The sequence below is a fragment of the Cupriavidus sp. SHE genome, assembly GCF_000812445.1.
GTDB lineage: Bacteria > Pseudomonadota > Gammaproteobacteria > Burkholderiales > Burkholderiaceae > Cupriavidus > Cupriavidus metallidurans.
Genome location: NZ_JWMB01000053.1, coordinates 1 through 44,473, shown reverse-complemented (window position 1 = coordinate 44,473; position 44,473 = coordinate 1). Strand labels below are relative to the sequence as shown.

Genomic DNA, 44,473 nt, shown 5'->3' with positions numbered 1-44,473 from the left:
AGCTGGAACGCCAGCTTGAGCTTGGTGCCCACGCCGTCGGTGCCCGAAACCAGGACCGGCTCCTGGTACTTCTTCGACAGCTCGAACAGCGCGCCGAAACCGCCAATGCCGGCCATCACGCCTTCGCGCATGGTGCGCTTGGCAAACGGCTTGATCCGGTCAACCAGCGCGTCGCCGGCTTCGATGTCAACACCGGCATCGCGGTAGGAAAGGCCTGCCTGGCCGGCGGTCGGGGATGCGCTCATGAGAACCTGCTTGTCTTTGAGGAGGTGAAGTGTGGATTCCGGCGCTCGGCTGACGCGCTTTTCGCCAAATCTGGCGTAGTGGGCGGGCTCGAGTCCAGTAAAATCGCAATTTTAACGGATACAGGCTCCCGGCGACCAGCTATCGCGGTCACTCTCCGTCAGCCGCAGAATCGGGCAAGTAACGCATTCGTCATGTCACCGCGTCAAAAGCAGCTCTCGCTCGAACTGGGCAGCCCGCCGCCGTCCACTTTCGAGAATTTCTTCGTGGCCGCCAATCGCGAGTCCGTGCAGCGCCTGCGCGAACTGGCTGGCCTGGTCGCGCGCGAGCAGGCCACGGACCGCCTGATCTACCTGTGGGGCGAGGTCGGCTCCGGCCGCACGCACCTGCTGCATGCCGTATGCGACGCCTCGCTGCACACCGGCCTGAATTGCCGGTACCTGAGCCCGCACCACGCCCTGTCCGACTTCATGTTCGACCCGTCGTGCCAGATTTATACGGTCGACGATGTCGAATTGCTCGACGAAGCCCGCCAGATCGCGGTGTTCTCACTGTACAACGAGGTCCGCGCCCATGTGCGGTGCGCGCTCGTGGTGGCCGGGGGCCTGGCGCCGCGGGCCATGCCGGTACGTGAAGATCTGCGCACCCGGCTCGGCTGGGGCCTGGTATACCAGGTGGAATCGCTCTCGGACGAGGACAAGATGGCCGCGCTCCTGCAAGCCGCACGCGAGCGGGGCCTGCAGTTGTCGCCCGAAATCCCCCACTGGCTCGTCACACGCCATTACCGTGACATGCCCAGCCTGATGGCGCTGCTGGACGCGCTCGACACCTACTCGCTCGAACGCAAACGCGCGGTGACGCTGCCGCTGCTGCGCGAAATGTTCGCTGAATTCCGGGAGTAACCGACGCCCCGCCGGCCTGGCTGGCACGAAATCCGCTCGGTCCGGGCTCAGGACACCGCCGGACTGGCAAGGCCGGCTCCCTGCCCCGACTGCCTGTTGCACTCTCATGTAAAATCGCCGCCCATGAATCTGGCATTGTTTGACCTCGACCACACCCTGATCCCCACCGATAGCGACCATGAGTGGGGCCGCTTCCTAGTTCGCATGGGCGTCGTCGACGAGGAATCCTATCGTCGCAAGAACGACGAGTTCTATAGCCAATACAAGGCTGGCACGCTCGATATCGGGGCATTCCTGCGCTTCGCGCTGGCCCCGCTGGCTGCCAATCCGCGCGACCGCCTGGATCAATGGCGTGTGCGCTTCATGCACGAGGTAATCGAGCCCGTCATCACGCCGCAGGCCCGCGCGCTGGTCTACAAGCACCTGGAAGCCGGCGACCTGTGCGCGGTGGTGACTGCCACCAACAGTTTCGTGACGGCCCCGATCGCCCAGGCATTCGGGATCAAGCACCTGATCGCCACCGAGCCCGAGACCATCGACGGCAAGCCGGAAAGCGCCTTCACCGGTGAAGTATTCGGCGTGCCGAGCTTCCGGGAAGGCAAGATCACCCGCGTGGAGAGCTGGCTGAAGGGCTTGGGCGCCCGCTGGGACGACTTCGGCTCGACGACGTTCTACAGCGACTCGGCCAACGACCTGCCCCTGCTCGAGAAAGTCAGCGAGCCGGTGGCCGCCAACCCGGACGATCGCCTGCGCACCCATGCAGCCTCGGCCGGCTGGCGCATCATGGATCTGTTCTGAAGTGATCAAAAAGCTCATCAACCGGCTGCTTGGCAAGCCGGGGCCCAAGCAGCGCCGCACCGGACGCGCCCATACGGCGCGCGTCGTCGGCGTTGACGAACACCGAATCGACCCGGCGCTGATCTCGCGCAACGCGGTCAAGGTGACCTCCACCCTGCAGCAGGCCGGCTACCAGGCCTTCATCGTGGGTGGCGCCGTGCGCGACCTGCTGCTCGGCATCAAGCCGAAGGACTTCGACGTGGCAACCAATGCCACGCCCGAGCAGGTGCAGGCGCTGTTCCGCCGCTCACGCATCATCGGCCGACGCTTCCAGATCGTGCACGTCACGTTCTACGGTGGCCGCGAGCAGGAAATCATTGAAGTCTCGACCTTCCGCGCGCTGGTCGACGCCGTCGCCAGCGAGACGCTGCCCGAAGGCCGCCGCCTCAAGCGTGCGGAACTCGACAGCAAGACCCACGCGATCGACGCCAGCGGCCGCGTGCTGCGCGACAACGTCTGGGGCACGCAAGCCGAGGATGCGGAACGCCGCGACTTCACGATCAACGCGATGTACTACGATCCGGCCGCGCAGACCGTGCATGACTACCATCACGGCATGGAAGACATCCGCGCGCGCACGCTGCGCATGATCGGCGATCCGGTCACGCGCTATCGCGAAGACCCCGTGCGCATGCTGCGCGTGGTGCGTTTTGCGGCCAAGACAGGCTTTTCGATCGACGACCATACGCGCGAGCCGATCGTCGGCCTGGCCTCGCTGATCCACAACGTGCCCAGCGCGCGCCTGTTCGACGAAATGCTCAAGCTGCTGATGTCCGGCCATGCGTGGGCCTCGCTGCAGGAACTGCGCAAGGCGGGCCTGCACAAGGGCCTGCTGCCGCTGCTGGACGTCGCGCTGGAACAACCGATGGGCCAGCGCTTCGTGCAGCTTGCCCTCGACAACACCGACCGCCGCGTGCAGGCCGGCAAGCCGGTTTCGCCGGGCTTCCTGTTCGCATCGCTGCTCTGGCACCACGTGCTGCAGCGCTGGAACAAGCTGCGCGAGCAAGGCGAGCACCCGATCGCCGCGCTCAACACCGCGATGGATCAGGTGCTGGAAAAGCAGACCGGCCAGCTTGCGATCCAGCGCCGCTTTGTCACCGACATGCGCGATATCTGGGGAATGCAGCCGCGTTTCGAGAAGCGCGTCGGCCGCATGCCGTTCCGCCTGCTGGAATCGCCGCGCTTCCGCGCCGGCTACGATTTCCTGCAACTGCGCTGCGAAGCCGGTGAACAGGCGGCCGAAATGGGCCAGTGGTGGACCGACTTCCAGAACGCTTCGCCCGATCAGCGCGAAGCGATGATCGAGGCCGCGCGCCCGGCCCGTTCCAGGGGGGGCAAGGGTGGCCAGGGCGGCCAGGGTGGACAGAGCGGCGCAAACGAACCGGAAGCTGGCGAAGGCGTGGAGGGTGCGGAAGACGATGCGCCGGCCCGCAAACGGCGTCGCCGACGCGGTCCGCGGAAATCAGATAAAGTGTCTTCCCGCAGCGAGGCGGATTCGGCAGAAGGAGGTCAGGCCGTCGCACAATCCCGCCGCGCCCAGCCGGAGGAATAACATGACGCTCGCCTTCATCGGCATCGGCGCCAATCTTGGTGATGCACGCCAGGCAGTAAAAGACGCCATCGTGTGCCTGGCCCAGCAGGTCGGCATTACGGTGGTCGCCAAGTCGTCGTTCTATCGCACCGCACCAGTCGACGCCACGGGCGCGGACTACTTCAATGCGGTGGTGAAGATTGAGACGCCGTTCACGGCAGCGCAGCTCCTGCGTATCTGCCACCACATCGAAGACCAGTTCGGCCGGGAACGGCCGTTCCGGAACGCACCGCGCACGCTCGACCTGGATCTACTGCTGTTCGGCGCGGAGTCGATCAATACCGAAGCGCTGACGGTTCCGCATCCGCGCATCACTGAGCGCGCGTTCGTGCTGGTGCCGCTGGTCGAGCTCGATCCCGAGATCGAGATTCCCGGAGTTGGCCCCGCGGCCGGTTTCCTGCCGGACGTGCAGGAGCAGCGCATCGAGAAGTTTTCCTCATGCAAATGCTCGCGCATGAAGGAAGGCGACGGCGCGCAGCCATGAGCGCGCCACGCCGCGGCTGACACATGCTCGATCATCTGCGTCGTATCGTCATCGAAGGCCCTGTCGGCTCCGGTAAGGCCGCGCTGGCCCAACGCCTGGCGCGCCATCTCCAGGCAGCCGAACTGTCCGATGGCGCGCGCAACAACCCCTTCCTCGAACGCTTCTACCGCGAACCACAGCGCTATGCGCTGGCGATGCAGCTCGCCTGCCTGAACCAGCGCGTGACCCAGCTCCAGCAGTGGCATTCGGCGATGCTGGCCGGCCAGCGCATGATCGGCAACTTCCTGTTCGCGCGCGACCGTGTCTACGCTTCGCTGACACTCGAAGCCGACGAACTCGCGCTCTACGACGCGCTGGCGGCACGCCTGCAAGCGCCGGCGCAGCGCGTGGATCTGGTCATCATGCTGCAGGCCACGCCCTCGCTGCTGCGTGAGCGAATCGCGCGGCGCGGCCTGCCCGGCGAGAGCGGTATTGACGAGCAATATTTGCAGCGGCTCACCGATGCCTATGGCGAATTGTTCCACCGCTACGACGAAGCCCCGGTGCTGATTGTCGATACCGCACATTTCAACCCGGTAGACAACGACGTCGATTTCCGTACACTACTGTCGCGCATCGAGAACATGCGAGGCCGCAGGGCCTTTCTGAATCTCGTAGCGTCCTGAGTCGTCCCGACGCGTCTGTCGAGCCGTTTCCACACGTGAAGCGGCTTTCGCCAGGCAGCACAACACACGAAAAAGACAGCGGTCGACCCTGGCCATCCGATGCACGGGTCCGAACCGATCAACCACGGGTACTGCCATGAGTTACCTCCTCGATCCCTCCCGCAAGACCGTCACCATCCCCAAACTGCAGGCCATGCGTGAAGCCGGCGAAAAGATCGCCATGCTCACCGCCTACGATTCCAGCTTCTCCGCGCTGCTCGATCTCTGCGGCGTGGAAGTGATCCTGGTCGGCGATTCGCTCGGCAACGTGATGCAGGGCCAGCAGACCACGCTGCCCGTCACGCTCGAGCACATGGTCTATCACACCGAATGCGTGTCGCGCGGCAACCAGACCGCGCTGCTCGTGTCCGACCTGCCGTTCGGCACGTATCCCACCCCCGAGAAGACCTTCGAAAGCGCCGCCGCGCTGATGCGTGCTGGCGCGCAGATGGTGAAGCTCGAAGGCGGAGACTGGCTGGCGCCGACGGTGAAATTCCTGGTCGAGCGCAGCATTCCGGTATGCGCGCATATCGGGCTGACACCGCAATCGGTACACGCGCTCGGCGGCTTCAAGGTGCAGGGCAAGACCGACGAGAGCGCCGCGCAGCTGAAGCGTGACGCGCTGGCGCTGCAGCAGGCCGGCGCGCAACTGATCGTCATGGAGGCCGTGCCGGCCAAGCTCGCCGCCGAAGTGACGGCGCAACTCTCCATCCCGACCATCGGTATCGGCGCTGGTGTCGATTGCTCGGGCCAGGTGCTGGTGCTGCAGGACATGATCAACATCTACCCGGGCCGCAAGGCCAAGTTCGTACGCAATTTCATGGAGGGACAGCCCTCGATCGAAGCGGCGATCCGCGCCTATGTGGCTGCGGTGAAGGACGGCAGCTTCCCGGCCGTCGAGCACACGTTCTCGGCCTGAACGCCGCGTGGAGATCGGCGCCGCCACGCTCGAAGCATTCCGCCTGCTGGTCAGCGGCGACGGCGCCTTGTGGTTCATTGTCTGGACTTCGCTGATGGTGGCCGGGCTGGGACTGGCACTGGCCACGGTGCCGGCCATCGGCGCGGCCTACCTGATCGCCACGCAGCAATTTCCTGGCCGGCGCGCCGTCGTGGTCGTCGCCCAGGCATTTCTCTCGTTCCCGACCGTGCTGGTCGGCCTGATTCTCTACCTGCTGTTCACGCGCCAGGGGCCGCTGGGCGGCTTCTCGCTGTTGTTCACGCCCGCAGGCATGGTGATCGGCCAGGCCGTTATCGCCTTCCCCGTCATCCTGGCGTTCGCGCTATCCACGCTGCAATCGGCCGATCCTCGTCTGCGTGAGACGGCGTGGGTGCTCGGCGCAGGACGCTGGCAGACCTGCATGACCGTGCTGCGCGAGCTGCGTTTCGGCCTGATGGCCGCAGTGGTCGCGGGTTTCGGCCGCGTAATTGCCGAGGTCGGTTCAGCGCTGATGATTGGCGGCAATATCGAAGGCGCCACACGCACGATCACCACGGCCATCGCGCTGGAAACGAGCAAGGGCGAGTTCGCCGAAGGCATCGCATTGGGCATCGTGCTCGTGGCACTGGCGCTGATCGTCAATGTGCTGATGGCCTGGTTGCAGGGCGCCGGAGGTTTTCGCCGATGAGCACGCGGACACCTGCCCCGCTGCTGACGGTGCGAGGATTGTCGCGGCGCGTCGGCGCGCGCAAGTTGTTCGACATCGCCGAACTGGATTTCCCGCGCGCGACGGCCATCGCGCTGACCGGTGTCAACGGCGCGGGCAAGTCGACGCTGCTGCGGATAGTGGCCGGACTCGAACCGGCGCCCGGCGCGACCGCAAGCTGGACCGATGCGAATGGCACCGCGCACACCGTGCCGCTTTCGCCGTTGCCAATGTCGCTACGGCGTCGCATCGCCTACATGCATCAGCATCCGTACCTGTTCCGCACCTCAGTGCGCGAGAACATCGCCTATGGCCTGCGTCACCACGGCCTGCCACGCGACGAGATTGATCGGCGGGTGGGCGCGGCGCTGGGCTGGGCCGGCGTGGTGCACGTTCAGGACACTGCGCCCGACAAGCTATCCGGTGGAGAAATCCAGCGTGTGGCATTGGCGCGCGCGAAGGTGCTGGAGCCCGATCTGCTGCTGCTCGACGAGCCGACGTCAAGCCTCGATGGTCACGCGCGCGAACAGGTCATCGCGCTGATCGGCGAACTGGCCGCCGAAGGGCGAACCGTCGTAATGGTCTGTCACGACCGCGAGCTGATCAACCTGCCCGGTGTGGTGCGCTGGAAGCTCGGCGAAGGCCGGCTTGATACGCGACACAAGTAGTCGCTGCGGCAGACACCCTAGACACCTTGCTCAGATCAGGCGCGCGCGCAGCGTGCCGCGCAATGCGTTGGCGATAACGATGGTTTCGGCGCGTTGCACCATGTCGCGCGTCACGGTGGCTTCCTGCACCGGTCCGTCGATCAATGCGTCCCCTGCTTCGAGCACCACGGCACGCATCACGCCCGGCAGGATGTCCGCCGAGAGTGGCGGTGTCATCCACTGGCCATCCACCTTGATGAACACCGAACTGCGGCCGCCTTCGAGCAGTTCGTCGCACGTGTTGAAGAACAGGCTATCGAATCCGCCTGCCCGCTCCGCGGCCTGCCATCCCTGATCGAACACGGCGCGCGCGCTGAGCTTGTGCCGGCGCAGCGGATCGTGAACGGGCAGGCATGTCGGTGCGATTTCGAGCCCCACGACGCCATGCGCGAGCGGAGCCAATGCCCCGCTGGCAAATGCCAGCGTGCCGCGCTTGTCCACACTCACGCGCAGGCGCCAGTCGCCATCGCCCAGTCGCGCGGCTTCAGCCTGCACCGCCGCGCGGGCTTCAGGCAAGTCCAGCGCGAAGCCGAACGCCGCCGACGAGTTCGCTAGTCGCTGCAAATGGCGCTCGCGATGTAGCACTGCGCCATCGCGCGCACGCATGGTCTCGAACAACGTGAAGCCGGGGTCATGACCGGTCAGGAACCGCGCTTTCCATCCGCATTCGGCATACTCATCGTCGGCCACGCTATCGTGCACGATGCCACCGCCCACACCCATCTCGGCCGCGCGCAGGCCATCTGCCCCGGGCGGCGCCAGCACCAGCGTGCGGATCGCCACAGACATGCCGAAGGCGCCGACGCCAATGATCTCCGTAGACTCATGCGATGGTGCATCGAGCCAACCGATCGCGCCCGTGTACAACCCGCGTGGCGACGTCTCGAGCTCGGCGATGATCTGCATCGTGCGCCGCTTGGGCGCGCCGGTAATCGATCCGCACGGGAACAGCGCGACCATCAACGCACCGAACGACGTACCCGGGCGCGCGGTCGCGGTGACTGTCGACGTCATTTGCAACACGCGACCGAACGGTTCGACGACGAAGCGCTCGGGCACCGCCACGCTCCCGGGGATCGCCACGCGACCGAGGTCGTTGCGCAGCAGGTCGACGATCATCACGTTCTCGGCGCGGTTCTTGGCATCTGTGGCCAGTCGTTTCGCGGCGCGCGCATCCTGTTCGGCATCCCCTGAACGCGGCGCGGTGCCCTTCATTGGACGTGCGACGAGATGTCCGTGGCCATCGTGCTCGACGAACAGTTCGGGCGATAGCGACAGCACCCAACCGCCACCGGGCAGATGCGCAAGCACGCCGAACGGCACCGGCTGTGCCGCGCGCAACGCCGCATAGAACGCCATCGGATCGCCAAACACGCGACAGCGTAGTCGTTGCGTGAAGTTGACCTGATAGGTATCGCCCGCCTCGATGTAATCGTGGATACGCGCGATCGCTTCGGTGTATTGCGTCCGCGTGGTGCTGGCCGTCACGTCGAGCGCGCCCGTCGGGCCTGGTTGTGCGCCTGCGGCTAGCCACTGCGCCACACCTTCCGTATCGAGCCGGCGCAACGTGCGAAACCACAGCACGCGCAGGGCGCCGTCGTGAAACGGCAGCGCATCGCCAACGTGCACGGGTGCGCCAACGATCGCACCACCGAATTCGTAGGGCGCAAAGAACGTGGCGTGCAACCCGTCCCGCCAGCCGCTGGCCAGCAGCATGTCGAGCGCCGATACGTCGGCACCGGCCGCCAGCACGTCCTCCCGGACGAAATCGGTATAGAGGCGCGAAGCCGTCACGCCAGAGCCGGCTGTGGCGTCGTCGAGCAGAACGAAGGGGGGCGAAGGGATGGGTACCACGAAGACTGGATGCGAAAACGCTGCAGTCGGCATTATCGCTGCGTTGGGCGTAAAAAAACCGGCCACGCTGGACACGTGGCCGGTTTCATCGTCCTGTTGACGGGTCGATAACGCGATCAGCTAAAGAAGCTCTTCACCTTGTCGAGCCAGGACTGCTCCTGCGGGCTGTGACGCGAACCGCCCTCGTGCACCGAGCGGTCGAACTGACGCAGTATGTCCTTCTGGGCCTCGGTCAGCTTGACCGGCGTCTCCACGTTCACATGCACGTAGAGGTCGCCCGGATATCCGGAGCGCACACCCTTGATGCCCTTGCCGCGCAGGCGGAACGTCTTGCCGGCCTGGGTGCCTTCCGGCACCGGGAAACTGGCCCGGCCGCCCAGCGTCGGCACTTCGATATCGCCGCCCAGCGCCGCCGTAGCGAACGAGATCGGCATCTGGCAGTGCAGGTCGTCGCCGTCGCGCTCGAACACCGGGTGCTGCTTGATATGCACCTCGACGTAGAGATCGCCCGGCGGGCCGCCGTTGATGCCCGGCTCGCCGTTGCCCGACGAACGGATACGCATCCCTTCGTCGATACCGGCCGGAATCTTGACCTCGAGCGTCTTCTGCGACTTGAGCTTGCCCTGACCGTGGCACTTCGTGCACGGCTTCGGGATGAACTTGCCGCTGCCGTGGCACTTCGGGCAGGTCTGCTGCATCGTGAAGAAGCCCTGCGACACACGCACCTGGCCCACGCCGTTACAGGTCGGGCAGGTTTCGACCGACGAACCCGGCTCGGCGCCATTGCCGTGGCAGTGTTCGCAATCGTCCCAGTGCGGCACGCGGATCTGCGCCTCGTGGCCATGCGCGGCCTGCTCCAGCGAGATCTCCATGCTGTAGCGCAGGTCGGCGCCACGGTAGGCCTGCGGACCGCCGCCACGGCGTCCGCCGCCGGCTGCCTGGCCGAAGATGTCGCCGAAGATATCGCCGAACGCTTCCGCGAAGCCACCGCCGCCAAACCCGCCGCCGCCGAATCCACCGGCCATGTTCGGGTCCACGCCAGCGTGGCCGTATTGATCGTAAGCCGCCTTCTTCTCGGGGTCGGAGAGCATCTCGTAGGCCTCCTTGACCTCCTTGAATTTCTCCTCGGCTTCCTTGTTATCCGGATTGCGGTCCGGATGGTGCTTCATCGCGAGCTTGCGATAAGCCTTCTTGATCTCGTCGTCGCTCGCGTTCTTGCCTACCCCGAGCACTTCGTAGTAGTCACGTTTTGCCATGGTGGCTCATACCTGATTGGCCCGACGGAGCGCTTACATGCCCGCCGCGCGATAAGCAAAAAAGCCGAGCGCAGTGTCCAACCGAGGTTTGCACCTGGTGTCAGACAACCGTCGCCCGGCGTCGGGAACGGGTGGCGGCGCCGGCATCACCCGCGCCGCCACCCGCCGTCCCGATTACTTCTTGTCGTTCACTTCCTTGAACTCGGCATCCACGACGTTGTCGTCCTGCGGCTGGGCCTGCTGCTGAGCGCCGCCGGCTGCTGCGCCGGCACCTGCCGCCGCACCTTCACCGGCCTGGGCCTGCATGTCGGCGTAGACCTTCTCGCCCAGCTTCTGGCTGACTTCGGACAGCGCGTTGACCTTGGCGTCGATCTCGGCCTTGTCACCGCCGCGGGCGGCGTCTTCCAGGTCCTTGATCGCGGCTTCGATCTTTTCCTTCTCGCCAGCTTCGAGCTTGTCGCCGTACTCGCCCAGCGCCTTGCGCGTCGAGTGGATCAGCGCGTCGGCCTGGTTGCGGGCATCGGCCAGTTCACGGGCGCGCTTGTCTTCCTCGGCGTTGGCTTCGGCATCCTTCACCATGCGCTGGATCTCGTCTTCCGACAGACCCGAGTTCGCCTTGATCGTGATGCGGTTTTCCTTGCCGGTGGCCTTGTCCTTGGCGCCCACATGCAGAATGCCGTTGGCGTCGATGTCGAACGAGACCTCGATCTGCGGCGTGCCACGCGGTGCCGGCGCAATGCCTTCCAGGTTGAACTCGCCCAGCATCTTGTTGCCGGTGGCCATCTCGCGCTCGCCCTGGTACACCTTGATCGTCACGGCCGGCTGATTGTCGTCAGCGGTCGAGAAAACCTGTGCGTGCTTGGTCGGGATGGTCGTGTTCTTGTTGATCATCTTGGTCATCACGCCACCCAGCGTTTCGATGCCCAGCGACAGCGGCGTCACGTCCAGCAGCAGCACGTCGGTACGGTCGCCCGACAGCACCGAACCCTGGATGGCAGCACCCACGGCCACGGCTTCGTCCGGGTTCACGTCCTTGCGGGCTTCCTTGCCGAAGAACTCGCGCACCTGTTCCTGCACCTTCGGCATACGGGTCATGCCGCCGACCAGGATCACGTCGTCAATGTCGCTGACCTTGACGCCTGCATCCTTGATCGCGGTACGGCACGGTTCGATCGTGCGGGTGATCAGTTCTTCCACCAGCGCTTCGAGCTTGGCGCGCGTGATCTTCAGGTTCAAGTGCTTCGGACCCGAGGCATCGGCCGTGATGTACGGCAGGTTGATCTCGGTCTGCTGCGAGCTCGACAGTTCGATCTTGGCCTTCTCAGCGGCTTCCTTCAGGCGTTGCAGCGCCAGCACGTCCTTCGACAGATCGACGCCCTGTTCCTTCTTGAACTCGCCGATGATGTAGTCGATGATGCGCTGGTCAAAGTCCTCGCCACCGAGGAACGTGTCGCCGTTGGTCGACAGCACTTCGAACTGCTTTTCGCCATCCACGTCGGCGATTTCGATGATCGAGATGTCGAACGTGCCGCCGCCGAGGTCATACACGGCAATCTTGCGGTCGCCCTTCTCGTTCTTGTCCATGCCGAACGCCAGCGCTGCGGCGGTCGGTTCGTTGATGATGCGCTTGACGTCCAGCCCGGCGATGCGGCCGGCATCCTTGGTTGCCTGGCGCTGCGAGTCGTTGAAGTACGCCGGCACCGTGATCACGGCTTCGGTCACGGGCTCGCCCAGGTAGTCCTCGGCGGTCTTCTTCATCTTGCGCAGCACTTCGGCCGAAACCTGCGGCGGGGCCAGCTTCTGGTCGCGCACGCCAACCCAGGCGTCGCCGTTGTCGGCCTTGACGATCGAGTACGGCATCAGGCCGATGTCCTTCTGGACTTCCTTCTCTTCGAACTTGCGGCCGATCAGGCGCTTCACCGCGTACAGCGTGTTACGCGGGTTGGTGACGGCCTGGCGCTTGGCAGGCGCGCCAACCAGGATCTCGCCATCTTCCATGTAGGCGATGATCGACGGCGTGGTGCGTGTGCCTTCGGAGTTCTCGATGACTTTCGGCGTGTTGCCTTCCAGAATGGACACGCAGCTGTTGGTGGTACCGAGGTCGATACCGATGATCTTACCCATAGTGTTCTCTCCTATTGAGCCCTGCTTCTTGAGATCAGGGCTGCAATTCAACCTGAATGCGAAATGTGGCCATCGCGGGCCATTTCAAGGGCGAAATTCGCAAATCCGAGTAAATTTCTCGGAAAAACGAGTCAGCCCAATTAGTGGCTCATGCGTAACTTTCAGGATTCCCGCTCGCGCTGCCAGAGCACGTCGCTCCCGCCACCCGCGCGGTTCAGCACACGGGCCAGCACGAACAGCAGGTCTGACAGCCTGTTCAGGTACTGGCGCGGCGCCTCGTTGAGCGCTTCGGCGGCACCCAACTCGACAAGCGCACGTTCCGCCCGGCGGCAGACCGTACGGCAGATGTGGGCCTGCGCGGCGGGCCGGCTTCCGCCCGGCAGGATGAATTCGGCCAGCCGTGGCAGGGCGGCATTGTAATGGGCCAGCCAGTCGTCGAGCTGGGCCACCTGGGGCGCCTTGAGCAAGGTATAGCCCGGGATGGAGAGTTCACCACCCAGGTCGAACAGGTCGTGCTGGATATGGAGCAGCGCGGCGCGGACGTCCTCGGGCAGATCCGGTTCGGTCAGCAGCAGGCCGATATGGGAATTCAGCTCGTCCACGTCGCCGATCGCGACGATGCGCAGGCTGTTCTTGCCAACCCGGCTGCCGTCGCCGAGGCCCGTGGTGCCGGCGTCGCCGGTGCGCGTGGCAATTTTGGACAGGCGGTTACCCATGCCGGTCTCCTTGTGGTCAGTGTTTTAGAAGTGGCGCAATTATGGACCCTCCGGGGCCGGGCGGCGCGTACCGGGGACGTATGGGAGACGTGGAAGGCGACGTAGAATGGCGGCATTCCCTTGCATACAGAGCTATACGGCCCGAGCCGGAGACCCGCATGAACCACCCCACACCTGCCACCGCCCTGGCGCGCCGGCCGTTCCCGTCGGAACTGGCCGATGCCCTCGCCGCCCGCTTCGGCGACCGCTTCACCACCTCGGCCGGCGTGCGCGAGCATCATGGCCGCGACGAATCCCCGTTCCCGCCCGAACTGCCGGACGCCGTGGTCTTTGCCCATAGCACCGAGGAAGTGGCCGAACTGGCGAAGCTCTGCAACACGCATGGCGTGCCGCTGATCCCCTACGGCGCCGGCTCCTCGCTCGAGGGCCACCTGCTGGCCGTGGCCGGCGGTATCAGCCTCGACCTGTCGCAGATGAACCGGGTGCTGGCCGTGCACCCCGAGGATCTGACCGTCACCGTCCAGCCAGGCGTCACGCGCAAACAGCTCAACCAGGAGATCAAGGACACGGGCCTGTTCTTCCCGATCGACCCGGGCGCCGATGCGTCGCTGGGTGGCATGTGCGCCACGCGCGCCTCGGGCACCAACGCGGTCCGCTACGGCACCATGCGCGAGAACGTGCTGGCGCTGACCGTGGTCACGGCCAACGGCCGGGTCATCCGCACCGGCACCAATGCGCGCAAGTCGTCGGCGGGCTATGACCTGACGCGCCTGTTCGTCGGCAGCGAAGGCACGCTCGGCATCATCACCGAAGTTACGGTGCGGCTCTATCCGCAGCCGGAAGCGATCTCCGCGGCCGTCTGCGCCTTCCCGAGCATGGGCGACGCCGTGCGCGCCACCATCCAGACGATCCAGCTTGGCGTGCCCGTGGCCCGCGTGGAGTTCGTCGACGCCCTGGCAATCCGTGCGATCAACCGCCATGACAATCTGACCTTGCCGGAAACGCCTCACCTGTTCTTCGAGTTCCATGGCACCGAGGCCGGCGTGCGCGAACAGGCCGAGACCGTGCAGGACATCGCCGCCGAGCACGGTGGCCAGGGCTTCGAATGGGCCACACGGCCCGAGGACCGGTCGCGGCTCTGGAATGCCCGCCATACCGCCTATTTCGCGATGCTCCAGCTGAAGCCGGGCTGCAAATCGGTCACCACCGACGTCTGCGTGCCGATCTCTCGGCTGGCCGACTGCGTGACCGAAACCGAGCGCGATCTGAATGCGTCATCGCTGCCCTGCCCGATCGTCGGTCACGTCGGGGATGGCAACTTCCACGTGGCGATACTGGTGGACCCGGACAAGCCCGAGGAAATGGCCGAGGCCGAGGACATCAACCGCCGCATCGTGCAGCGCGCGCTGGCGATGGGCGGCACTTGCACCGGCGAACACGGCGTGGGCCTGCACAAGATGGGATTTCTGGTGCAGGAGCATGGCGAGGATGCGCTCGACCTGATGCGCGCGATCAAGGATGCACTCGACCCGAACCACATCCTGAATCCGGGCAAGATCTTCAGCGCCACGCGCTGAGCACGCGGCCATGGCATCGGTTTTCCATCGCGTCCCACCCCTGCACCTGCTGATCGCGTTCGAAGCGGCTGCCCGGCTGGGCAGCTTCGCGCGCGCTGCCGAGGAACTGTCGGTGACGCCGAGCGCGGTCTCGCACAGGATCAAGAACCTTGAGGAACTCTGGGGCGACGACCTGTTCGTGCGCTCGAACGCCGCGCTGCGGCTGACCGCGGCCGGCACGCGCTACCAGCGCAACGTGCAGGATGCGCTGAAGTCGCTCAACGAACTGGCACGCCCCGAGTACAACAAGCTGCGCACGCGGCTGCGCGTGGCGATCCCGCCGACATTCGGTCGCCAGCACCTGGTGCCGCGCCTGCCCGAGTTCACCGCGCTCTATCCGCATATCGATCTCGAACTGCACCTGGCCGTGCCGTTCCTCGACGTCAAGGCCGAGGACACCGATATCGAAATCCGCTACGGCACCGGCCGCTACCCCGACCTGAAGACCACGAAACTGCTGGTCGAGCCCGTGTTTCCGGCGTGCGGGCGCGAGTACTACGAGCGCGTGAACGGCTTTGCGGTCACCAAACCCGAGGATCTGCACAATCTGACGCTGCTGCGCAGCCCGCTGGAACCGTGGCGGCCGTGGTTCGAAACCGCCGGCCTGGACTGGCCGGAGCCGCTGACTGGCGCGCAGTTCAACGATATCGGCCTGATGCTGGAGGCGATCGTCTCGAACCAGGGCGTGGGACTGGTGCGCCAGCGCATGGCGCGGCAGTGGCTGGCGGCGGGCCAGATGGTGAAGCTGCTCGATATCGAGTCGGTATCGCCACACGGCTACTACATCGTCGAACGCGAGCAGGCGCCGCTGATGCCCGAGGCGCGCTACTTCATCGACTGGCTGCTCGGGCTGGACTGGTAGCGGGCAAGCCACTACGCTGGAAGCGGCTTCGTCCGCGACCTTGGGCATTTGCACCCGGCATGAACCTTTTTGATCGGGTCGTCGTGCCGAATTCACGTGCGCCAGGGCGCTCCCGGCGGGGTGCCTGCGCTATAGTCTGCCGTCCCGGCCCCGGTACGAGCACGCATCCACGCGGGAATCGTGCGCGTCGGCCGGTCCGTCACAGGAGTTGCCATGAACGCCCCGCAAGACGCCCAAACTGTCGCCGGTGAATCCGCGGAGACGCGACGCGCTACGCTGCTGGCCGGCCTCGCCCGCATCCTGCCCGACACGGCCGTGCTGTGGAAGGCCGAGGACACCGTGCCGTACGAGTGCGACGGCCTGGCCGCCTATCGCCAGGTTCCAGACGCCGTGGTGCTGCCCGATACCGAGGAGCAGGTCTGCGCGGTGCTGCGCCTGTGCCATGAGCTCGGCGTGCCGGTGGTGCCACGCGGCTCCGGCACCAGCCTGTCTGGCGGCGCGATGCCGATCGCCGGCGGACTGGTGCTGTCGCTGGCCAAGTTCAAGCGCATCCTGTCGCTCGATCCATATTCCCGCACGGCGGTGGTTCAGCCCGGCGTGCGCAACCTGGCAATCTCCGACGCCGCCGCCCCGCACAACCTCTACTACGCGCCCGATCCGTCCTCGCAGATCGCCTGTTCGATCGGCGGCAACGTGGCCGAGAACTCGGGTGGCGTGCATTGCCTCAAGTACGGCCTGACGGTCCACAACGTGCTGCGCGTGCGCGCGGTGACGATGGAAGGCGAGGTGGTCGTGTTCGGGTCCGAGGCGCCCGACGCGCCGGGCCTCGACCTCCTGGCCGCGATGATCGGCTCCGAAGGCATGCTGGCCGTGGTCACGGAAGTCACCGTGAGGCTCATTCCCAAACCGCAGCTCGCGCAGGTCATCATGGCCAGCTTCGACGACGTGGAGAAAGGCGGCAATGCCGTGGCCGACGTGATCGCCGCGGGCATTATCCCGGCCGGACTGGAGATGATGGACAAGCCCGCCACGGCCGCCGTGGAGGAGTTCGTCAAGGCCGGCTACGACCTCGACGCCGCCGCGATCCTGCTGTGCGAGTCGGATGGCACGCCCGAGGAAGTGGCCGAGGAAATCGCCCGCATGAGCGAGGTGCTGCGCGCATCGGGCGCGACGCGCATCACGGTGTCGCAAAGCGAAGCCGAGCGCCTGCGCTTCTGGAGCGGCCGCAAGAACGCCTTCCCGGCTGCGGGCCGCATCTCGCCCGACTACTACTGCATGGACGGCACGATCCCTCGCAAGCACATCGGCACGCTGCTCAAGCGCATCGAGCAGATGGAGCACAAGTACGGATTACGCTGCATCAACGTTTTCCATGCGGGCGATGGCAATATGCACCCCCTGATCCTGTTCGATGGCGCGGATCACGACGAGTGGCAGCGCGCGGAGCTGTTCGGGTCGGACATCCTGGAGGCCTGCGTGGAACTCGGCGGCACCGTGACCGGCGAGCACGGTGTGGGCGTGGAAAAACTCAACTCGATGTGCGTGCAGTTCTCCCCGTCCGAGCGCGACGCGTTCTTCGGGGTCAAGGCCGCATTCGATCCCGCCCGGCTGCTGAACCCGGACAAGGCAATCCCCACACTTGCGCGCTGCGCCGAATACGGCAAGATGCACGTCAAGCGCGGCCTGCTGCCGCATCCGGACCTGCCGCGTTTCTGACACTGACACTAACCAGACGGGAAGGCGCGAGAGTCCGCAACCCTTCTCCGCCTTGCACATGTCACGATCCACACGATCCGATCAAAACGCGCGCATTCGCCAACGGCTGGGCCAACCCGAGTCGGGATGGCGCCAGCGCTGGTACACGATCATCTTCGAAGCGGACACGCGCCCGGGGCGCACGTTCGACATCGTGCTGCTGGCGGCCATCATCGCCAGCGTGGCCGTGGTCATGCTCGACAGCATCCAGGCCATTCACGCGCGCCTGGGTACGGTGTTCACCGTGCTCGAGTGGCTGTTCACGCTGCTGTTCACGACCGAATACATCATGCGGCTGAGCGTCGTGCGGCGCCCGCTGCGCTACGTCTTCAGCTTCTACGGCATCATCGACTTCTTGTCGATCATTCCGACCTGGGCATCGTTCTTCGTGCCGGAACTCGCCTTCCTGATCGACGTGCGCCTGCTGAGGCTGTTGCGTGTCTTCCGGATTCTCAAGCTGACGGTCTATTTCGAGGAAGCCGAGATCCTGATGCTCGCGCTGTCCAACAGCCGCCGCAAGATCTTCGTGTTCCTGGGCACCGTATTCATCATCACGGTAATCCTGGGCACGATCATGTACGTGGTGGAAGGCCCCACGCACGGCTTCACGAGCATCCCGGTCAGCATGTACTGGGCCATCGTCACGCTTACCACCACGGGCTTCGGCGACATGGTGCCGAAGACGCCAATCGGTCAGTTCATCACGTCGATCACGATCCTGCTCGGCTACGGAATCATCGCGTTTCCGACTGGCATCGTTGGCGCGGAACTGGCTGCAAGCATCATCCGGCGCCCGCTGACCACGCGCTCGTGCGAACACTGCCTGACCGAAGGCCACGAGCCCGACGCCACGTTCTGCAAGCACTGTGGCACCGCGTTGCCAGAGTATCGAACCGAACTGGCCACCGACCGACGCGGCGACGACGGTAGCCGATCCCGCTGACGCCCCCCAATTCCAATTACGACAACGTCCTCATGCAAGCCACTCTCGACGCCTTTCGCGATGCGATCCGCCAGGCCGGCGACACCCGCACACCGCTGCGCCTGCGCGGTGGCGGCAGCAAGGACTTCTATGGCCAGGCGCTGGCCGGCACCGTGCTCGATACGCGGGCCTATCGCGGCATCGTCGAATACGATCCCGCCGAACTCGTGATCACGGCGCGCTGCGGCACGCCGCTGGCCGAGATCGAGGACGCGGTGGCACAGAAGCGCCAGATGCTGGCCTTCGAGCCGCCCCATTTCGCACTGCGCGGCCAGGCCAGCACGGCCACGATCGGCGGCGCGGTGGCGGCCGGGTTGTCCGGCCCGCGCCGTCAGTCCGCGGGAGCGCTACGTGACTTCGTGCTGGGCGCGCAATTGATGGACGGCCACGGCGAGATCATGAACTTCGGTGGCCAGGTGATGAAGAACGTGGCCGGCTATGACGTGTCGCGCCTGCTGGCCGGCTCGCTCGGCACGCTCGGCCTGATCCTCGAGGTCTCGCTGAAGGTGCTGCCCGTGCCATTCGATGACGCCACGCTGCGCTTCGCGATGGCCCAGGCCGAGGCGATCGACCAGCTCAACAAATGGGGCGGCCAGCCGTTGCCGATCGCGGCGTCGGCGTGGCATGACGGATTCCTGCATGTGCGACTCAGCGGTGCGACCGCCGCGGTTTGCGCCGCACGTGACAACCTGGGCGGCGAGGTCATCGATGCCAGCCACGCCCAGCAGTTGTGGATGGCCTTGCGCGAACAGACGCACGCGTTCTTCTCCCCAGCAAACGATACGGGCCGCGCCCTGTGGCGCATCGCCGTGCCAACGGTCTGCAAGCCGCTGGACCTGCCCGGCGCCCAGCTCGTGGAATGGGGTGGCGGCCAGCGCTGGTGGATCGCACCGGATGACAGCGCCGCATCGGCGGATCGGGTGCGCGCCGCAGCGCAGGCTGCCGGTGGTCACGCCACGCTGTTCCGCAATGGCGACAAGTCCGTTGGCGTGTTCACGCCGCTGTCATCGCCGCTGGCCGCGATCCACAAGCGGCTCAAGGACACCTTCGACCCTGCGGGCATTTTCAATCCGCAGCGCATGTACAACGGACTCTGAGTCCGCAGGCAACCCCATAGCGACCTTCGCGACCACAGCGACCCCACATCATGCAAACCACACTGGCCGATTTCCTGCGCAACACGCCCGAGGGCGAAGAGGCGAAATCCATCGTCGGCAAATGCGTGCACTGCGGTTTCTGCACGGCCACGTGCCCGACCTACCAGTTGCTCGGCGACGAACTCGACGGGCCGCGCGGCCGCATCTACCTGATGAAGCAAGTGCTTGAGGGCAACCCCGTCACGGAAAGCACGCGCCTGCATCTGGATCGCTGCCTGACCTGCCGCAATTGCGAATCCACCTGCCCGTCCGGCGTGACCTATGGCCACCTGGTGGACATCGGCCGCAAGATCGTCGATGACCGGCTGGAGGCGCAAGGCATCAAGCGCCCGGCCAAGGAACGCATCGTGCGCTGGGTGCTGCGCGAAGGCCTGACGCGCCCGGCGCTGTTCGGCCCCGCACTGAGACTCGGCCAGATCGTGCGCCCCTGGCTGCCGCAGATGCTGCGTAACAAGGTACCTGCGAGCGAGCCCGTGGCGGGCACCTGGCCGCGCACCGAGCATCCTCGCAAGATGCTGTTGCTCGACGGCTGCGTGCAACCGGCCATGTCGCCCAACATCAATGCCGCCACGGCACGTGTGTTCGACAAACTCGGCGTACAACTGGTGGTGGCGCGGGAAGCCGGTTGTTGTGGCGCCATCCGCTTCCACAATGGCGACCATCCAGGCGGGCTCGACAATATGCGCGCGAACATCGACGCATGGTGGCCACATATCGAGGCCGGAGCCGAAGCGATCGTCATGACCGCGTCGGGCTGCGGCGCGATGGTCAAGGACTACGGCCACCTGCTACGCAACGATCCGACGTACGCATCGCGCGCCGCGCGTGTATCGGCCATGACGCGCGACTTGTCGGAGCTGCTGCCCGACTTTACCGATGAACTGCACCGCCTGGCCGGCGCCGTGCCGCGCGATAGCCGCCGCGTGGCGTGGCATCCGCCGTGCACGCTGCAGCACGGGCAACAGATTCGCGGCAAGGTCGAAGCGCTGCTGACCCGCCTGGGTGTGGACGTGCGCCTCTGCGCGGACAGCCACCTGTGCTGCGGCTCCGCCGGCACCTACTCGGTGCTGCAGCCCGAACTGTCGTACAAGCTGCGCGACGACAAGCTCGCCAAACTGCAGGCCACCTCGCCGGAATCCATCGTCACGGCCAATATCGGCTGCATCACGCATCTGCAAAGCGGCACGGAAACGCCGGTGATGCACTGGGTCGAGCTGGTGGACCGGATGCTGGCGCCGGTTGTGGCGGCACAGGCGGCGTAAGCCACGGGTGATGGCTGTCTCCCCCTCTCCCGTGAATGGGCGAGGGGAGCAGGAAGCCAACGGCAGCACTGACGTCCGGCTTGCACGCATCTTGTACGGGAGTACCATGTCGGCACATTTGGTCTCCCTAAGCGCCCCATGCTTCAGACGTTTGCCATCCTGCTGGTCTTTCAGACCGTGGGCGAGGTGATCAGCTACGCGCTGCACCTGCCCGTGCCGGGTCCCGTGATCGGCATGCTCCTGCTGTTCGGCTGGCTGGTCTTCGACAACCGGTTGCTGCCCGTCGTCCAGAACTCCGCGAATGAACTGCTCAAGCACCTGTCGCTGCTGTTCGTGCCGGCCGGCGTCGGCATCATGGTGCACGCCAACCGAATCGGCAGCGAATGGCTCCCCATCGTCATCGCCTTGGTGGTTTCCACCTGGGTGGCCATCGCGGTCACGGCGCTGGTCACGCGCGCGCTGATGCGCAAGCCTCCTGCCGACACGCCTGTCGACACGTCGGCGGACACGGGAGCACAGCCATGATGTCGCCACGCCTGAACGAAATCTGGGTCTACCTGGCAGCTAGTCCGCTGATCGGGCTCACCGCCACGTTGATCGCCTACGTGTTCGCGTTCCGCATCTACGAGCGCGCGCGTTTCTCGCCGCTGGCCAATCCGGTGATGATCTCGGTGGCGATCCTTGTGACCGTGCTGACCGTCACGGGTACGCCGTACAAGACCTACTTCGACGGCGCGCAGTTCGTGCACTTCCTGCTCGGCCCTGCGACGGTGGCGCTGGCCGTGCCGCTCTATACGCAATTGCCAAAGCTGCGCACCAACGTGTTCCCCCTGCTGTGCGGCCTGGTAGCCGGTTCGTTCGCGGCCGTGGTGTCGGCGGTGGGCATCGCCTACGCACTCGGCGCGACGCCTGACGTGATCCGATCGCTTGCGCCGAAATCGGTGACCATCCCGATTGCGATGGGGGTATCGGAAAAGATCGGTGGCCTGCCCTCGCTGACCGCGGTGCTGGTCATGGCAACCGGCATCATTGGCGCCGTCACCGCCACCGGCCTGCTTAACCTGCTGCGCGTGCGGGACTACACGGTGCGGGGCTTCGCCACGGGCGTGGCCGCGCACGGCATCGGCACGGCACGGGCATTCCAGGTCAGCCAGGAGGCCGGGGCCTTCTCGGCACTCGGGATGGGGCTGAATGGCGTACTGACGGCCATCATGGTGCCGGTGCTGGCGGCCTGGATGCCGCATTGACACCCCTGACACGCTCCTGACAGTACGCTGTCAGGAGCCCACGCGCATGATCCGTTCTCCCAACTTCGTAACGAGGAGAGCCAAGATGTCCACCCCCAACACCACCCTGGTCAACTGGCTGGAAATCCCGGTGACCGACATGCAGCGCGCAGTCCAGTTCTATGAAGCCGTGTTCGAGCATCCGCTACGCCGCGAGACGATGGGCAAAGTCGATATGGCCGTGTTCACCCACGGCGACGGATCGGGCGCGCTGGTCCAGGGCGACCAGTACCGCGCGAGCGCGTTCTATGGTCCGGTGCCGTACCTGAACGCCCCACAACTCGACGACGTGCTGGCACGTGTCAGCCACGCCGGCGGCCATACGCTCGAAGGGCCGGTCAACCTGCCTGACAACCTTGGGCGCTACGCGCATATCAAGGACAGCGAGGGCAACCGGATCGGCCTGCACGAGCCAGGCACCCACTGACGAGGAAAGTGAGCACCCCGTGAGCCGACGCGCCGACCGCCTGTTCCAGATCGTCCAGGTCCTGCGAGGCCGCCGCCTGACCACGGCGGCGCTGCTGGCCCAGCGCCTGGGCGTTTCCGAACGCACGGTCTATCGGGATATCCAGGCGCTGTCGCTCTCGGGCGTGCCGGTTGAAGGCGAGGCCGGCATTGGCTACCGGCTGCGGCCCGACTACGACGTGCCGCCACTGATGTTCACGTCGATGGAAGTCGAGGCCATGGTGGCAGGGTTGCGGCTGCTCAAGGCCTGGGGCGGTGGCGCGCTGGCCGCCGCAGCCGATCCCTCGCTCGAAAAACTGATGGCCGCCCTGCCGCCGCAACGGCGCGTGGCCGCGCAGCAGAGCCGCATTTTCGCGCCCGAGTACGTCAACCAGCCCGCCGTGCGCGAGGCTTTTGACATCGTGCATACGGCCATCGGCGCGCAACGCCTGCTACGGATCGACTACAGCGACGCGCAACAACGCGAAAGCGTGCGCGTGGTGCAACCGCTGGGCCTGTTCTTCTGGGGTAATGTCTGGCTGCTGGCGGCGTGGTGCACGACGCGCTCCGACTACCGCAGCTTCCGGCTGGACCGCTGCCGCGCCCTGACGATGCTCGACGAGCATTTCCTCGAGACGTCAGAGCGTTCGCTCAACGGATTCCTCCGCACCGTCCAATCGGACACGCAGGGATAGTCGGGCACGGCGCCGACCGGTTTATCTCACGCCGGCTGTTCGGCGAGCAGCGACTCGATGTCCGCGCGGATTTCCTCGGGCTTGGTTGTGGACGCATAACGCTTGAAGACGGTACCGTCGCGGCGCAGCAGGAACTTGGTGAAATTCCACTTGATCGCCTGGGTACCGAGGAACCCCCGCTTCTCCGACGTCAGCCACTTGTAGAGCGGATGCGCGTCTGCGCCGTTCACGTCGATCTTCTCGAACATCGGGAACGTGACGTGAAATCGGGATTCGCAAAACGCGCCGATCTGTTCGGCGTCACCAGGCTCCTGCTTGCCAAACTGGTTGCAGGGAAAGCCAAGCACGTCGAAGCCGCGCGCCTGATAGGACGCCTGCAGCGTCTGCAGGCCCGCGTATTGCGGCGTGAAGCCACATTCGCTCGCGGTGTTGACGATCAGCAGCACCTTGCCGCGGTAGTCGGCCAGCGGCTGGGGCTGACCGGACAGCGAGTTGGCTTCGAACTGGTACACATTGCTCATCGTGGTCTCCTGCGGTGTATGGGGGCAGTACAGGCCGTGAGAATACCGCGTCCGCTCAGATCACGTTCAGGTGTTCGGTGCCGGCGCCGAGATCGTTGTCGCGATGGCGCTTGCTGTGGAGTTTGATCATCAGGCGCAGGTCGTTGAGCGAGTCAGCGTTCTTGAGCGCATCTTCGTACGTGATCTTCTCCGTCTCGTAGAGTTCGAACAGCGCCTGGTCGAACGAGACCATGCCCTGCTCGCGCGACTTCTTGATGACCTCCTTGAGCTCGTGAATCTCGCCCTTGAAGATCAGGTCAGCCACTAGCGGCGTGCCGATCATGATCTCCACTGCCGGCACGCGGCCCTTGCGGCCGGCACGTGGCAGCAGGCGCTGCGAGATCATCGCCTTCAGGTTCAGCGACAGGTCGATCAGAAGCTGCTGGCGCTTTTCCTCTGGGAAGAAGTTGACGATACGGTCGATCGCCTGGTTGGCGTTGTTCGCGTGCAGCGTGGCCAGGCAAAGGTGGCCCGTTTCCGCGTACTGCATCGCGTATTCCATCGTGTCGCGATCGCGGATTTCGCCGATCAGGATCACGTCCGGCGCCTGGCGCAGCGTGTTCTTGAGCGCGATGTGCCACGACTCGGTGTCGATCCCCACCTCGCGCTGCGTGACGATGCAGTTCTGATGCGCGTGGACGTATTCGATCGGGTCCTCGATCGTGATGATGTGGCCGTACGAATGCGCGTTGCGGTGGTCGAGCATGGCCGCCAGCGAGGTCGACTTGCCCGAGCCAGTGGCGCCGGTGACGATCACAAGACCGCGCTTGGACATCACGATCTCATGCAGCGTCGGCGGCAGGTCCAGGTCTTCGACCGATGGAATGCGGGTGTTGATGGTCCGCAGCACCATGCCCGCGCGGCCTTGCTGGATGAAGGCCGAGACACGGAAACGTCCGACGTCCGGCACGGCGATCGCGAAATTGCATTCGCGGGTGTCCTCGAACTCCTTGGTCTGGCGCTCGTTCATGATCGAACACACCAGGGTCAGCGCGTGAGTCGGATTCAACGGCTGCTGGGAAACCGGCGTGATCTTCCCGTCGACCTTGACGGCCGGAGGAAATTCCGCGGTGATGAACAGATCGGAGCCACGGTTCTTGACCATCAGCCCCAGCATTTCGTTGATGTACTTTGCAGCGGATTCGCGGTCGAGCATGGTCATTCCCTTCCTCCTTAACCCATGAAGGCGTCGGGATTTTTCGCAATCGCCCGCGCGTCGCTGTAATTGATCATGCCGCGCTTGATCAGGTCGCTCAGGCACTGGTCCAGCGTCTGCATGCCCAGGCCGCTCGACGTCTGCATCATCGAGTACATCTGCGCGATCTTGTTTTCGCGGATCAGGTGGCGAATTGCAGGCGTGGCGATCATGATTTCATGCGCCGCCGTCCGACCGTTGCCGTCGCGTGTCTTGAGCAGCGTCTGCGAGATCACGGCCTCGAGCGACTCCGACAGCATGGTTCGCACCATGTCCTTTTCTTCCGGCGGGAACACGTCGACCACACGGTCGATCGTCTTGGCGGCCGAACTCGTGTGCAGCGTGGCGAAAACCAGGTGACCGGTTTCCGCGGCGGTCAACGCCAGGCGGATCGTTTCCAGGTCACGCAATTCGCCCACCAGAACCACGTCCGGATCCTCGCGCAGTGCCGAGCGCAGCGCGTTGGCGAACGAATGGGTATGCGGGCCAAGCTCGCGCTGGTTGATCAGACTCTTCTTGGACTGATGCACGAATTCGATTGGATCCTCCACCGTGAGGATGTGACCCATGTCGTTGTCGTTGCGATGGTCGACCATCGCGGCGAGCGTGGTCGACTTGCCAGAGCCCGTGGGCCCGGTGACCAGCACCAGGCCACGCGGCTTCATGCACAGATCGGCGAACACGGCGGGCGCGCGCAGGTCCTCGAGCGTCAGGACCTTCGACGGAATCGTCCGGAACACCGCGGCCGCGCCGCGCTGGGTGGTATAGGCGTTGACCCGGAAACGGGACAGACCAGAGATCTCGAAGGAGAAATCGACCTCAAGGCGCTCTTCGTAAGACTTGCGCTGAACGTCGCTCATGATGTCGTACACCATGGCGTGGACGTCCTTGTGCGTCATTGCCGCGACGTTGATGCGGCGCATATCCCCGTGAATACGCACCATCGGCGGCATGTCAGCCGAGAGGTGGAGATCGGATGCCTTGTTCTTGACCGCAAAAGCCAATAGCTGCGCGATGTCCATCTATAATGACCCCACCCTAAAAGACTGCTTTTTGTTGTACTTCTTTGGTATGTTCGCCGGATTATGTCTGTAATCGCCGCCAACTTGCAAGCCGTGAAGAATGACATCGCGGCGGCTGCACAACAAGCCGACCGGGACCCTTCCGGGGTGACCCTGCTGGCCGTCTCCAAGACCGTCTCACCCGATCGCGTGCGCGAGGCCTTCGAGGCCGGACAGCCGGCGTTTGGCGAGAACTACGTGCAGGAAGGTCTGGACAAGATCGCCGCGCTGGGCGATCTGCGCGGCCGCATCGCGTGGCACTTCATCGGCCCGCTGCAAAGCAACAAGACCCGCCCCGTGGCGGAGCAATTCGACTGGGTCCACGCCATCGACCGCCTGAAGATCGCGGAGCGGCTGTCGGCGCAGCGGCCGGCGGATCTGGCGCCCCTGCAGGTCTGCATCCAGGTCAATATCAGCAACGAAGACACCAAGAGTGGCGTGCTTCCCGAGGAAGTGCCGGCGCTGGCGCGCGCCGTGGCCGCATTGCCGAACCTGCGGTTGCGCGGCCTGATGGCGATTCCCGCGCCGGCAGCGGACCTGGCCGCCCAGCGCGTGCCATTTGCCGCGCTGCGCCGGTTGCTCGAGGAACTGCGGCAGTCCGGACTGGATGTGGATACGCTCTCGATGGGGATGTCCGCCGATATGCCCGCGGCCGTCGCCGAGGGCGCCACGATGGTGCGGATCGGCACCGCGATATTCGGCGCGCGAGGCTGACGGCACCCGTCGCTTCACAACCTCCCCGTTCAACAGATTCATCAACGCCAGCCGACATGCGTCGCGCCGGCAGACAGGAACCATGATGCTCGACTCCCTTACTTTCGGCTTCCTCGGCGGCGGCAATATGGCCTCGGCCCTGATCGGCGGCCTGGTAGCCCGTGGCGTGCCGGCAAACGCGATTCGCGTGGTCGATCCGTTCGAAGACGCCCGCCAACGCCTGGCCACGACGCTTGGCGTACAGACCCTGGCCGCACCGGACACCGCGTTTGGCGCCAGCAACGTGATCGTGCTGGCGGTCAAGCCGCAGCAGTTCAAGGACGCCGTGGGAGCCCTGGCGCCGCAGTTGAAGAACAGCCTGATCATCAGCGTGGCGGCTGGCATCCGGCTGCAGGACATGCAGCGCTGGCTGGGCACCAACCGGCTTGTCCGCGCGATGCCCAATACGCCCGCGCTGGCCGGCATGGGGATGACCGGACTGGCCGCCGCCCCGGGTCTGTCCGACGACGACCGCGCCATCGCCAAGGCCGTGGCCGAGGCCGTCGGCCAGTGCGTGTGGGTCGAGGGCGACGACCAGATCGACGCCGTGACGGCGATTTCCGGCAGCGGCCCGGCGTACGTGTTCTATTTCGTCGAGGCGATGGAGCGTGCCGCCATCGAGATGGGTCTGTCCGCCGAGCAGGGTCGCAAGCTGGCCGTCGAAACGTTCCGCGGGGCCGCCGCGCTGGCAGCGGAGTCGTCCGAACCGGTATCGACGCTGCGCGAGCGTGTCACGTCGAAAGGCGGCACGACGTATGCCGCGCTGACCTCGATGGACGCCAGCGGCATCCAGGACGCCTTCGTTCGCGCCATGCTGGCCGCCGCCGCGCGAGGTCGCGAGATGGGCGCGGAGTTCGGGAAGGACTAGGAAGCTGTTTCAGGCTTCCAAGAAAAAACCGGGGCCTGGCCCCGGTTTTTTTACTTCAGCAGGTACGCCACGAACGTCCCGGCGAACACGCAGGCACCCAGCCAGTTGTTGTGCCGGAAGGCCGCGAAACACTTCATGCGGTCGCGCTCGCGAATCAGCGTGTAGTGATAGCCCGCCATCCCCGCGGCTGCCACCAGGCCGGCATAGTACGGCCAGCCCAGCCCGAGCAGCGATCCTGCCCAGCCCATCAAACCCAGGAAGGCGGCGTAGCAGATCATGATCGCGGCCACGTCGAACCGGCCAAACGTGATCGCCGACGTCTTCATGCCCAGCAGCAGGTCGTCATCGCGATCGACCATCGCGTATGCGGTGTCATAGGCAATTGCCCAGAACACGTTGGCCAGCAGCATCAGCCAGGCCACGAACGGCACCTGATCCTGGATCGCCGCGAAGGCCATCGGGATGCCGAAGCCGAATGCGATACCCAGGTACGCTTGAGGGATCGCGAAAAACCGCTTGAAGAACGGATAGGTTCCCGCCAGGACGGCGGCCACCACGGCCAGCCATTTGGTCAGCGAATTCAATGGCAGAATCAGCGCCAGCGCGATCAGCGCCAGCACCGCGGCCACGGCCAGCGCTTCCCAGCTGGCGATCAGCCCGGCGGTCAGCGGCCGCTCCTTCGTGCGTTTCACATGCTTGTCGAAATCGCGGTCGGCCCAGTCGTTCATGGCGCAACCGGCCGAACGCATCAGGAACGTGCCGGCGAAGAAGATCCAGAACAGGGTCCATCCCGGCGGCCCGCCGGCGGCCATCCACATGGCCCAGAGCGTGGGCCATAGCAACAGCAGCGTGCCAATCGGCTTGTCGATGCGAACCAGGCGCGCGTATAGCGCCAGACGGCTCGGGTGGGCGGGGGCGGTGGAGGGATGGGACATGGCGGCGTACTTCTGGCAAGACTCAAGCAAAAACGCGCCGCGGCCAGTTGGGCCGTGACGCGTTGGCCCGGTTGCCGCAAGCGACGTGGCAACCGGTGACTGGCATGACGGTGATCAGGCCAGCAGCGAACGCAGCATCCACGCGGTCTTCTCGTGCGTCTGCATGCGCTGGGTCAGCAGGTCCGCCGACGGTTCGTCGCCAGCGGCATCGATCGCCGGGAACAGCGAGCGCGCGGTGCGCACCACGGCTTCCTGGCCTTCCACGAGCTTGCGGATCATCTCGGTGGCTTCGGGCACGCCCTCTTCCTCGGCGATCGAGGACAACTTGGCGTATTCCTTGTAGGTGCCCGGGGCCGGATAGCCCAATGCGCGGATACGCTCGGCGATTGCGTCCACGGCCAGCGCCAGCTCGTTGTACTGCGTCTCGAACATCAGATGCAGCGTGTTGAACATCGGACCCGTCACGTTCCAGTGGAAGTTGTGGGTCTTGAGGTAGAGGGTGTACGTATCGGCCAGCAGCTTGCAAAGGCCTTCCGCGATCTTCTTGCGGTCCTTGTCCGAGATACCGATGTTCACGCTCATCTCATTCTTCTTTGCCATGGTCGTTCAGCTCCATTTTGTTCAAGCCACGAGGATCGGCGCCCCAATGTGACGCCGGCGGACAGTGGCCATTATCGCACCAGGACTACGCCACAAGGGAAGAAAGCCCCCTTGCGGCATCGAGGAACATCGCCATCGCGCCGAGCGCGACGATTGCCATGCCGATTTCCTTGCGTACCACCTTGCGGCGCAGGCGAGAGGCTTCACCACGGCCAGCATCGCGCGCTTGTGCGCGGAGTTGGCGGAAGCCTGATACGAAAAGATTGAGCATTGCCATGATGTCACTCCATAGTCCATCGCGTTTCTGGACGGGTTCCCGAAACCCGATGGAAGAAGTGTATTAGGCGACTATTGAATCGTCTATTCGATAAATTTCATATATCGAATAGACGATACCTATGCTTGCAGAAGGGATATGGCCCGGCGGTCAGGCCGGGCTGGGATTCAGGCCGCGACGGCCTCGACCGTCTCGGTGTCGCCGAGCCTGCGCACGCCGGGCAGTTCGCACGCGGCCACCGCGTTGGCCAGCGCTTCCATGGCGGGAAGCCGCGTGAAGCTCTTGCGCCAGGCCAGCACCACGCGGCGGTCCGGCACGGGCTCGGCAAACGGCACGTAGGACAGCATGTCGTTGTGCGGCTTGAGGTCGGGCACCGAGGTGCGCGGCAGCACGGTGATACCAACACCGCTGGCCACCATATGACGGATGGTCTCGAGCGACGAACCTTCGAACGTCTTCTGGATGCCGTCGGCCGCCTGGGAGAAGCGCGACAGTTCCGGACACACGCTCAGCACGTGATCGCGGAAGCAATGGCCGCTGCCGAGCAGCAGCATGGTCTGCTGCTTCAGTTCGTCCGGGTCCACCTTGGTCTGCTGGGAAAGCTGGTGTCCGCGCGGCACGGCCACCACGAACGGCTCGTCATACAGCGGACGCACCGTCAGGCCGGAGTCAGGGAACGGCTCGGCCATGATCGCGCAGTCGATTTCGCCCTGCTTGAGCAGTTCGATCAGCTTGTTCGTGTAGTTCTCCTGCAGCATCAACGGCATCTGCGGCACGGTCTCGATCATCTGCTTGACCAGTGCCGGCAGCACGTACGGCCCGATCGTGTAGATCACGCCCAAACGCAGCGGCCCGGCCAGCGGGTCCTTGCCCTGCTTGGCGATCTCACGAATCGCCATGGTCTGCTCAAGCACACGCTGCGCCTGCGCGACGATCTGCTCGCCGATGGCCGTCACCGACACCTCGGAGGTGCCCCGCTCGAAGATCTGCACGGTCAGCTCGTCCTCCAGCTTCTTGATGGCGACCGACAGGGTCGGCTGCGACACGAAGCAGGCCTCGGCAGCCCGGCCGAAATGGCGCTCGCGCGCCACGGCGACGATGTACTTGAGTTCGGTGAGCGTCATGATTAATCAATTCCGGTTAGGCGATAGATTTTAGCTTCGATTCCCGTCCTTGTCAGATCGACAGGCAAAAGAAACTGATTCGCCACTTTAAGATCTCTCCAATATGGCGAAGGCGCGACATCAGGCCTTCAGGAAGTGCTCCCGGCCACCCAGCCAGCGCGACAGATGCGCCTCCACCGCTTCCGGGTACCGTTCCAGCATCAGCTCGGCCGCCTCCTGGGCGTAGTCGACAAGCCAGGCATCGGTTTCGAGGTCGGCGAATCGCAGCATCGCCTCGCCCGACTGCCGGGCACCCAGAAACTCACCGGGGCCGCGAATCTGCAGGTCGCGCCGTGCGATCTCAAAGCCGTCGGTGGTTTCACGCATCGTCGCCAGCCGCTCGCGCGCCGTGGGTGACAGCGGCGCCTGGTACATCAGCAGGCAGACCGACTCGGCGCTTCCCCGCCCCACGCGCCCCCTTAACTGGTGGAGTTGCGCCAGCCCGAAACGTTCGGCGTGTTCGATCACCATCAGCGATGCATTGGGAACGTCGACGCCCACTTCGATCACGGTGGTGGCCACGAGCACCTGCAGCCGGTTGGCGGTGAAACCGTCCATCACGGCGGCCTTCTCGGCCGGTGGCAGCCGCCCGTGAACCAGCCCGACACGCAGATCTGGCAGCGCCGCAACCAGCGTTTCGTACGTCTCGACTGCCGTCTGGAGCTGCAGCGCCTCGCTTTCCTCGATCAGCGGACACACCCAGTAGACCTGGCGCCCTTCGGCGGCCGCATGGTGCACGCGCTCGATCACCTCGTCGCGGCGCGCGTCATTGACCAGCCGCGTGACGATTGGCGTGCGGCCGGGCGGCAATTCGTCGATCACCGACACATCGAGGTCGGCGTAGTAGGTCATCGCCAGCGTGCGCGGGATCGGCGTGGCCGACATCATGAGCTGGTGCGGCACCACTTTTTCCTCCGCCGGACGCGCCGGCTCGACCGGCTGCTCCGCTTCCTCAGCCTTGCCGCGCAGCGCCAGCCGCTGGGCAACGCCGAAGCGATGCTGCTCGTCGACCACGGCCAGGCCGAGCCGGGCGAACCGGACGGTGTCCTGGATCAGCGCATGGGTGCCGATCACTAGCTTCGCCTCGCCCGATTCGGCGCGCGCCACGGCCTCGCGCTTCTCCTTTGCCTTCAGACTGCCCGCCAACCAGACCACAGGCACGCCAAGCGGTTCGAGCCATGCGGACAACTTGCGGAAATGCTGCTCGGCCAGGATTTCGGTCGGCGCCATCAACGCGGCCTGATAGCCGGCGTCGATCGCCTGGCACGCGGCCAGCGCGGCCACGATCGTCTTGCCGCTGCCCACGTCGCCCTGAAGCAGACGATGCATGGGGTGCGGACGGGCCATGTCGGCGGCGATTTCCTCGACCACCCGCTGCTGCGCGCCCGTCAGGCGGAACGGCAGCGCGCCAAGGAAGCTGGTCAGCAAGCCCCCCGCACGACGCGGCATCGACGGCGCGTTCTTCTCCTTGCGCGCGGCCTGCGAGCGGCGCAGCGAAATCTGCTGCGCGAGCAGTTCATCGAACTTGATCCGCACCCACGCCGGATGCGAGCGATCGGCCAGCGCGGCCTCGCTTTCCTGCTGTGGCGGGTTGTGCAGCAGGCGCAGGCAATCGATCAGCGGCAGCAGCTTCAACTGCGCCAGCGGCCCGCGCAGCACCGCCTGGGGCAGGGTTTCCGGCATCGGCGTGCGCTGCATCGCCCCGCCGATGGCCTTGCGCAGGTAGGCCTGCGAAATCCCGGCGGTGGCCGGATAGACCGGCGTCAGGCGGTCCGGCAACGGCTCGCCCGGCGCCACCGCCCGCACGGTTGGATGGACCATCTCGGCGCCGAAGAAGCCGCCGCGAATCTCGCCGCGCACGCGCAGACGCGTGCCTTCGGCCATCTGCTTGGTCTGGCTGCCATAGAAATTGAGGAAACGCAGCGTCAGTTCGCCGGTTTCATCGGCCACCTTGACCACAAGCTGGCGGCGCGGGCGGAACGTCACCTCGTTCGAGATCACTTCGCCTTCGATCTGCGCCGGCAGGCCAATGCCCGCACGGTGGATCGCGTCGCGGATCGGCTCGAGCGTGGTTTCGTCCTCGTAGCGGAGCGGGAGGTGCAGCACCAGGTCGACGCTGCGTCGCAGGCCGAGCTTGGCCAGCCGCGCCGCGGCCGTGGACGGCTTGGCGTCGGCAGCCTTGGCGGATTTCCTGGCGGCGGAGGCGGGTTCGTCGATCGGTTCGGTGGCGGAGCCTGGCATCAGCGCGGGAATATGGGCGGCAACATGGGCAAGCAGGCGAAGCCTGGCGCCCAAGCCTTACAATGTCGGATTCGCCGATTTTACCCATGCCGTACCGATCACCGCGGTAGCACGCCCACAAAGCTTGCCGCCGTGCACGGTTTTGGCCGTTGTATCCAGCCATGTTGACCCTGTCCGATTTCGATTTTCCGCTGCCGCCTGAACTGATCGCGCAGTCCGCCCTGCCTGACCGCAGCGCCAGCCGTCTGCTGGTGGTGGAGCGGACCGCCCCCGAGGACACGTCCGAGGCGGTGCGGCTGGTCGACCGCGCCTTCAGCGACATCCTTGAATACCTGAATCCGGACGACCTGCTCGTGTTCAACGACACCCGCGTGATCAAGGCCCGTTTTTTCGGCCACAAACCAAGCGGCGGCCGGATCGAAGTGCTGGTGGAACGGGTGGTCGACACCCACACGGTGCTGGCCCAGGTGCGCGCGTCGAAGACGCCTGCCGAGGGCAGCCTGCTGCACCTGGCGGATGACGCCTTCGCAGTGACTGTGGGCCCCCGCGTCGACCAGTTCTTCACCCTGCGCTTTCCCGAGCCCGCGCTCGACCTGATCGAACGTTACGGCCGCCTGCCGCTGCCGCCGTACATCACGCACGACCCCGACGCCTACGACGAAACGCGCTACCAGACCGTCTACGCGCGCAACCCCGGCGCGGTGGCCGCGCCCACGGCCGGATTGCACTTCGACGACGCCCTGTTCGCCCGGCTGGACGCCGCCGGCATCCGCCGCGCCTTCCTGACGCTGCACGTTGGCGCGGGCACGTTCCAGCCCGTGCGTACCGAAAACCTGTCCGAGCACAAGATGCATTCGGAGTGGTATGCCATCTCCCCCGAACTGGCGGATGCCGTGCGCGAAACCCGCGCGCGTGGCGGACGCGTAATCGCCGTCGGCACCACGTCGCTGCGCGCGCTGGAATCCGCCGCCGCCGAAGATGGCACGCTGGAGGCAGGCAGCGGCGATACCGACATCTTCATCACGCCCGGCTACGCCTTCCGCATCGTCGACGCGCTGATCACCAACTTCCATCTGCCCAAGTCCACGCTGCTGATGCTGGTCTCCGCGCTGGCCGGCGTGGAGGCGATTCGCGACGCCTACCGCCATGCCGTGGACGCGCGCTACCGTTTCTTCAGCTACGGCGACGCCATGCTGCTCACCCGCCGCGACCGCCGCGACTGACCGCCCCCGAGAACACACCATGCTCAATTTCGAACTGCTGACCACTGATGGCAACGCCCGCCGTGGCCGCGTCACGCTGAACCACGGCGTTGTGGAAACGCCGATCTTCATGCCCGTGGGCACCTACGGGTCGGTCAAGGCAATGTCGCCGCTCGAACTCAACGAGATCGGCGCGCAAATCATCCTCGGCAATACGTTCCACCTGTGGCTGCGCCCGGGGCTCGACGTCGTCGACACCCACGCCGGCCTGCACAAGTTCATCGGCTGGGACAAGCCGATCCTGACCGATTCGGGCGGTTTTCAGGTGTTTTCGCTAGGAGAACTGCGCAAGATCACCGAGGAAGGTGTCACGTTCGCATCGCCGGTCAATGGCGACAAACTGTTCCTGTCGCCCGAGATCTCGATGCAGATCCAGCGCACGCTGAACTCGGACATCGTGATGCAATTCGACGAGTGCACGCCGTACGAGATCGACGGCCGTCCCGCCACCCACGACGAGGCCGCCCGCTCCATGCGGATGAGCCTGCGCTGGGCCAAGCGTTCGCGCGACGAGTTCGACCATCTGGCCAATCCCAACGCGCTGTTCGGCATCGTGCAGGGCGGCATGTTCGAGGACCTGCGCGACGAATCACTGGCGGGCCTGTCGGAACTGGACTTCCATGGTTACGCGATCGGCGGCCTGTCGGTTGGTGAGCCGAAGGAAGACATGATGCGGGTACTGGAGCACGTGGGTCCCCGCTTGCCGGCGCACAAGCCGCACTATCTGATGGGCGTTGGCACGCCCGAGGACCTGGTGGCCGGCGTGGCGCACGGCGTCGACATGTTCGACTGCGTGATGCCGACCCGCAATGCCCGCAACGGCTGGCTGTTCACGCGCTTTGGTGACGTGAAGATCCGCAACGCGGCGCACCGCAACGACCCGCGCCCGCTGGACGAACAGTGCGGCTGCTACACCTGCCGCAACTTCTCCCGGGCCTACCTGCACCACCTGCACCGCGTGGGCGAGATCCTTGGCGCGCGCCTGAACACGATCCACAACCTCTATTACTACCTGGAACTGATGCGCGAGATGCGCACGGCCATCGAAGAGCACCGCTTCGAGGCATTCCGCCGCCAGTTCGCCGAAAATCGCGCGCGCGGCACACGCTGAGTGTCTCTCGGACCGGGCCGGCTGAGAACTTTCGGCGCGGCCAAGGTCGAATAGCTGGCCTGAAATCGGCCGCTTCGGGGTGGCTTTCCGCATCCTCCGCAAAGTACGCGGAACGCACCCCGAACAAACCCGCAATTCGCCCTAGAATGCCAAGGCGGGACAATGACCGGGTGATAGAATGCCCGATTCCCTGATTGAACTTTGTGACGGAGAAGTAACGTGTTTATCTCTAACGCTTTTGCCCAGACTGCTGGTATCGGCGGCGGCGCCGGTGGCCTGATGAGCTTTCTGCCGATCATCCTGATGTTCGCGGTGCTGTGGTTCATCATGATCCGCCCGCAGATGAAGCGCCAGAAGGAAACCAAGGCGATGATGGAAGCGCTGGCCAAGAACGACGAAGTCGTGACGGCAGGCGGCATCCTGGGCCGCGTCACCAAGGTCAACGAGAACTACGTGACCCTGGAAGTGGCCGAAGGTACGGAAATCACCGTGCAGAAGAATGCGGTGACCACTGTGCTGCCGAAGGGCTCACTGAAGTCGCTCTGATCCGGCACGTTTTCCGCCTGAATCAGGCATGGACGTGGCGCACGACGCCTCCGACCATACCCTGCGCAGCCGCCTGAATCCGCACAGGGGTCCCGTCCGGACCCTCCTACGGGTTGTCAGGCGGCTGTTTGCCAACCGGTCCGGCCGATCCGGCGCGCGATGCGCGCGATTATCGACCACGCCAACCGCAATGACTGGCCAACGATGAATCGTTATCCGATTTGGAAATACATCGTGATTCTGGTGGCTCTGGCCATCGGCATCACCTACACCCTGCCGAACTTCTTCGGCGAGGCGCCCGCCGTCCAGGTATCGTCGGCCAAGGCCACGGTCAAGGTCGACCTGTCCATGCAGAAGCATGTCGAGGAGATCCTGGCGCAGAACCAGCTGCAGCCTGACGGGGTGTTCTTCGACGTGTCCGGCCAGTCCGGCTCGGTCAAGGCACGCTTCCGCACCACTGACGAGCAGCTCAAGGCCAAGGACGTGCTGTCGCGCTCGCTGAACCCCGACGCGAACGATGCGACCTATGTCGTGGCGCTGAACCTGCTGTCCGGTTCGCCGCGCTGGCTGACCGCGCTGCACGCGCTTCCCATGTACCTGGGTCTGGATCTGCGCGGTGGCGTGCACTTCCTGCTGCAGGTGGACATGAAGGGCGCCGTCGACAAGAAGCTCGACAGCCTGGCCGGCGATGCGCGCACGCTGCTGCGCGACAAGAACATCCGCCACGGTGGCATTGACCGTGACGGCGAGCGTCTGACCGTGCGCTTCAGCAATGGCGACGACGCGGAACGCGCGCGCGGCATCCTGGCCGACAACCTGCGCGAGCTGGCCTTCACGATGGACGGCACGAACATCGTTGGCACGTTCACGGAAGCCGCCCGCAAGACCGTGCAGGACGGCGCCGTCAAGCAGAACATCACCACCCTGCACAATCGTGTGAACGAACTTGGCGTGGCAGAGCCGGTGATCCAGCAGCAAGGCTCCGACCGCATTGTGGTGCAGCTGCCGGGCGTGCAGGACACCGCCAAGGCCAAGGACATCATCGGCCGTACCGCCACGCTCGAGGCGCGCCTGGCCGATCCGGATGTGCGCAACCCGCGCCCGGGTGACCCCGTGCCGTTCGGCGACGAGCTGTTCACGCAAGGCAACAGCGCCCCGGTGCTGCTGCGCAAGCAGGTGATCTTCACCGGCGACCGTATCGAAAGCGCCTCGGCCGGTTTCGACCAGAACCAGCGCCCGTCCGTCAACATCAAGCTCGACGCCCAGGGCGGCCGCATGCTGCGTGACGTGTCGCGGGAGAACATTGGCAAGCCGATGGGCATCGTCCTGTTCGAAAAGGGCAAGGGCGAAGTGCTGACCGTGGCGACGATCCAGTCCGAGCTTGGCTCGAGCTTCCAGATCACCGGTTCTTACTCGACCGAAGCCGCCAACGACCTGGCCCTGCTGCTGCGCGCCGGCTCGCTGGCCGCCCCGATGGAAATCATCGAGGAACGCACAATCGGCCCGTCGCTGGGCGCGGACAACATCCAGAAGGGCTTTGACTCGGTGGCCTATGGCTTCGCCGCGATCGCCGTCTTCATGGTGCTGTACTACATGCTGTTCGGCGTGTTCTCCGTGATCGCGCTGGGCGTGAACCTGCTGCTGCTGGTGGCGGTGCTGTCGATGCTGCAGGCCACACTGACGCTGCCTGGCATCGCCGCTATCGCGCTGGTGCTCGGCATGGCCATCGACGCGAACGTGCTGATCAACGAGCGGATCCGCGAGGAACTGCGCGCGGGCGCATCACCGCAGATGTCGATCGCCATCGGCTTCGAACGTGCCTGGGCGACGATTCTCGACTCGAACGTGACCACGCTGATCGCTGGCCTGGCGCTGCTGGCCTTTGGCTCGGGCCCGGTGCGCGGCTTTGCCGTGGTGCACTGCCTGGGCATCCTGACCTCGATGTTCTCGGCGGTGTTCTTCAACCGCGGCCTGGTCAACCTTTGGTACGGCCGCAAGAAGAAGCTCCAGGGCCTGGCCATCGGTCAGATCTGGAAGCCGGACACCACCGACACCCCGGTCGCCAAGTAAGCCAGGACACATCAGGAACCCATCATGGAATTTTTCCGCATCAAGCGCGACATTCCGTTCATGAAGCACGCGTTGATCTTCAACGTGGTGTCCTTCCTGACGTTTGCCGCCGCTGTTTTCTTCCTCTGGCACAAGGGCCTGCACCTGTCGATCGAATTCACCGGCGGCACGGTGATGGAGGTCAACTACCAGCAGGCCGTCGATCTCGAGAAGGTCCGTGGCCAGGTCAGCAAGCTCGGCTACTCCGATGTGCAGGTGCAGAACTTCGGCACCTCGCGCGACGTGATGATCCGCCTGCCACTGCAGAAGGGCCCGGACGGCAAGCAGGTGACCTCCGCGCAGCAGAGCGAGCAGGTCATGGGCGCGCTGACGGCGGCCTCGCCTGACGTCAAGCTGCAGCGTGTGGAGTTCGTCGGCCCGCAGGTGGGCAAGGAACTGGCCACGGACGGCCTGCTGGCGCTGCTGTGCGTGGTGGCCGGTATCGTGATCTACCTGTCGTTCCGCTTCGAATGGAAGTTCGCGGTCGCCGGTATCATCGCCAACCTGCACGACGTGGTGATCATCCTGGGCTTCTTCGCCTTCTTCCAGTGGGAGTTCTCGCTCTCGGTGCTGGCGGCGATCCTAGCGGTGCTGGGCTACTCCGTGAACGAGTCGGTGGTGATTTTCGACCGGATTCGCGAAGCCTTCCGCAAGTACCGCAAGATGTCCACGCATGAAGTCATCGACCACGCGATCACCAGCACGATGTCGCGGACCATCATCACCCACGGCTCGACCGAAATGATGGTGCTGTCGATGTTCTTCTTCGGCGGCCCGACGCTGCACTACTTCGCCCTGGCCCTGACTGTGGGTATTCTGTTCGGTATCTACTCGTCGGTGTTCGTGGCCGCAGCGCTGGCGATGTGGCTCGGCGTGAAGCGCGAAGACCTCGTCAAGGGCGACAAGAAAGGCGGCGACGTAACCGACCGCAACGACCCGAACTTCGGCGCGCAAGCTTGACGCGGCGCTCGGGTTGAAAGAAAAAGGCACCTTCGGGTGCCTTTTTCGTTTGGCGAGGAGTCCGGGACTGCAACACCCGTCAGCACCCGTGGCAAAAGGCGCTGTGCGAGGGAACGAACTCGCCCGCAAACCCACCCTTGGCTGAATGACTGTCAAGCCAAATTGGACATTGCGTCAATCACCATTGTGATTGTTCTAATTATTTATGCGGGCAAGAATGTCCGATTAACCACAAGCAGATGATCGCCACGTCACGGCATGCGTGAATGGCGAAGGCAGGAGACAAGCCATGCAGCAGACCATTGAACCATCCAAGGACACCGAACTGCCTCTCGACGGCGTGCGCGTGCTTGACCTGTCCCGCGTCTTCGCTGGTCCGCTGTGCGGGCAAGTCCTGGCCGATTTCGGTGCGGAGGTGGTCAAGGTGGAACATCCCGGCCGTGGCGATGACACCCGTGATTGGGGGATGCGCATCGGCAAGACGGAGACGACTTACTACAACAGCATGAACCGCAACAAGCGGTCCATCACGCTGGATCTGCAGAGCAAGGAAGGCGTGCAGATCGTCTACGAACTGCTGCCGAAGTTCGACGTCGTCATCCACAACTTCAAGACGGGCGGCGCCGAGAAGCTGGGCCTGGGCTACGAGCAGCTCAAGGCCATCAAGCCTGACCTCATCTACTGCGCTATTTCTGGATACGACACCAGCGGCCCTGAGGCAAAACGCCCCGGCTACGACCTCGTCATCCAGGGCGAAGCCGGCCTCATGGCGCTCAATGGCGAGGCCGATCAGCCGCCGTTGAAGTTCGGCGTTGCGGTCGTCGACCTCATGACCGGCATGTATGCGGCGCAAGCCGTACTGGCCGCCCTCTTCCGCCGCGAGCGAAAGGGCCTGGGCCAACTGATCGAGATGGCGCTGTACGACTGCGGCGTGATGGTGACGGGCTACTACGGCCTGGATGCCATGCTGCTGGGGCGCGACCCGGCACGCTACGGGAACGCCCATCCGTCCATCGTTCCCTACGGCATGTTCGACGCTGCCGATGGTCCACTGATTATCGCGGTGGGAAACAACAACCAGTTCGACAAGTTCTGCCGCCAGGTCATCGAGCGCCCCGATATCGTCGAGGATCCACGCTACGCCACGAACGTCGAGCGCGCGAAGAACCGCGTCACCCTGACACCGCTGATCACGGGTCTGATCCATGAGTTTCCCCGCGACCTTCTGCTGGAACGCATGACCGCTTGCGGTATTCCGTGCGGCAGGGTGGCTGGACTGCACGAGGCACTGACCAGCGAACGGACTCGCAGGGGTGGGCTGATGCGTGAGATGCCGCATCCGGTGGCAGGCACGACGCATGTATTTGCGCCGCCGTACCGTCTGGACGGAAAGCGCCCGCCGATTCGCAATGCACCGCCGACGCTTGGCGAGGGCACGCGCGCGGTATTGCAGAGTCTTCTGGATATGAGTGACGCGCAACTGCAAGAACTGCAGGCGCTCGGCGTTCTTACACTGCCCGAGGCACCTGCCAACTCCTGAGTCTTCTCCGCCCGCCGGCATGGTCCGCGCAGGACCGCCCGGCTAGGGGGACAGGCTTTGGAAGCCGTTTCAAGACGATTCTGGCGTCGTTGCGGGGCCTTGCCAGAACGGCTTCGCGTCATCGCGAAACAGCGTGTTGGAGAAAAACATTCGATGACCGCGCCGGCTCGCGCGGCATCGATTCCGGCCCCCTCCCCCGCGTTTGCGGAGAGGGGAGCCACTACGCTCACGTACGGTTAGGCTTCCGTCAGTTGCTCGATCCACACGGCCAGCCGGTCCTTGGCAAACGACTCAGTCCGCGTTGTCGCGCGTGCCGTGATCGCGTCGCCCTCGCGCTGCAGTTGCAGCGCTCCACCAGCCTCTTCCAGCCACAGCAGCGCCGCCAGCCATGCCGCGTGCTCGTCGGATACGGCATCGGCCACGGGCCTTGCCACGAACTCACCGAGCGCGTCCGGCGCGGCCCACGTGACGACATCGCCGTCGCGGCGTACCGCTGCACCCAGCACTTCCGCCAGCACCGCCGCCGCGTCACCGGCGCCACGACCAGCCAGGCGCGCGCGGAACTCTGCCAGCTTCGTGCCAACCGCATGGCCGTACACGCCGCAGCGCTGGCTTTCCGCGCCGACCAGATCCGCATAGTCCAGACGCTGCCAGTCAGGCTCGGCATTGCGCGCACCCGCCAGCGACGTGCCGGCCAGATAGGTCTCCACCGGCTGGAATCGCCCCGGGCCGATCAGGCTGGCGCAGATCGCGTGGACCATGCCAACGCGCGTGGCCACGGTCTGCTTCTGCAGCACCATGAGCTTTTCACGCACCAGTTGATCACGCTCCCTGCGCAGACCGGACAACTCCAGCGCCTGCTTCATCTCCATGCGCAGCGCGGTAATGTCCCACGGCTTCTTGATGTAGCGATGGATCTGGCCCTGGTTCACGGCCTCGACGGTCTGGTCGAGTTCCGAGTACGCCGTGGTCAGGATCCGTACGATATGCGGATAGCGCTCGCGCGCGTAACGCAGAAGCTCGTTGCCATATTCGCCCGGCATGCGTTGGTCGGACACCAGCACTGCCAGGCTGTCGCCATGGGCGTCGAGCAGCGCCTTGCCTTCTTCAACGGATCCCCCGGTCACCACCGGGGCAAGCTGGCCAATGGCGCGCTGGAAATACTTGACGGCCGTGGCCTCGTCATCGACGAACAGAATTGCCGGGGGTGCCTGCGTGGTATTCGGTTCGCTCATCGATCACTCCTGTTCATACGATTCTTCATATTGGGGAAATCGAGGGTTACGGTGGTGCCTGCGCCCGAAGCCGAAGCGATCCGGATGCCGCCACCAAAAGATTGCATGACGCGGTTACAGAAGATCATGCCCATCCCGCTGCCGCCCGCCGAGGCGTGCGTGGTGACGGGGTCGACGAGCAGACGATCCATCACCTCCGGCGGAATGCCGGGCCCGTTGTCCGCGATGCGGATTTCCGGCCGATCTCCAGCCACCACGACAAAGCGCAGCGACGGGTTGTCCACATCGGCCAGCGCGCGCAGCGCATTGCTCATGACCGACGACAGCACCAGCGCCACGCAGTTCGGCAGCGTCGGCACGGCAAAATCGTCGTGCAACTCGACTTGCACCCAGTTACGTTGGTTATCGGCAAAGGGATAGCTATCCAGCAGGGATGCCACCAATGCCCCCGCACTGACGTCATTGCCCGGACCCGGCTTCGGCTTGGCACCGCCCGCGCTGCTGCGCACGGACTGCAGGAACGACGACAGCACCGCAAGGCAGTACTGGGCGTTGTCATGCATGGCACCGGCCGCGCGGCCGATCTCGGCATTACGCTGCTGGTTGTACTCGCCAGCCACGCGCGCCTCGACCCCGCGTGCGAAGTTGGCAATCGCCGCCAGCGGCGTATTCAGTTCATGGGCCAGAAAGGCCAGCGTCTCGTCGATCGCCATCAGCCTTTGCTGACGCACCGCGCGCTCGCGATAACGCTCTCCGGCCAGGCGCAGCACCTCGCGCACATCGGTCACGGTGATCGGCTTCTCGAGAATCTTGAAGACTTCGCCGCTATTGACGGTCTCGAGCAGCATGTCCTTGTCGGCATAGGCCGTGACCAGTATCCGCACGATCTGCGGATACTCCAGCGCCACCTGTCGCAGCAGGTCGCCACCATCGCGGCCCGGCATCCGGTAGTCGGTGACCAGCACCGAGATCTTCGCTTGATGCTCCTGCAGGATGGCTATCGCCTCATCCGCGCCGGTGGCGGAAAGTACTTCGTGTTCGCTGCCGGCCGCGCGCGCGAAATACTTGCACGCCATCTCCTCGTCATCGACGTAGAGAATGGTCGCGCGCGGCTGGCTCGTATCGGTCGTCACGGCTTACTCCGCACGCGGCAGGTCGAAGCTGAAGGCGGCCCACTGGCCCACTTCGCTCTCGGCATACAGCACGCCGCCATGACGTTCGATCACGGCGTAGCTGATCGACAGGCCAAGACCCAGGCCCTGGCCCACTTCCCGCGTGGTGAAGAACGGCTCGAACACGCGGGCGAGATGCTCCTGCGCGATGCCAGGACCGTTGTCGCGCACGGTCACGCGCAGGCGTTTGTCCTCCCACCGCACCGTCGTATGGATCGCCGGATTCTGCGTACCCGCCTTGCGCATCGCCAGCGCGGCGTTCGAGAACAGGTTGATCAGCACGCCGATGATCGCGGCCTCGTCGCCAAGGACGAGGGTGTCGTCTGGCATCTCGCGCGTCATCTTGACCCCACGCAGTTCGTGCGCAGTCAGCCGTTGTGACGAATCAAGTGCCTTCTCGAACAGGAACGGGGTGCCTTCCACCTCGGCGCCCGGCTTGCGGTAGGCGAATGTCTTGAGGTCCGAGACGATATGCTGGATGCGCTGCATACCCTGCTTGGCATCGACCAGACACTCCTGGATGCCCGGTTCGGACTTCGCGGCCGGTTCCTCCATGGCCACTTCGATCGCCATCAGGCAGAAGTTGACCGGATTGTTCACCTCGTGCAGCAGGCCCGCCGCCAACGTGCCGATGGCCGCCATCTTTTCCTGCTGAAGCATCTGGCCCTTGATGTCGACCAGCTTGCGATTGATGACCTCGAGCTCCGCGTTCTTGTCCGCCACCTCGGCCTTCAAGCGGAACAGCATGAAGCGCGCGCGTTCATTGAAGAACGTGTACACGCCACTCGCTGCCGCGGCAAACAGCAGGAACAGCAGGAACAGCGAGTTGACGATGAACGTCCCCACGGGCTCGATGCCACCCGGGTGCAGCAGGCACGCGGCGGCATAAAGCACATACGACAGGATGCCGAACACCAGGTTTTGCCACAGCCCGAACGGCAAGGCGATGCCCGAGGCAAAGATCGCGAGATTCAGCCCGACGTAGTACGGCGATTCGACGCCTTCGGTCTGCGAGATCATCCAGGCGATCATGATCTGCGGCAGCAGCAGCCACGTCATGGTGAGCCACGGCGCGAAGCGGCGGCCAGCCTGGCTGTAGAGCGCGACCACCACGCCCGCGATCAGCAGCGAAACGACGATGCGCGCCGCAGCGAATGGCACTTGCCACTGCGGATACTGGCCGTAGTCGAGCCCGACCCCGAGCAGCACCAGCACGATAGCCGTGTACGCGCCGCCCCGGCTGAATGCCAGGCGGAAATCGGCCAGTTCGGACTGGTATCCGGCGTATAGCTGGTTCGAACTCATCGCCTTCGCCGGTTGGGCGGCCGAATCCTCAACGGATAGCGGCTTCGGCGAAGACATTGACGCCGGTTTCATCGACATAGAGTCGGTGGGCATGCGAGTTCTCCGGCAACAGCGAGGCCATACCGGCCTCGTCGCGATAGATCAGGTACCACTCCAGCAGATGCTCCATCCCGAACTTCTCGGGGTTGTCGGAGTGGACGTTGGTGACGAGCAGATGACCGCCCGGCCTCGTGCGCGAGGCGAAATACGACAGCAGGCGCGAGCAGACCTTGTCGGAGAGATAGTCGAACAGGCCGGCGCAATACACCGCGTCGAATTCGCGCACGCTCGGGTCGTCCGCAGTGATGCGACGCTTGAGCAGGTCGTGCACGGACTGGTGCACCATCTCGACCGATACCTTGTGCCCGGCCGACGCGGCGGACCGTTCGATCGAACCCCGCGTGTACTCAAGCGTCTCCGC

Annotated in this window: 41 protein-coding genes and 2 pseudogenes; 26 read left to right on the top strand and 17 right to left on the bottom strand. The window is 64.9% G+C overall.

The genetic code is table 11. The features are described from left to right. Positions 1–245 (bottom strand): annotated as a pseudogene (locus RN01_RS26215) (phosphoribosylformylglycinamidine cyclo-ligase); the annotation flags it as partial. A 192-nt stretch (positions 246–437) separates the two neighbouring features. Between RN01_RS26215 and hda the strand changes: the two are divergent. The 8 genes from hda to RN01_RS26175 all read left to right on the top strand — a co-directional run bounded on the left by hda (position 438) and on the right by RN01_RS26175 (position 7,072). Beyond that, positions 438–1,145 (top strand): DnaA regulatory inactivator Hda, encoded by a 708-nt coding sequence (gene hda / locus RN01_RS26210; protein ID WP_024569079.1) that lies wholly within the window; start codon positions 438–440, stop codon positions 1,143–1,145. A gap of 123 nt (positions 1,146–1,268) precedes the next feature. Further along, on the top strand, positions 1,269–1,943 hold the full coding sequence (locus RN01_RS26205; protein WP_011517459.1) for an HAD family phosphatase: 675 nt from the start codon (positions 1,269–1,271) through the stop codon (positions 1,941–1,943). A 1-nt stretch (position 1,944) separates the two neighbouring features. Next, the gene (gene pcnB / locus RN01_RS26200) at positions 1,945–3,534 is read left to right on the top strand and encodes a polynucleotide adenylyltransferase PcnB (protein WP_017514734.1); all 1,590 of its coding nucleotides are present in this window, start codon (positions 1,945–1,947) and stop codon (positions 3,532–3,534) included. A gap of 1 nt (position 3,535) precedes the next feature. Next, positions 3,536–4,057, top strand: a complete 522-nt coding sequence (folK, locus tag RN01_RS26195; protein ID WP_017514735.1) for a 2-amino-4-hydroxy-6-hydroxymethyldihydropteridine diphosphokinase — start codon at positions 3,536–3,538, stop codon at positions 4,055–4,057. Between the two features lie 23 nt (positions 4,058–4,080). Beyond that, the gene (locus RN01_RS26190; RefSeq protein WP_017514736.1) at positions 4,081–4,722 is read left to right on the top strand and encodes a deoxynucleoside kinase; all 642 of its coding nucleotides are present in this window, start codon (positions 4,081–4,083) and stop codon (positions 4,720–4,722) included. 136 nt (positions 4,723–4,858) lie between these two features. Beyond that, positions 4,859–5,680, top strand: coding sequence for a 3-methyl-2-oxobutanoate hydroxymethyltransferase (gene panB, locus RN01_RS26185; protein ID WP_024569080.1), 822 nt, complete (start codon positions 4,859–4,861; stop codon positions 5,678–5,680). Positions 5,681–5,687: 7 nt separating this feature from the next. Further along, complete coding sequence (locus tag RN01_RS26180) at positions 5,688–6,386, top strand: ABC transporter permease (protein WP_008641971.1); 699 nt, start codon at positions 5,688–5,690, stop codon at positions 6,384–6,386. Beyond that, positions 6,383–7,072, top strand: a complete 690-nt coding sequence (locus RN01_RS26175; RefSeq protein ID WP_008641968.1) for an ABC transporter ATP-binding protein — start codon at positions 6,383–6,385, stop codon at positions 7,070–7,072. The genes RN01_RS26180 and RN01_RS26175 overlap by 4 nt, the downstream gene beginning before the upstream one ends. A 30-nt stretch (positions 7,073–7,102) precedes the next feature. Here the strand turns inward: RN01_RS26175 and pabB are convergent, their stop codons facing one another. The 4 genes from pabB to RN01_RS26155 all read right to left on the bottom strand — a co-directional run bounded on the left by pabB (position 7,103) and on the right by RN01_RS26155 (position 13,061). Further along, positions 7,103–8,998: an aminodeoxychorismate synthase component I gene (gene pabB, locus RN01_RS26170; protein WP_024569081.1), complete on the bottom strand. Its 1,896-nt coding sequence runs from the start codon at positions 8,996–8,998 to the stop codon at positions 7,103–7,105. Positions 8,999–9,081: 83 nt separating this feature from the next. Further along, positions 9,082–10,221 (bottom strand): molecular chaperone DnaJ, encoded by a 1,140-nt coding sequence (dnaJ, locus tag RN01_RS26165; RefSeq protein ID WP_008641963.1) that lies wholly within the window; start codon positions 10,219–10,221, stop codon positions 9,082–9,084. A gap of 174 nt (positions 10,222–10,395) precedes the next feature. Then, the gene (gene dnaK / locus RN01_RS26160; protein WP_017512809.1) at positions 10,396–12,345 is read right to left on the bottom strand and encodes a molecular chaperone DnaK; all 1,950 of its coding nucleotides are present in this window, start codon (positions 12,343–12,345) and stop codon (positions 10,396–10,398) included. 161 nt (positions 12,346–12,506) lie between these two features. Next, positions 12,507–13,061 (bottom strand): cob(I)yrinic acid a,c-diamide adenosyltransferase, encoded by a 555-nt coding sequence (locus RN01_RS26155; protein ID WP_011517468.1) that lies wholly within the window; start codon positions 13,059–13,061, stop codon positions 12,507–12,509. Positions 13,062–13,219: 158 nt separating this feature from the next. On the opposite strand from RN01_RS26155, the gene RN01_RS26150 reads away from it, so the two are divergent. From RN01_RS26150 to RN01_RS26105, 10 genes are all read left to right on the top strand, one after another. After that, positions 13,220–14,638, top strand: a complete 1,419-nt coding sequence (locus tag RN01_RS26150) for an FAD-binding oxidoreductase (protein ID WP_017512808.1) — start codon at positions 13,220–13,222, stop codon at positions 14,636–14,638. A 10-nt stretch (positions 14,639–14,648) separates the two neighbouring features. After that, complete coding sequence (locus tag RN01_RS26145) at positions 14,649–15,539, top strand: LysR substrate-binding domain-containing protein (protein WP_008641954.1); 891 nt, start codon at positions 14,649–14,651, stop codon at positions 15,537–15,539. A 213-nt stretch (positions 15,540–15,752) separates the two neighbouring features. Continuing rightward, positions 15,753–17,255, top strand: coding sequence for an FAD-linked oxidase C-terminal domain-containing protein (locus tag RN01_RS26140; RefSeq protein WP_011517471.1), 1,503 nt, complete (start codon positions 15,753–15,755; stop codon positions 17,253–17,255). A gap of 58 nt (positions 17,256–17,313) precedes the next feature. Continuing rightward, the gene (locus RN01_RS26135; RefSeq protein ID WP_017515251.1) at positions 17,314–18,237 is read left to right on the top strand and encodes an ion transporter; all 924 of its coding nucleotides are present in this window, start codon (positions 17,314–17,316) and stop codon (positions 18,235–18,237) included. A gap of 32 nt (positions 18,238–18,269) precedes the next feature. Further along, positions 18,270–19,373, top strand: coding sequence for a glycolate oxidase subunit GlcE (gene glcE, locus RN01_RS26130; RefSeq protein ID WP_017515252.1), 1,104 nt, complete (start codon positions 18,270–18,272; stop codon positions 19,371–19,373). A 50-nt stretch (positions 19,374–19,423) separates the two neighbouring features. After that, a complete protein-coding gene (gene glcF / locus RN01_RS26125; protein ID WP_011517474.1) occupies positions 19,424–20,695 on the top strand; it encodes a glycolate oxidase subunit GlcF in 1,272 nt (423 codons plus the stop codon). A 138-nt stretch (positions 20,696–20,833) separates the two neighbouring features. Further along, positions 20,834–21,220 carry a CidA/LrgA family protein gene (locus RN01_RS26120; RefSeq protein ID WP_008641946.1) on the top strand — a complete coding sequence of 129 codons (387 nt, stop codon included), beginning with the start codon at positions 20,834–20,836 and terminating at the stop codon, positions 21,218–21,220. Then, positions 21,217–21,942: an LrgB family protein gene (locus RN01_RS26115; RefSeq protein ID WP_008641945.1), complete on the top strand. Its 726-nt coding sequence runs from the start codon at positions 21,217–21,219 to the stop codon at positions 21,940–21,942. Before RN01_RS26120 ends, RN01_RS26115 begins: the two co-directional genes overlap by 4 nt. Positions 21,943–22,027: 85 nt before the next feature. Further along, the gene (locus RN01_RS26110; protein ID WP_017514351.1) at positions 22,028–22,408 is read left to right on the top strand and encodes a VOC family protein; all 381 of its coding nucleotides are present in this window, start codon (positions 22,028–22,030) and stop codon (positions 22,406–22,408) included. 19 nt (positions 22,409–22,427) lie between these two features. After that, a complete protein-coding gene (locus tag RN01_RS26105) occupies positions 22,428–23,120 on the top strand; it encodes a YafY family protein (RefSeq protein WP_008641943.1) in 693 nt (230 codons plus the stop codon). A 26-nt stretch (positions 23,121–23,146) separates the two neighbouring features. On the opposite strand, the gene RN01_RS26100 is transcribed toward RN01_RS26105, so the two are convergent. From RN01_RS26100 to RN01_RS26090, 3 genes are read right to left on the bottom strand one after another with little or no spacing between them, the layout of a single operon-like run. Then, on the bottom strand, positions 23,147–23,641 hold the full coding sequence (locus RN01_RS26100; protein WP_008641942.1) for a glutathione peroxidase: 495 nt from the start codon (positions 23,639–23,641) through the stop codon (positions 23,147–23,149). 55 nt (positions 23,642–23,696) lie between these two features. Beyond that, the gene (locus tag RN01_RS26095; RefSeq protein ID WP_024569082.1) at positions 23,697–24,836 is read right to left on the bottom strand and encodes a PilT/PilU family type 4a pilus ATPase; all 1,140 of its coding nucleotides are present in this window, start codon (positions 24,834–24,836) and stop codon (positions 23,697–23,699) included. A 17-nt stretch (positions 24,837–24,853) separates the two neighbouring features. After that, positions 24,854–25,897: a type IV pilus twitching motility protein PilT gene (locus RN01_RS26090; protein WP_008641940.1), complete on the bottom strand. Its 1,044-nt coding sequence runs from the start codon at positions 25,895–25,897 to the stop codon at positions 24,854–24,856. A gap of 63 nt (positions 25,898–25,960) precedes the next feature. Here RN01_RS26090 and RN01_RS26085 point away from each other — a divergent pair, with 63 nt between their 5' ends. Both RN01_RS26085 and proC read left to right on the top strand, forming a co-directional pair. Beyond that, on the top strand, positions 25,961–26,650 hold the full coding sequence (locus RN01_RS26085) for a YggS family pyridoxal phosphate-dependent enzyme (RefSeq protein WP_017514353.1): 690 nt from the start codon (positions 25,961–25,963) through the stop codon (positions 26,648–26,650). Positions 26,651–26,735: 85 nt separating this feature from the next. After that, on the top strand, positions 26,736–27,557 hold the full coding sequence (gene proC / locus RN01_RS26080) for a pyrroline-5-carboxylate reductase (protein ID WP_024569083.1): 822 nt from the start codon (positions 26,736–26,738) through the stop codon (positions 27,555–27,557). 50 nt (positions 27,558–27,607) lie between these two features. On the opposite strand, the gene ubiA is transcribed toward proC, so the two are convergent. From ubiA to recG, 5 genes are all read right to left on the bottom strand, one after another. Further along, positions 27,608–28,492 (bottom strand): 4-hydroxybenzoate octaprenyltransferase, encoded by an 885-nt coding sequence (gene ubiA / locus RN01_RS26075; RefSeq protein WP_017515416.1) that lies wholly within the window; start codon positions 28,490–28,492, stop codon positions 27,608–27,610. A 114-nt stretch (positions 28,493–28,606) separates the two neighbouring features. Continuing rightward, complete coding sequence (locus tag RN01_RS26070) at positions 28,607–29,092, bottom strand: Dps family protein (RefSeq protein ID WP_008641932.1); 486 nt, start codon at positions 29,090–29,092, stop codon at positions 28,607–28,609. Positions 29,093–29,177: 85 nt separating this feature from the next. Continuing rightward, the gene (locus RN01_RS26065; protein WP_008641929.1) at positions 29,178–29,369 is read right to left on the bottom strand and encodes a hypothetical protein; all 192 of its coding nucleotides are present in this window, start codon (positions 29,367–29,369) and stop codon (positions 29,178–29,180) included. Between the two features lie 167 nt (positions 29,370–29,536). Further along, positions 29,537–30,493 (bottom strand): LysR substrate-binding domain-containing protein, encoded by a 957-nt coding sequence (locus tag RN01_RS26060; RefSeq protein ID WP_024569084.1) that lies wholly within the window; start codon positions 30,491–30,493, stop codon positions 29,537–29,539. Between the two features lie 120 nt (positions 30,494–30,613). Further along, a complete protein-coding gene (recG, locus tag RN01_RS26055; RefSeq protein WP_024569085.1) occupies positions 30,614–32,773 on the bottom strand; it encodes an ATP-dependent DNA helicase RecG in 2,160 nt (719 codons plus the stop codon). 161 nt (positions 32,774–32,934) lie between these two features. Here recG and queA point away from each other — a divergent pair, with 161 nt between their 5' ends. The 6 genes from queA (at position 32,935) to RN01_RS26025 (ending at position 40,301) form a co-directional block, all read left to right on the top strand. Beyond that, positions 32,935–33,996, top strand: coding sequence for a tRNA preQ1(34) S-adenosylmethionine ribosyltransferase-isomerase QueA (queA, locus tag RN01_RS26050; protein WP_017515377.1), 1,062 nt, complete (start codon positions 32,935–32,937; stop codon positions 33,994–33,996). Between the two features lie 19 nt (positions 33,997–34,015). Beyond that, the gene (tgt, locus tag RN01_RS26045; RefSeq protein ID WP_008641921.1) at positions 34,016–35,146 is read left to right on the top strand and encodes a tRNA guanosine(34) transglycosylase Tgt; all 1,131 of its coding nucleotides are present in this window, start codon (positions 34,016–34,018) and stop codon (positions 35,144–35,146) included. Positions 35,147–35,365: 219 nt separating this feature from the next. Next, positions 35,366–35,692 carry a preprotein translocase subunit YajC gene (yajC, locus tag RN01_RS26040; protein ID WP_011517484.1) on the top strand — a complete coding sequence of 109 codons (327 nt, stop codon included), beginning with the start codon at positions 35,366–35,368 and terminating at the stop codon, positions 35,690–35,692. Between the two features lie 204 nt (positions 35,693–35,896). Continuing rightward, positions 35,897–37,762: a protein translocase subunit SecD gene (secD, locus tag RN01_RS26035; protein WP_024569086.1), complete on the top strand. Its 1,866-nt coding sequence runs from the start codon at positions 35,897–35,899 to the stop codon at positions 37,760–37,762. A 24-nt stretch (positions 37,763–37,786) separates the two neighbouring features. Continuing rightward, a complete protein-coding gene (secF, locus tag RN01_RS26030) occupies positions 37,787–38,761 on the top strand; it encodes a protein translocase subunit SecF (RefSeq protein ID WP_017513524.1) in 975 nt (324 codons plus the stop codon). A gap of 289 nt (positions 38,762–39,050) precedes the next feature. Further along, on the top strand, positions 39,051–40,301 hold the full coding sequence (locus RN01_RS26025; RefSeq protein WP_017513525.1) for a CaiB/BaiF CoA-transferase family protein: 1,251 nt from the start codon (positions 39,051–39,053) through the stop codon (positions 40,299–40,301). A 236-nt stretch (positions 40,302–40,537) separates the two neighbouring features. Here RN01_RS26025 and RN01_RS26020 read toward each other — a convergent pair whose 3' ends face one another. From RN01_RS26020 to RN01_RS26005, 4 genes and pseudogenes are all read right to left on the bottom strand, one after another. Next, positions 40,538–41,536, bottom strand: coding sequence for a response regulator (locus tag RN01_RS26020; protein ID WP_017513526.1), 999 nt, complete (start codon positions 41,534–41,536; stop codon positions 40,538–40,540). Beyond that, positions 41,533–42,669 carry a hybrid sensor histidine kinase/response regulator gene (locus tag RN01_RS26015; RefSeq protein WP_017513527.1) on the bottom strand — a complete coding sequence of 379 codons (1,137 nt, stop codon included), beginning with the start codon at positions 42,667–42,669 and terminating at the stop codon, positions 41,533–41,535. Before RN01_RS26015 ends, RN01_RS26020 begins: the two co-directional genes overlap by 4 nt. Before the next feature lie 3 nt (positions 42,670–42,672). Continuing rightward, complete coding sequence (locus RN01_RS26010) at positions 42,673–44,013, bottom strand: sensor histidine kinase (RefSeq protein WP_039016803.1); 1,341 nt, start codon at positions 44,011–44,013, stop codon at positions 42,673–42,675. Positions 44,014–44,041: 28 nt separating this feature from the next. Continuing rightward, positions 44,042–44,473, bottom strand: a pseudogene (locus RN01_RS26005) (SAM-dependent methyltransferase); the annotation flags it as partial.

Coding starts and splice junctions, on each gene's coding strand:
- hda (WP_024569079.1), top strand. CDS start 438: ATGTCACCGCGTCAAAAGCAGCTCTCGCTCGAACTGGGCAGCCCGCCG.
- RN01_RS26205 (WP_011517459.1), top strand. CDS start 1,269: ATGAATCTGGCATTGTTTGACCTCGACCACACCCTGATCCCCACCGAT.
- folK (WP_017514735.1), top strand. CDS start 3,536: ATGACGCTCGCCTTCATCGGCATCGGCGCCAATCTTGGTGATGCACGC.
- RN01_RS26190 (WP_017514736.1), top strand. CDS start 4,081: ATGCTCGATCATCTGCGTCGTATCGTCATCGAAGGCCCTGTCGGCTCC.
- panB (WP_024569080.1), top strand. CDS start 4,859: ATGAGTTACCTCCTCGATCCCTCCCGCAAGACCGTCACCATCCCCAAA.
- RN01_RS26175 (WP_008641968.1), top strand. CDS start 6,383: ATGAGCACGCGGACACCTGCCCCGCTGCTGACGGTGCGAGGATTGTCG.
- pabB (WP_024569081.1), bottom strand. CDS start 8,998: ATGCCGACTGCAGCGTTTTCGCATCCAGTCTTCGTGGTACCCATCCCT.
- dnaJ (WP_008641963.1), bottom strand. CDS start 10,221: ATGGCAAAACGTGACTACTACGAAGTGCTCGGGGTAGGCAAGAACGCG.
- dnaK (WP_017512809.1), bottom strand. CDS start 12,345: ATGGGTAAGATCATCGGTATCGACCTCGGTACCACCAACAGCTGCGTG.
- RN01_RS26155 (WP_011517468.1), bottom strand. CDS start 13,061: ATGGGTAACCGCCTGTCCAAAATTGCCACGCGCACCGGCGACGCCGGC.
- RN01_RS26150 (WP_017512808.1), top strand. CDS start 13,220: ATGAACCACCCCACACCTGCCACCGCCCTGGCGCGCCGGCCGTTCCCG.
- RN01_RS26145 (WP_008641954.1), top strand. CDS start 14,649: ATGGCATCGGTTTTCCATCGCGTCCCACCCCTGCACCTGCTGATCGCG.
- RN01_RS26140 (WP_011517471.1), top strand. CDS start 15,753: ATGAACGCCCCGCAAGACGCCCAAACTGTCGCCGGTGAATCCGCGGAG.
- RN01_RS26135 (WP_017515251.1), top strand. CDS start 17,314: ATGTCACGATCCACACGATCCGATCAAAACGCGCGCATTCGCCAACGG.
- glcE (WP_017515252.1), top strand. CDS start 18,270: ATGCAAGCCACTCTCGACGCCTTTCGCGATGCGATCCGCCAGGCCGGC.
- glcF (WP_011517474.1), top strand. CDS start 19,424: ATGCAAACCACACTGGCCGATTTCCTGCGCAACACGCCCGAGGGCGAA.
- RN01_RS26120 (WP_008641946.1), top strand. CDS start 20,834: ATGCTTCAGACGTTTGCCATCCTGCTGGTCTTTCAGACCGTGGGCGAG.
- RN01_RS26115 (WP_008641945.1), top strand. CDS start 21,217: ATGATGTCGCCACGCCTGAACGAAATCTGGGTCTACCTGGCAGCTAGT.
- RN01_RS26110 (WP_017514351.1), top strand. CDS start 22,028: ATGTCCACCCCCAACACCACCCTGGTCAACTGGCTGGAAATCCCGGTG.
- RN01_RS26100 (WP_008641942.1), bottom strand. CDS start 23,641: ATGAGCAATGTGTACCAGTTCGAAGCCAACTCGCTGTCCGGTCAGCCC.
- RN01_RS26095 (WP_024569082.1), bottom strand. CDS start 24,836: ATGCTCGACCGCGAATCCGCTGCAAAGTACATCAACGAAATGCTGGGG.
- RN01_RS26090 (WP_008641940.1), bottom strand. CDS start 25,897: ATGGACATCGCGCAGCTATTGGCTTTTGCGGTCAAGAACAAGGCATCC.
- RN01_RS26085 (WP_017514353.1), top strand. CDS start 25,961: ATGTCTGTAATCGCCGCCAACTTGCAAGCCGTGAAGAATGACATCGCG.
- proC (WP_024569083.1), top strand. CDS start 26,736: ATGCTCGACTCCCTTACTTTCGGCTTCCTCGGCGGCGGCAATATGGCC.
- ubiA (WP_017515416.1), bottom strand. CDS start 28,492: ATGTCCCATCCCTCCACCGCCCCCGCCCACCCGAGCCGTCTGGCGCTA.
- RN01_RS26070 (WP_008641932.1), bottom strand. CDS start 29,092: ATGGCAAAGAAGAATGAGATGAGCGTGAACATCGGTATCTCGGACAAG.
- RN01_RS26065 (WP_008641929.1), bottom strand. CDS start 29,369: ATGGCAATGCTCAATCTTTTCGTATCAGGCTTCCGCCAACTCCGCGCA.
- RN01_RS26060 (WP_024569084.1), bottom strand. CDS start 30,493: ATGACGCTCACCGAACTCAAGTACATCGTCGCCGTGGCGCGCGAGCGC.
- recG (WP_024569085.1), bottom strand. CDS start 32,773: ATGCCAGGCTCCGCCACCGAACCGATCGACGAACCCGCCTCCGCCGCC.
- queA (WP_017515377.1), top strand. CDS start 32,935: ATGTTGACCCTGTCCGATTTCGATTTTCCGCTGCCGCCTGAACTGATC.
- tgt (WP_008641921.1), top strand. CDS start 34,016: ATGCTCAATTTCGAACTGCTGACCACTGATGGCAACGCCCGCCGTGGC.
- secD (WP_024569086.1), top strand. CDS start 35,897: ATGAATCGTTATCCGATTTGGAAATACATCGTGATTCTGGTGGCTCTG.
- secF (WP_017513524.1), top strand. CDS start 37,787: ATGGAATTTTTCCGCATCAAGCGCGACATTCCGTTCATGAAGCACGCG.
- RN01_RS26025 (WP_017513525.1), top strand. CDS start 39,051: ATGCAGCAGACCATTGAACCATCCAAGGACACCGAACTGCCTCTCGAC.
- RN01_RS26020 (WP_017513526.1), bottom strand. CDS start 41,536: ATGAGCGAACCGAATACCACGCAGGCACCCCCGGCAATTCTGTTCGTC.
- RN01_RS26010 (WP_039016803.1), bottom strand. CDS start 44,013: ATGAGTTCGAACCAGCTATACGCCGGATACCAGTCCGAACTGGCCGAT.